This window comes from Maricaulis sp. W15 (assembly GCF_001924955.1).
Classification (GTDB): domain Bacteria; phylum Pseudomonadota; class Alphaproteobacteria; order Caulobacterales; family Maricaulaceae; genus Maricaulis; species Maricaulis maris.
In genome coordinates this window covers 225,724-275,481 of sequence record NZ_LQXG01000019.1, presented here as the reverse complement: position 1 = coordinate 275,481, position 49,758 = coordinate 225,724, and the positions used below count along the sequence as shown (strand labels likewise).

General features: G+C 63.6%; 56 protein-coding genes (1 of these 56 only partly in view). 29 read left to right on the top strand and 27 right to left on the bottom strand.

Annotation, left to right across the window (positions count from 1 at the left end; translation table 11 throughout):
• The first annotated feature begins 577 nt into the window (after positions 1-577).
• From AWH62_RS14180 to AWH62_RS16885, 5 genes are all read left to right on the top strand, one after another.
• Entirely contained in the window at positions 578-805 is a 228-nt protein-coding gene (locus AWH62_RS14180) for a ribbon-helix-helix protein, CopG family (protein ID WP_075191139.1), read from the top strand.
• A gap of 8 nt (positions 806-813) precedes the next feature.
• Positions 814-1,218 carry a type II toxin-antitoxin system VapC family toxin gene (locus AWH62_RS14175; protein ID WP_158025636.1) on the top strand — a complete coding sequence of 135 codons (405 nt, stop codon included), beginning with the start codon at positions 814-816 and terminating at the stop codon, positions 1,216-1,218.
• A 117-nt stretch (positions 1,219-1,335) separates the two neighbouring features.
• Positions 1,336-2,052, top strand: coding sequence for a subclass B1 metallo-beta-lactamase (gene bla / locus AWH62_RS14170; RefSeq protein WP_083635213.1), 717 nt, complete (start codon positions 1,336-1,338; stop codon positions 2,050-2,052).
• Positions 2,049-2,903, top strand: a complete 855-nt coding sequence (fghA, locus tag AWH62_RS14165) for an S-formylglutathione hydrolase (RefSeq protein ID WP_233128336.1) — start codon at positions 2,049-2,051, stop codon at positions 2,901-2,903. The genes bla and fghA overlap by 4 nt, the downstream gene beginning before the upstream one ends.
• 132 nt (positions 2,904-3,035) lie before the next feature.
• Entirely contained in the window at positions 3,036-3,821 is a 786-nt protein-coding gene (locus AWH62_RS16885; protein ID WP_143743070.1) for a hypothetical protein, read from the top strand.
• An 84-nt stretch (positions 3,822-3,905) separates the two neighbouring features.
• On the opposite strand, the gene AWH62_RS14155 is transcribed toward AWH62_RS16885, so the two are convergent.
• Positions 3,906-4,352, bottom strand: a complete 447-nt coding sequence (locus AWH62_RS14155; RefSeq protein ID WP_075191135.1) for a hypothetical protein — start codon at positions 4,350-4,352, stop codon at positions 3,906-3,908.
• Between the two features lie 104 nt (positions 4,353-4,456).
• Positions 4,457-4,699 (bottom strand): hypothetical protein, encoded by a 243-nt coding sequence (locus AWH62_RS14150; RefSeq protein WP_075191134.1) that lies wholly within the window; start codon positions 4,697-4,699, stop codon positions 4,457-4,459.
• Between the two features lie 299 nt (positions 4,700-4,998).
• Between AWH62_RS14150 and AWH62_RS14145 the strand changes: the two genes are divergently transcribed.
• Positions 4,999-5,613: a hypothetical protein gene (locus AWH62_RS14145; protein WP_075191133.1), complete on the top strand. Its 615-nt coding sequence runs from the start codon at positions 4,999-5,001 to the stop codon at positions 5,611-5,613.
• Positions 5,614-5,637: 24 nt separating this feature from the next.
• On the opposite strand, the gene AWH62_RS14140 is transcribed toward AWH62_RS14145, so the two are convergent.
• From AWH62_RS14140 to AWH62_RS14125, 4 genes are all read right to left on the bottom strand, one after another.
• Positions 5,638-6,216 carry a DNA-3-methyladenine glycosylase I gene (locus AWH62_RS14140; RefSeq protein WP_075191132.1) on the bottom strand — a complete coding sequence of 193 codons (579 nt, stop codon included), beginning with the start codon at positions 6,214-6,216 and terminating at the stop codon, positions 5,638-5,640.
• A gap of 121 nt (positions 6,217-6,337) precedes the next feature.
• Positions 6,338-6,568, bottom strand: coding sequence for a hypothetical protein (locus AWH62_RS14135; protein WP_083635212.1), 231 nt, complete (start codon positions 6,566-6,568; stop codon positions 6,338-6,340).
• Between the two features lie 68 nt (positions 6,569-6,636).
• Complete coding sequence (locus tag AWH62_RS14130; protein WP_075191131.1) at positions 6,637-7,278, bottom strand: isochorismatase family protein; 642 nt, start codon at positions 7,276-7,278, stop codon at positions 6,637-6,639.
• Positions 7,279-7,333: 55 nt separating this feature from the next.
• Entirely contained in the window at positions 7,334-8,221 is an 888-nt protein-coding gene (locus tag AWH62_RS14125) for a pirin family protein (RefSeq protein WP_198928900.1), read from the bottom strand.
• A 96-nt stretch (positions 8,222-8,317) separates the two neighbouring features.
• Between AWH62_RS14125 and AWH62_RS14120 the strand changes: the two genes are divergently transcribed.
• Positions 8,318-9,229 (top strand): LysR substrate-binding domain-containing protein, encoded by a 912-nt coding sequence (locus AWH62_RS14120; RefSeq protein WP_075191130.1) that lies wholly within the window; start codon positions 8,318-8,320, stop codon positions 9,227-9,229.
• 48 nt (positions 9,230-9,277) lie between these two features.
• Here the strand turns inward: AWH62_RS14120 and AWH62_RS14115 are convergent, their stop codons facing one another.
• Positions 9,278-10,720 carry a PAS domain-containing methyl-accepting chemotaxis protein gene (locus tag AWH62_RS14115; protein WP_255371590.1) on the bottom strand — a complete coding sequence of 481 codons (1,443 nt, stop codon included), beginning with the start codon at positions 10,718-10,720 and terminating at the stop codon, positions 9,278-9,280.
• 239 nt (positions 10,721-10,959) lie between these two features.
• Positions 10,960-11,781, bottom strand: coding sequence for a folate-binding protein YgfZ (locus tag AWH62_RS14110; RefSeq protein ID WP_075191128.1), 822 nt, complete (start codon positions 11,779-11,781; stop codon positions 10,960-10,962).
• A 65-nt stretch (positions 11,782-11,846) separates the two neighbouring features.
• Here AWH62_RS14110 and AWH62_RS14105 point away from each other — a divergent pair, with 65 nt between their 5' ends.
• The 5 genes from AWH62_RS14105 (at position 11,847) to AWH62_RS14085 (ending at position 16,813) form a co-directional block, all read left to right on the top strand.
• Positions 11,847-12,797, top strand: coding sequence for a glycosyltransferase family 9 protein (locus tag AWH62_RS14105; protein WP_075191127.1), 951 nt, complete (start codon positions 11,847-11,849; stop codon positions 12,795-12,797).
• A 3-nt stretch (positions 12,798-12,800) separates the two neighbouring features.
• Positions 12,801-14,138: a dihydroorotase gene (locus AWH62_RS14100; RefSeq protein ID WP_075191126.1), complete on the top strand. Its 1,338-nt coding sequence runs from the start codon at positions 12,801-12,803 to the stop codon at positions 14,136-14,138.
• Positions 14,139-14,210: 72 nt separating this feature from the next.
• Positions 14,211-15,476, top strand: a complete 1,266-nt coding sequence (locus tag AWH62_RS14095) for a SulP family inorganic anion transporter (protein ID WP_075191125.1) — start codon at positions 14,211-14,213, stop codon at positions 15,474-15,476.
• Between the two features lie 104 nt (positions 15,477-15,580).
• Entirely contained in the window at positions 15,581-15,973 is a 393-nt protein-coding gene (locus AWH62_RS14090) for a DUF6165 family protein (RefSeq protein ID WP_075191124.1), read from the top strand.
• 78 nt (positions 15,974-16,051) lie between these two features.
• Positions 16,052-16,813, top strand: a complete 762-nt coding sequence (locus AWH62_RS14085; protein ID WP_075191123.1) for a hypothetical protein — start codon at positions 16,052-16,054, stop codon at positions 16,811-16,813.
• A 199-nt stretch (positions 16,814-17,012) separates the two neighbouring features.
• Here the strand turns inward: AWH62_RS14085 and AWH62_RS14080 are convergent, their stop codons facing one another.
• From AWH62_RS14080 to yaaA, 11 genes are all read right to left on the bottom strand, one after another.
• Entirely contained in the window at positions 17,013-17,495 is a 483-nt protein-coding gene (locus AWH62_RS14080; protein ID WP_075191122.1) for a potassium channel family protein, read from the bottom strand.
• Between the two features lie 131 nt (positions 17,496-17,626).
• Entirely contained in the window at positions 17,627-18,808 is a 1,182-nt protein-coding gene (locus tag AWH62_RS14075; RefSeq protein ID WP_075191121.1) for an ABC transporter permease, read from the bottom strand.
• A 9-nt stretch (positions 18,809-18,817) separates the two neighbouring features.
• A complete protein-coding gene (locus AWH62_RS14070; RefSeq protein WP_075191120.1) occupies positions 18,818-19,975 on the bottom strand; it encodes an ABC transporter permease in 1,158 nt (385 codons plus the stop codon).
• The gene (locus AWH62_RS14065; RefSeq protein WP_083635220.1) at positions 19,972-20,667 is read right to left on the bottom strand and encodes an ABC transporter ATP-binding protein; all 696 of its coding nucleotides are present in this window, start codon (positions 20,665-20,667) and stop codon (positions 19,972-19,974) included. Before AWH62_RS14065 ends, AWH62_RS14070 begins: the two co-directional genes overlap by 4 nt.
• A gap of 99 nt (positions 20,668-20,766) precedes the next feature.
• Positions 20,767-21,792: an efflux RND transporter periplasmic adaptor subunit gene (locus AWH62_RS14060; RefSeq protein WP_075191119.1), complete on the bottom strand. Its 1,026-nt coding sequence runs from the start codon at positions 21,790-21,792 to the stop codon at positions 20,767-20,769.
• A gap of 102 nt (positions 21,793-21,894) precedes the next feature.
• Positions 21,895-22,359: a TIGR02301 family protein gene (locus AWH62_RS14055; RefSeq protein WP_158025635.1), complete on the bottom strand. Its 465-nt coding sequence runs from the start codon at positions 22,357-22,359 to the stop codon at positions 21,895-21,897.
• 8 nt (positions 22,360-22,367) lie between these two features.
• Positions 22,368-22,856 carry an NUDIX hydrolase gene (locus AWH62_RS14050; RefSeq protein ID WP_075191117.1) on the bottom strand — a complete coding sequence of 163 codons (489 nt, stop codon included), beginning with the start codon at positions 22,854-22,856 and terminating at the stop codon, positions 22,368-22,370.
• Positions 22,853-23,242 (bottom strand): VOC family protein, encoded by a 390-nt coding sequence (locus tag AWH62_RS14045; protein WP_233128333.1) that lies wholly within the window; start codon positions 23,240-23,242, stop codon positions 22,853-22,855. Before AWH62_RS14045 ends, AWH62_RS14050 begins: the two co-directional genes overlap by 4 nt.
• A complete protein-coding gene (locus AWH62_RS14040) occupies positions 23,239-24,039 on the bottom strand; it encodes a 3-hydroxybutyrate dehydrogenase (protein ID WP_075191115.1) in 801 nt (266 codons plus the stop codon). Before AWH62_RS14040 ends, AWH62_RS14045 begins: the two co-directional genes overlap by 4 nt.
• Positions 24,040-24,301: 262 nt before the next feature.
• The gene (locus AWH62_RS14035) at positions 24,302-24,631 is read right to left on the bottom strand and encodes a GIY-YIG nuclease family protein (RefSeq protein WP_075191114.1); all 330 of its coding nucleotides are present in this window, start codon (positions 24,629-24,631) and stop codon (positions 24,302-24,304) included.
• Positions 24,632-24,827: 196 nt separating this feature from the next.
• The gene (yaaA, locus tag AWH62_RS14030) at positions 24,828-25,619 is read right to left on the bottom strand and encodes a peroxide stress protein YaaA (protein ID WP_075191113.1); all 792 of its coding nucleotides are present in this window, start codon (positions 25,617-25,619) and stop codon (positions 24,828-24,830) included.
• A 105-nt stretch (positions 25,620-25,724) separates the two neighbouring features.
• Here yaaA and AWH62_RS14025 point away from each other — a divergent pair, with 105 nt between their 5' ends.
• A complete protein-coding gene (locus AWH62_RS14025) occupies positions 25,725-26,795 on the top strand; it encodes an endonuclease/exonuclease/phosphatase family protein (RefSeq protein ID WP_075191112.1) in 1,071 nt (356 codons plus the stop codon).
• A gap of 305 nt (positions 26,796-27,100) precedes the next feature.
• Here AWH62_RS14025 and AWH62_RS14020 read toward each other — a convergent pair whose 3' ends face one another.
• From AWH62_RS14020 to AWH62_RS14005, 4 genes are read right to left on the bottom strand one after another with little or no spacing between them, the layout of a single operon-like run.
• Positions 27,101-28,537 carry an FAD-binding oxidoreductase gene (locus AWH62_RS14020; protein ID WP_075191111.1) on the bottom strand — a complete coding sequence of 479 codons (1,437 nt, stop codon included), beginning with the start codon at positions 28,535-28,537 and terminating at the stop codon, positions 27,101-27,103.
• Positions 28,538-28,562: 25 nt separating this feature from the next.
• The gene (locus tag AWH62_RS14015; RefSeq protein WP_075191110.1) at positions 28,563-29,531 is read right to left on the bottom strand and encodes an L-threonylcarbamoyladenylate synthase; all 969 of its coding nucleotides are present in this window, start codon (positions 29,529-29,531) and stop codon (positions 28,563-28,565) included.
• A 50-nt stretch (positions 29,532-29,581) separates the two neighbouring features.
• Positions 29,582-30,130, bottom strand: a complete 549-nt coding sequence (locus AWH62_RS14010; RefSeq protein WP_075191109.1) for a YceI family protein — start codon at positions 30,128-30,130, stop codon at positions 29,582-29,584.
• Between the two features lie 5 nt (positions 30,131-30,135).
• Positions 30,136-30,714: a cytochrome b gene (locus AWH62_RS14005; RefSeq protein WP_075191108.1), complete on the bottom strand. Its 579-nt coding sequence runs from the start codon at positions 30,712-30,714 to the stop codon at positions 30,136-30,138.
• A gap of 185 nt (positions 30,715-30,899) precedes the next feature.
• On the opposite strand from AWH62_RS14005, the gene AWH62_RS14000 reads away from it, so the two are divergent.
• Complete coding sequence (locus AWH62_RS14000) at positions 30,900-32,657, top strand: acyl-CoA dehydrogenase (RefSeq protein ID WP_075191107.1); 1,758 nt, start codon at positions 30,900-30,902, stop codon at positions 32,655-32,657.
• Positions 32,658-33,069: 412 nt separating this feature from the next.
• Here the strand turns inward: AWH62_RS14000 and AWH62_RS13995 are convergent, their stop codons facing one another.
• Positions 33,070-33,450, bottom strand: a complete 381-nt coding sequence (locus AWH62_RS13995; protein ID WP_075191164.1) for a hypothetical protein — start codon at positions 33,448-33,450, stop codon at positions 33,070-33,072.
• Between the two features lie 213 nt (positions 33,451-33,663).
• On the opposite strand from AWH62_RS13995, the gene AWH62_RS13990 reads away from it, so the two are divergent.
• The 14 genes from AWH62_RS13990 to dxs all read left to right on the top strand — a co-directional run bounded on the left by AWH62_RS13990 (position 33,664) and on the right by dxs (position 44,795).
• On the top strand, positions 33,664-33,885 hold the full coding sequence (locus AWH62_RS13990; RefSeq protein WP_075191106.1) for a hypothetical protein: 222 nt from the start codon (positions 33,664-33,666) through the stop codon (positions 33,883-33,885).
• Complete coding sequence (locus tag AWH62_RS13985; protein ID WP_075191105.1) at positions 33,882-34,202, top strand: YbjQ family protein; 321 nt, start codon at positions 33,882-33,884, stop codon at positions 34,200-34,202. Before AWH62_RS13990 ends, AWH62_RS13985 begins: the two co-directional genes overlap by 4 nt.
• Before the next feature lie 8 nt (positions 34,203-34,210).
• Positions 34,211-34,963 carry a signal peptidase I gene (lepB, locus tag AWH62_RS13980; protein ID WP_233128332.1) on the top strand — a complete coding sequence of 251 codons (753 nt, stop codon included), beginning with the start codon at positions 34,211-34,213 and terminating at the stop codon, positions 34,961-34,963.
• 3 nt (positions 34,964-34,966) lie between these two features.
• Complete coding sequence (gene lepB, locus AWH62_RS13975; protein ID WP_075191103.1) at positions 34,967-35,587, top strand: signal peptidase I; 621 nt, start codon at positions 34,967-34,969, stop codon at positions 35,585-35,587.
• A 64-nt stretch (positions 35,588-35,651) separates the two neighbouring features.
• Positions 35,652-36,524 carry an NAD(P)-dependent oxidoreductase gene (locus tag AWH62_RS13970; protein WP_075191102.1) on the top strand — a complete coding sequence of 291 codons (873 nt, stop codon included), beginning with the start codon at positions 35,652-35,654 and terminating at the stop codon, positions 36,522-36,524.
• 91 nt (positions 36,525-36,615) lie between these two features.
• Positions 36,616-37,779, top strand: a complete 1,164-nt coding sequence (locus tag AWH62_RS13965) for an AraC family transcriptional regulator (protein WP_075191101.1) — start codon at positions 36,616-36,618, stop codon at positions 37,777-37,779.
• A 9-nt stretch (positions 37,780-37,788) separates the two neighbouring features.
• Positions 37,789-38,634: a DUF4386 domain-containing protein gene (locus AWH62_RS13960; RefSeq protein WP_083635209.1), complete on the top strand. Its 846-nt coding sequence runs from the start codon at positions 37,789-37,791 to the stop codon at positions 38,632-38,634.
• A gap of 450 nt (positions 38,635-39,084) precedes the next feature.
• Positions 39,085-39,492: an SET domain-containing protein gene (locus tag AWH62_RS13955; RefSeq protein WP_075191099.1), complete on the top strand. Its 408-nt coding sequence runs from the start codon at positions 39,085-39,087 to the stop codon at positions 39,490-39,492.
• 66 nt (positions 39,493-39,558) lie between these two features.
• Entirely contained in the window at positions 39,559-40,509 is a 951-nt protein-coding gene (locus tag AWH62_RS13950; RefSeq protein ID WP_143743069.1) for a histone deacetylase family protein, read from the top strand.
• Between the two features lie 89 nt (positions 40,510-40,598).
• A complete protein-coding gene (locus tag AWH62_RS13945; protein ID WP_075191097.1) occupies positions 40,599-41,198 on the top strand; it encodes a histidine phosphatase family protein in 600 nt (199 codons plus the stop codon).
• A 92-nt stretch (positions 41,199-41,290) separates the two neighbouring features.
• Entirely contained in the window at positions 41,291-41,539 is a 249-nt protein-coding gene (locus AWH62_RS13940; RefSeq protein WP_075191096.1) for an exodeoxyribonuclease VII small subunit, read from the top strand.
• 23 nt (positions 41,540-41,562) lie between these two features.
• Positions 41,563-41,895, top strand: coding sequence for a tRNA-binding protein (locus AWH62_RS13935; protein WP_121212196.1), 333 nt, complete (start codon positions 41,563-41,565; stop codon positions 41,893-41,895).
• 72 nt (positions 41,896-41,967) lie between these two features.
• Positions 41,968-42,855 (top strand): polyprenyl synthetase family protein, encoded by an 888-nt coding sequence (locus tag AWH62_RS13930; protein ID WP_075191094.1) that lies wholly within the window; start codon positions 41,968-41,970, stop codon positions 42,853-42,855.
• A gap of 14 nt (positions 42,856-42,869) precedes the next feature.
• Complete coding sequence (gene dxs, locus AWH62_RS13925) at positions 42,870-44,795, top strand: 1-deoxy-D-xylulose-5-phosphate synthase (RefSeq protein ID WP_075191163.1); 1,926 nt, start codon at positions 42,870-42,872, stop codon at positions 44,793-44,795.
• 619 nt (positions 44,796-45,414) lie between these two features.
• Here dxs and AWH62_RS13920 read toward each other — a convergent pair.
• A complete protein-coding gene (locus tag AWH62_RS13920; protein WP_075191093.1) occupies positions 45,415-46,269 on the bottom strand; it encodes a universal stress protein in 855 nt (284 codons plus the stop codon).
• 10 nt (positions 46,270-46,279) lie between these two features.
• Entirely contained in the window at positions 46,280-47,788 is a 1,509-nt protein-coding gene (locus AWH62_RS13915; RefSeq protein WP_075191092.1) for a SulP family inorganic anion transporter, read from the bottom strand.
• Positions 47,789-48,356: 568 nt separating this feature from the next.
• Here AWH62_RS13915 and AWH62_RS13910 point away from each other — a divergent pair.
• Positions 48,357-49,091: a TlyA family RNA methyltransferase gene (locus tag AWH62_RS13910; RefSeq protein ID WP_075191091.1), complete on the top strand. Its 735-nt coding sequence runs from the start codon at positions 48,357-48,359 to the stop codon at positions 49,089-49,091.
• A 31-nt stretch (positions 49,092-49,122) separates the two neighbouring features.
• Here AWH62_RS13910 and AWH62_RS13905 read toward each other — a convergent pair whose 3' ends face one another.
• A protein-coding gene (locus tag AWH62_RS13905) for a hypothetical protein (protein ID WP_075191090.1) crosses the window boundary here: on the bottom strand, positions 49,123-49,758 show its 3' portion. The gene runs 114 nt beyond the window's last position; the window shows 636 of its 750 coding nt (coding positions 115-750); its start codon lies off the right edge, out of view; its stop codon occupies positions 49,123-49,125.

Below are 49,758 nucleotides of genomic sequence, written 5' to 3'. Positions count from 1 at the left end.
TCAGGATGACGGTTTTTGAAGCGCAGGGCGGGGATAAACGCCCACTTTTCTTCCCCACGAGTGGGGAAGAAGGGGCGATGGGGCCGAGCGAGTCTTATCCTGGTGTCATCCCGGACGCAGGCCCGGCTCCGAGCCGGGCGGAGATCCGGGACCCATTGTCACGAAAGCTGGCCGCACCGGGCTGATGGGTCCCGGGTCTTCGCCCTGATCAAGTCAGGGCTCCGCCCGGGATGACAAGCCAGGGGTGGCCGGTGAGTGGATCCGCGTCGTCAGCGCCGGATTCTGCCGCAAACTGCCAAGCCCCGACCCTCGCAAACCAAAGCACATTTTTCCCGGCCGCAGCCCCGCAAAAGCGGGGCGGAGAGCCGGGACCAACCAATCTGTCCTGCAAGTGATGAGTCTCGCGTCGGTCCCGGATGGCGCGGCGCGCCTCCGGGAAAATGAGAGGGATGGAACAGGATTTTCTCCCCACGAGGTGGGGATGTGGACCGAGGCAAGGCCTCGGCGCAGACGGCGCGAGGACCCGACTTTTCTGCCACCTCTCCGCGTGATATCATCACGCTATCAGGAGGCGGTCATGGGCCAGGTCATCATTCGCAATCTTGACGACGCGGTCGTCGCCAGCCTCAAACGCATGGCGGCGCGGGATGGCAAGTCGCTGGAGCAATTCCTGCGGGAGGTGCTCGAGGAGCGAACCTATCGCGACAAGGAGACCTTTCTTGAATTCGCACGGGGCGTTCGCGAACGGTGCCGTCCCAGCGACCTCGATCCGACAGACCTGATCCGCGAGGACCGGGACCGTTGAGACCGGCTGTGTTCGATGCCAGCGTCGCCGTTCGGGCGTTTCTGCCTGTGCCGGGCAACGACCGGGCCGAAGCGGCCATCAGGTCCTACGCCATGGTCGCGCCGGCCCTGATCGTGACCGAAGTGGCGAATACGATCTGGAAGTATCATCGCAGGGGCGACATGGACCGCGGGACCTGTCTGGAGGCGATCCGGCATTTCGCGCCATACCCGGAATTGCGGCCGGACATCTCGCTGCATACCGAGGCCCTGGAGATTGCCTGCGAGCAGGACCATCCGGTCTATGACTGCCTTTACCTCGCCCTCGCACGTCGCGAGGGCTACCCTCTTCTCACCGCCGACAAGCGCCTGCTGGCCCTGGCCCGGGAACGGCTGGACCTGGCGGCGATCGGGCTGGACGAGGTCGAGGTCTGACACCCGCTTCATCGATTGCGGACCTTGATCCGCGGCGCTTTCACACAATTTCTCCCGCCGAGCCTTGGACCGGCCCCATTCCCGCGCCAACTTGCCGCCAGCAAGAGGGGACACAGCATGAAAATCCTGATCCTGGCCGCGATGCTGTTCGCGGCCCAGCCCGAAGCGACACCGCCGCTCGAGATCGAACCGGTCACCGAGGGTGTTTGGCGCCATGTCAGCTATCAGCGTCTGGAGGCGATCGGGCCCTATCCGTCGAACGGGCTGGTCATCGAGGCCGGTGTCGGCCTGGTCCTGGTGGACACGGCCTGGGGCGCGGCGGAGACTGAACGCCTGCTGGACGAGCTGCAGCGCCGTTTCGGCCGGCCGGTCATCGCCGCCATCGCCACCCACGCCCATGAGGACCGGGTCGGCGGGGCCGATGTGCTCGCCGCTGCCGACATCCCGGTCTACGCCACGCCGGACATCATCGCCGCGGCCGAGGCGCGCGGCCTGCCGGTGCCGTCCCATGCGCTGGGGGAGACCACGCCGCCGGCCCTGATGGTGGCCGGGATCAGCTGGTTCGCCGCCGGCGCCGGACATGCGACGGAAAACATCGTCGTCTATCACGCGCCCAGCCAGACCCTGTTCGGCGGATGCTTCCTGCGCGACGCTGCGGCCCGCGGACTTGGCTATACGGCCGATGGCAATGTGCCGGGCTGGCCGGCGGCGGTCGAACGCGTCCGCGCTGCCTATCCCGATGCCATCCACGTCGTGCCGGGACATGGCCTGCCGGGTGGACCGGAGCTGCTCGATCACACAGTTTCGCTGCTGGAAGAAAGGACATCGCCATGACCCTGACCCCCGATATTAGGTTGGTATCCAGCTGGGCCTCCTTCGACGGCACGCTGTCCGTCCATGACCATGACAGCGAGGCCTGCCACGGCCCGATGCGTTTTGCGGTCTATACTCCGCCCCAGGCCAGGAAGGGTCCGGTGCCGGTGGTCTGGTATCTCTCCGGCCTGACCTGCAACTGGTCGAATGTGATGGAAAAATCCGGCCTGCAGCGCGTCGCCGCCGAGCTGGGCCTGATGGTCGTCGCGCCGGACACGTCACCGCGCGGCGAGGATGTCGCGGACGACGAGGCCTATGATCTGGGCCAGGGCGCCGGCTTCTATCTCGATGCCACCGAGCCGCCCTGGACGCCGCATTTTTCCATGGAGACCTATATCGCCCATGAATTGCCGGCCCTGATCGGCTCGCAATGTCCGGCCGATCTGGAGCGCCAGGGCATCATGGGTCATTCCATGGGTGGCCATGGCGCGCTGACCCTCAATTTCCGCCATCCCGGCCGTTTTGCCTCGGTCTCGGCCTTCGCGCCGATCGTCGCGCCGACGAAAGTGCCCTGGGGGCAAAAGGCGCTGAAAGCCTATCTCGGTGATGAATGCCCGGCCTGGGGCGAGCATGATGCCTGCGAGCTCGTCAAGCGCCAGCCGAGCGACCAGATGATCCTGATTGACCAGGGCGAGGCCGACCAATTCCTCGACGAGCAATTGCGTCCGGACCTCTTCGAGGCGGCGTGCCGGGAGGCGGGGCAGTCCGTGACCGTCCGCCGCCATCCCGGCTATGACCATTCCTACTGGTTCATCGCCAGCTTCATCGAGGACCATTTGCGCCATCATGCCAAGGCGCTGGGCGTAGTGTAACGATGAGCCTTGGCTGAAACCGGGGCAAGCGGGGCAGGTGCGCTCATTGACGTGTGGAGCGAGCCGAGTTTTTTCGGGCTTCGAAATTCGCTCTTCTTTGTTTGCCTACCGCGCTAACGGACTTGAATTGAAATGAATATTAGCATCTCAGGATTGTCGACTCCGGAGGTTGGGGCTGAACTGGCCGAAATCTGCGAAAAAATTCAACACCGTTTGGGGGAAGTTCAGGGTGTTTTATGCAACAATATTAGCGCACTGGACTTGGTTTCTGTAGTTGTATCTAATAAAGTGCATTCAATTAAAGATGATTGTTGGTACAGTCCGTCGGATGGGGAGTTGGGTAGTTCGGTCTGTATTGATTATCAGGCATATGTCAGCGCAGAAAAGTCCGTCAAATATGGTCTGATCGGTAAGGCATTAAGGCAGGCTCTGTCCAATATTCCCCTTCGACAATTGCCCTCCGAGGTGGCGGCGATAGTCGATGCCAAATTGTACGGGGCGATTGTCCAGCTGTCGGGCTTGTCGGACGAAGAGCTCGAAAAACTGGTCTTTGGGAAGACGGATACAGTCAGCGAAATCGCCTTCATTACCAGAATTTATGTCCAATGGCCCTTTCCGGCAGATCGAAAATTACTACGCGCGGCTGATCGAAAATTCTTGAAGCGCGGAGCGCTGGATTCAAAAAGTCTTCTGTTTGCCCTTACACGGGTCGGATTGGGCAATTTCACCCTCGATGGATGGGATGTCGGTGCCGACAGAATTACCTTTTTTGTCGATACGGGCGCGTTGGAACAGGTTGCGGGGGCTGTACATGCAGCGGTCTGCGATGAGCTTCTGCCCGAGGGCGCGATCGTTGCGCAGTCGGTGCGCGATGGTTGGCAGATCGAGCTCGGGGACGCCGGCTCGTTCCGGTTATAAGAAGGCCGGAAAAACAGGGACACACCTATTTCAGGCCAAAAATGGAGTGTGTCCCTGGTGTTTGCCTGCTTTTCAGATGCCGCCTCAGCGCTGGCCGATCTCGGACACTGACAGCGTGGCTTGGGCGTATTCGCCCTGGCGGTAGGAGCCGACCCAGACCGAATAGGCGCCGGAGCCCGGATTGCCGATCGTGATGGTCGGGTTGAGGCCCGGCCCGCTGTCATCATCGCAATAGAATTGCCCGTTCGGCGCTTGCACGATCAGCGTCGTGTCGGCCTGCGAGGTCGCGGAAATCGTCAGATTGTAATTGCCGGCGGAGTAGTAGACGGCAAAATCAACCGCGTCGGCGACCCAGCCGGTGCAATTGGTGAACAGGTTGCGGGCAGAGATCGCACCGCCTGATGTGATCGTGGTGCGATAGGGGTCCGGGGTGAAGCCGGCCCGCAGATTGACCGAGCCGAAGGTCTGGGCCGACGCTGACCCGTTGATGATAAGGCAGGCCAGGCCCGCAATGATGGCAAGTCTCTTCATGGAACGCTCTCCCTGTCCGTTTGAAGTGGGCAGAAGAAGGCCATGAGCGCGCCGGGCCCGGTATCCCCGGTTTCGGGGAGGGATGGCGCCAGGAGGGCCTCGCCCTAAAACGGATCGCGGCGATAATCGTCCGGGCGTTCGACGCGGTGGCGGGGGCGCATGTCCTCGTCGCCATCACCATCATCGCAAATCCATTCGCCCGGCGCGGCCGGGTCGTGCGGACCGGCGGGACGGCATTCGCCGGCGCCCAATTCTCCGGCGGACGGCAGATTCGGGTCGCGTCCCTTTTCCAGCCAGGCACAGCCGGACAGGGCGATCGCGGACAGACAGACAAGTATGAGGCGCATGACAACGCTCCGATGCGGGCTCCCCAGCCGGCGCATGGGCGTGAGTTTAGCGGGTGGGAAGGAGGGGGCAAGTCTGTTGCAGGAGAGGCGCCGCCGCGCGGTCTCCGCCATAATCTCCTTGTCAGCCAGCGGATACGGCCAACTCCCGGCAAGGGATATATGGCGGGGTGTGCGCCGGGGCGCGGGCGTTGGCAGGACGCGGCTCTAAGCAATCCTTTCCCTTCCTTTGCCCCGACAATCTTCCATCCGTGTCGTTTCCGGCGCATCATTTGCTATCTTGCCAGGCTGGGGGACAGAAGATGATGCGGATAATCCTGATCGCGGGGCTGATGGCCCTGACCACCGCGACCGCCGGGGCCCAGCAGCAACCCTATTTCTGCCCCGCCCCGGAAGATGTCTGGGTGATGGACAAGGAATTCCCCGACGCGCCGGCCTGGCGGTATGAGGCGCGGGTGCGGGGGAATGCGCTTGGCGCCGATTCAACAGATTTCCGTCGCCAGAGCCGACCCGTCCGGGTCCCGACGCGCCCGGCCTCGAGCGTGCGTGGCCGGGCGCCTTCCACGACGCAAAACCGGCCAATCGTTGCGCCCATGCTGACCCATGCCCGCGCTGTCGGCGTGGACGCCAATCCCTTCGTGTCAAATCCCGACATGCCGCCGGTGATGGCAGCGCTCGAATGGGTGGCGGCGGAGGCCGGGCAATTCGGATCGGTGTGTCGCTACAGCTTGCAGGATGGCCAGCCAGGCGGCCGCAACGCCACCGCGACCATCCCGATCAACCGCCGCGACTGCGAAGCGCAACCCGGAACGATGGTCTGGCGTCATGACAGCCAGGTGAGCGGCTGGTCCTGCGACGCGTCGCGGACGGACTGCCTCTTTTTCTGCGCGGCCGAGGCGGTGCTGGAAACTTGGTAGCGGTGGGTGTGGGCGGACACCCGCCTACCGCACCAGCTGCTTCACCGCCGCATGCCGCGGACACGTCACTTCGTGGTCATTGACCATCCCCACCGCCTCCATGAAGGCGTAGACAATCGTCGGCCCGACAAACTTGAATCCGCGCTTTTTCAGGTCTTTCGAGATGGTCTCTGACAGCGCCGTCTTGGTCGGCACTTCGGCGAGGCTGGCATAGGCGTTCTGGATCGGCGTGCCGCCGACGAAGGCCCACAGATAGTCGGCGAAATCCTCGCCGTTTTCGCGCATCGCGATATAGGCGCGTGCATTGCCGATGGCGGCGTCGATCTTGGATTTCGAGCGGATGATGCCGGGATCGGCGAGCAGGCGTTCGCGGTCGGCATCGGTATAGGCGGAGATCCGGTCCGGGTCGAAACCGTCAAAGGCCGCGCGCATGGTCTCGCGCTTGCGCAATATCGTGATCCAGGCGAGGCCGGCCTGGAAACCGTCCAGCAACAACTTCTCCCACAGGGCGCGGCTGTCATACTCCGGCACACCCCATTCGGTGTCGTGATAGGCGGCATAGATCGGATCGGGCGTATTCACCCAGGCGCAGCGCTGGTTCATGGATGGGTCCTTCGATGGTCCGAACCAGTGCAGCCTGTTCGGAGCGGCCTGCCAAGTCGCATTCTCAGGGACTGTTGCCAGGGTTGTGGCAGGAGGCGGCCATCCTGCCGAGGCGACGGCGCTACCGCTTCATCCAGCCGTCGAAGACACGCATGAGAACGGGCATGATGGCGTACATCATCAAAGGGACGATGAGGGCGACGGCGAGGATCGTCACAATCAGCTTTTCGCCCGGCAGAAGCCGGAAAAGCGCCTCGGGAATGAAATACACCGGCGCCAGCAAACCGACGAAGGTGAGAAACGCGATTTTGTAGCGGGGCGGCGCTTGGCCAGTCGGGGAAGACGGCGTCATTGGACCCTCCATTGCGGGGAGAAACAGGCGTGGCGGGTAGACACGTCCATACCCACCACGCTCTGCAGCTAAGACAGCAGGCCGGAGCCTTGCACGGCTGCACTCGCGCGGACCTGACCGACGAGATTTGCCCAGTCCATGTCGAGACTTTGATAGACGTGACCGGCTTGCGGCACGGCGTTGTCGGCCAGGATTTCGACCATCAGGCTGGCGCCGTCCGCGACGACGACACCGCTTTGCACGAGGCGCATCAGCCCCGTCTCGCGCTTGGTCATGTTGAACGTCCCGCTGGCATCAACGGCGACATAGGCCTCGAAGCCTTCGCGCACGGCTCGCATGGCGGGAAAGGCCGCGCAAACTTCCAGTGAAACGCCCGCAAATATGAGTTTCTTGCGGCCGCTCGCCCGGATCGCGGCTTCGACACGCGGATCATCCCATGCATTGACCGTGGTGCGGTCAATGAAGTCCTGGTCTGGCAGCGCCGCTGTCAGCTCGGGAAAGGCCGGGCCCCAGAGCGTATCGGCCGAAGTCGTGGTCGTAATGATCGGCAGTCCGAGAGCCTTGGCGGCTTTTGCGAGGCCGACCACATTGTGTTTGAGCTCGGCGACGGAGTAGTCGCGGACTCCGGTGATCAGACCGACCTGATGGTCGACCAGCACAAGCGCGGCATTCTCCGCAGTGAGGGGTTCAGGGTTCAGGATATGGGTCATGGCGTTCTCCTTTGATTGAAGCCGTTGAAAGCGCCAGAATTGGCTGGGTGGGATTTCAGTCGATCGCGCCAAGCTGGCCGGCCGCGTAGGCCGCCTGCACGGCCTCGATTTCCTGGGCGGTGCTCATCACGAATGGGCCCTGTTGCACGAAGGTCTCGCGCACGGGCTCGCCTTGCAGAAGGACAAGATGCGCACCGGCGTCACTTTGAACGCGTACCGAGGGGGCATTGGCATGGCTTCGAAGCGCGATGGCGGTGCCCTTGTCCAGGATGGCCCAGGTGTCGCCCGCCTGGAGGCGCGCCTCGCCATCAACCACCAGCAGCCATGACGCCTGCCGTGTCTTGCCGAGCTGCGTGAACGCTCCGCCCGCTTGCAGGTGGATGTCGAGGATCGTCAGCGGCAGCGCCGGAGAAGATGCCCCGATGACACCATTGCTCTGCCCCAGCACCACACGTACACGGTGCTTGTCGCCTGTGATGATTGGCATTTCGGCGGTAGGAACATGAAGAGAGGCCGGCGCGTCCGCCTTGTGCTTGGCAGGCAGGTTCACGAAAACCTGCAAGGCATGGATCCTGGCCCCCGGTCTTGGCGCCTCGTCATGGACCGCGCCTCGACCCGCCTTGAGCCAGTAAAGGTCCCCGGGCGCGATCTCGAAATCATTACCGAGCGAATCGCGATTGTGGAATTGCCCTTCACTGTCCTCGAACAGAATTGACACCGCAGACATGCCGGCGTGGGGGTGAGCGCCGAAGGTCGGCTCGGTCATCACAAAATGATCCACCATGACCAGCGGATCCATCACCCCGTCGAAGCGATCCTGCTTGAAGCTCAGGGCCTCAAATCCGTCACCGATGACAAGTGGGCGCCCACGTACGGGCCGGGAAATGTCGAGTCCGATCCGCTCTTCATCGTCCAGGGTTTGGGTTGGCATATTGGTCTCCATCTGTTGCGAATGGAGATATCAGCGGAACGATCACGATAAAAAGTGGCGATAATGGAAACTATCGTTCTATAATCAGAACGATAAAGGGGCCGGGTCATGGATTTGAATGACTATTATTATTTCGTCCACGTCGTGGAGAAGCGCGGTTTTGCCCCGGCCGGACGGGCGCTCAATGTTCCAAAGTCGAGGCTGAGCCGGCATGTGCAACAGTTGGAGGATCGCCTGGGCACGCGATTGATCCAGCGGACCTCCCGCCAGTTTATTGTCACCGATGCCGGCGAAGCCTTCTATCGCCACGCGCGGACGGCCCTGGATGAAATCGAGGCCGCTGAATCCGCCGTTCGCCGCCGGGCGAATACGCTGTCCGGCACGGTGCGCCTGTCGTGCTCGGTCGGCGTTGCCCAATTTGCCCTGTGCCGAGCCGTCGCGGACTTCCTGTCGGACAATCCCAAGGTCCGCATCATCCAACAGGTCACCAATCGAACGGTCGACCTTGTCGAGTCCGGATTTGACATGGCGATCCGCGGCCATATCGATCCGCTGCCGGATTCAAGCCTGATTCAAAGCCGCCTGGCCACGGTGACATGGCGCTTGTTCGCGGGGCACGCCTATCTGGAACAGAATGGCACCCCCTCTCGGCCGGAGGCGCTTGAGGGGCATGTCGGGTTGAAGCTGGGCTGGCGTCCGGACGTCGCGCACTGGACGCTCAGCAGCCCGCAAGAACCCCAGATCACAATTCCGTTCGAGCCACGGCTTTGCAGTGATGACATGGTCACCCTGAAACACGCGGCCGCTGACGGGCTGGGGATTGTCGCACTGCCGGACTATGTCTGCCGCGACCTCATTGACGCAGGCCTGCTGGTGCCGATTCTGCCAGATTGGACAGCCGGGGATGCCCGGCTCAGCCTCCTCTTGCCCTCCCGGCGAGGCCTGCCGCCCGCAGTAGAAGCCCTTGCAGGCTTCCTGCGCGAGAATATTCAAGAGATCGTGTCACCGGCGGCTGGCTAGCGCTGCCCGGGCGGCAGTAACTGGTGCCGCGTGCCCCGTTTCCCGGTATCAGACCATGGCCGAGGCGGCTGTCTGGAGATTGCGGGTCGCGCTGTCGATGGAGCGGCTGGTCTCTGCAAACTCGGCGATGCCGTCATTGATCGAGGCAACGCCGCTGGCGACCTGCTGCATGCTGGCGGACAATTCCGAAGTCACTGATGTCTGCTCTTCGGTGGCCCCGGCAACCGAGGTGGTGACTTCGTCGATCTCGCTGATCGTCGCGCTGATCTGATCGATGGCGCTGACCGCCTGGTCCGTCGAGCTGCGCATGGTCTCGATCTGGTCGGAAATCTTGTCCGTCGCGGAAGCGGCCTGGGTGGCCAATTCCTTGACCTCGGAGGCGACCACGGCAAAGCCCTTGCCGGCCTCGCCGGCACGGGCAGCCTCGATGGTGGCGTTCAGGGCGAGAAGATTGGTCTGTTCGGAAATCCCGTTGATCAGGGCAACAACATCGCCGATCGATTTGGCGCTTTCCGACAGTCCGCCAATGATTTCATTGGTCGCGCGCGCGGTTTCCACGGCATTGGCCGTCACTTCGGTGACCCGACCCAATTGTTGGGTGATCTCGCCGGCCGCGGCGGCCAATTCCTCGATTCCGGCGGCAATCTCCTGCACGCCCATACTGGCCTGCTGGCTGGTGGCCGACATCTCGGTCGAGCGATTGGTCGACTGGGTCACGCTGGCGGCGATGCCGGTTATGTCGCGCTCGACTTCCTGCAGGGCGCGCTCGCGGGCCTGGCGCTGTTCGACATCGGCGGTGATGTCGGTTGCGAACTTGACCACGCGCATGATTTTGCCGGTCGGATCGAAGATCGGATTATAGCTGCCCACGATCCAGACCATCTTGCCATCCTTGCCGATGCGGCGAAACTGGTCGGATACGAACTCGCCGGCATTCAGCTTGGCCCACAAGGCGCGATACCCATCGGAATCCCGCGCATCGGCCTCGACAAACATGGCGTGTTTCTGGCCGATGATTTCCGATTTCTCATAGCCCATGGTCGAGAGGAAAGCGGCATTGGCGCTGATGATCGTGCCGTCGAGCTCGAATTCGATCACGGCCTGGGTCCGGTCGATGGCCGCAAGCTTGCCTTGTTGGATGAATTGGCAAGTCTTCTCTTCGGTCACATCGGTGGCAAATTTGATCACCTTGCGGACGGACCCGTTATCCGCGAAGACCGGATTATAGGTGGCGCGGATCCAGACTTCCGAGCCGTCCTTGCCGAAGCGTTTGAACTCGTCGGAGACGTGCTCGCCGGCGGCCAGCTTGTCCCAGAAGGCGGTATAGGCCTGGCTCGCTGTCTCTTCGGGGGCGACGAAAATCCGGTGGTGCTGCCCCTTGATCTCGTCCAGTCGATAGCCTGTCAGAGCGAGAAAATTCCGGTTCGCTGTCAGGATATGACCATCCGGCCGAAATTCGATGATCGCCATCGATGTGTCCAGGGCAGACATGATGGCCTGGGATTCGGATGAATTCTTGCGAGTGGAGCCAAACATCAATACTACCCTGTGTTGAGTGGAATGTATTTATTTATGCAGGGAATAGGACGTGAAAGGCTTAATCGCGAGTTAATTTTAGGGTTATTATTGTTTCTATACTTATAGATAGGCTTCGATTTTTTGCCATCGGTGGGTGCGAGTGCGGGGTCGTTCCGGGTTCTGTTATCAAACCGAAATCAGCTGTTCTTGACCTAGACTTTCTGTGCCGCTTCCAGGTCGGCCCAGAATTCATCCGGCACCACGATCGTGGCTTCCTGTCCGTCGGCTTCGCAATAATGCTCGGCGGCGCGCAACCGGTCGAGGCGGGCGAGGATGACGGCGTGGTGGCCAAGACTGGCGCTGATGGCTCCGACCGTCGTCGGCCCGGCCATGACGGCGGTGCCGGGCGGTGGGGCCTCGGCGGCGAAGGTGGCGGGCAGGGACCGTTTGCGGATCGTGCCGCGGCGTTTCATGCGGCTGACGACTTCCTGGCCGATGAAACAGCCCTTCTTCCAGCCAACTCCGCCGAAAGCATCCAGATTGACGTCGGTGGGGAAGACGTCCGCCTCGCCATAATCGCGTCCGAAGGCGGGCACGCCGGCCTCGATCTCGAGTCGGTCAAGGGCGCGCACTTCGCTGCCGCTCTCTCCGATGCCGCGATGCACGCGGCCGGCGAGGCGCGGGTCTTCGGCGCTGCCGGGGAAGGGCGAGGTTGACCAGACGGCGATCAGATCACTGTTGAGCACGATCTCGGCCTTGGCCCGCAGTTTGAACAGGGTCAGCCGCTTCAGCAGCATGTCGGCGGCGGCTGCCGGCACGTCCAGCCAGATCGTTTCGCCGTCGGCGAAGACCAGGAAATCGACCATGATCTTGCCCTGCGGCGTCAGCAGGGCACCGGGGCGGCACTGGCCGGCAGTAAGGCCGGTGACATCGGCGGTGATGATCCGCTGCAGCAGGTCGCGGGCATCGGGACCGGCGACCGACAGGATCTGACGGTCGGGCAGGATGAAGGGCAGGGGGGCGGGCTGGTTCATGGTGTCGATATGGCATTGCGCCCGTCTCTGGCCAAGCCCTTCGCGGCGCGCTATCTGCGGTGCCCATGCAACGCGTTCTTTTCATCACATCGACCCGTATCGGTGATGCGATCATCAATTCCGGGGTCCTTGACCATCTCGTGCGGACGCGTCCCGAGGCGCGCTTCACGATTGCCTGTGGTCCGCTCGCCGCCTCGCTTTTCACCGAAACCCCGCGCCTCGAGCGCATCATCGTGATGCGCAAGAAGAAGGCGGGGCTGCATTGGTGGAATCTCTGGCGCGAAACCGTTGATGTGAAATGGGACCTCGTGGTCGATCTGCGCTGTTCGGGAACGGCCTGGTTCCTGCGCGCCAAGGAACGTCGCATTCTCAAACAAAGCGCCGTGCCGGTGCCCAAGGTCGAGGAGGCGGCCAGCGTGCTGCGGCTCGCACCGGCACCGGACCCGAAACTGCACCTGTCTGACGGCGTACGCGCCGAAGCTGCCGCGCGCGTGCCAGGCGAGGGGCCATACCTCGCGATCTGCCCGTCGGCCTCGTGGATTTTCAAGGTTTGGCCGGCGGAGAAGTTTGCCGAATTCATCCTCCGCTTCACCGCACCGGACGGGGTCATGCCGCACGCCCATGTCGTGATGCTCGGCGGGCCGGGTGACGAGATGTATGCCCAGCCGATCTATGACGCCCTGCCGGAGATCGAGTTCGTCGATCTGCTGGGCCTCGGCCTGCCGGAAACCGCCGCCTGTCTGGAACGCTGCCGTCTCTATGTCGGCAATGATAGCGGGCTGATGCATATGGCCGCCGCCGTCGGCACGCCGACGCTGGGCCTGTTCGGACCGTCGGATGACCGCTGCTATGCGCCCTGGGGCACACATACCGATGCGGTGCGCGGACCGGTGACATTCGAGGAGATCGACAGCGCCCATGACGACCGCCGCAAGGCATCGACGAGCCTGCTGGCGGACCTCAGCGTGGATAGCGTGTATGATGCCGCCAAGGCGCTTTTTGAGAGGACGAGCTGAGCCATGACCCAGACCTTCGACGTGATTCTCAAGGGCGGCGAAATCGTCAATCATGACGGGCGCGGCCATGCCGATATCGGCATCATTGCGGGCAAGACCGCAGCGATCGGTGACCTGTCGCAAGCGTCGGCGGGCGAAGTGGTCGATTGTTCCGGCCTGATGGTCTTGCCGGGCGTGATCGACAGTCAGGTCCATTTCCGCGAGCCGGGCATGGAGTGGAAGGAAGACCTGCAATCGGGCTCGCTCTGCGCCGTGATGGGCGGGGTCACCGCCGTGTTCGAAATGCCGAACACCAATCCCACCACCACCGTGCCGGACATGCTGACCGACAAGCTGGCCCGGGCGAAAAACCGCATGCATTGCGACCATGCCTTCTATGCCGGTGCGACCAATGAGAATGCCGACATATTGCCCGAGATGGAGCGCATGCTGGGCTGTTGCGGTGTGAAAGTCTTCATGGGCGCTTCGACCGGCTCGCTGCTGGTCGCCGATGATGAGGGTGTGGAACGGGTCCTGCGCGCGATCAAGCGCCGTGCGGCCTTCCATTCCGAAGACGAATACCGCCTCGCGGATCGCCGTGGGCTGGCGGTCGAGGGCGATTGGACCAGCCACCCGCATGTGCGTGACGCCGAAGCCGCCATCATGTCGACCAAGCGCCTGGTGCGCCTGGCCCGCAAGACCGGCAAGCGCATCCATGTGCTGCACATCTCCACGGCCGAAGAGATGGACTTCCTCGCCGATCACCGCGACATCGCCTCGGTCGAGGCGACGCCGCAACATCTGACGCTGGAAGGCCCGGAGATTTATGAGCGCATCAAGGGCCGGGCGCAGATGAACCCGCCGATGCGCGATGCCCGTCACCGGGCCGGCCTGTGGCGCGGTATCCAGCGGGGCATTGTCGATGTGATCGGGTCCGACCACGCGCCGCACACGCTGGAAGAAAAGGCCAAGCCCTATCCGCAAAGCCCGTCCGGCATGCCCGGCGTGCAGACCCTTGTGCCGATCATGCTCGACCATGTGAACGCCGGCCGTTTGACCATTGAACGCTTTGTCGATCTGACCTCGGCCGGCGCCCAGCGCATTTTCGGCATTGCCGGCAAGGGCCGCATGGCAGTCGGTTGGGATGCCGATTTCACCCTGGTCGACATGAAGCGGACCGAGACCATCACCGATGCCTGGTCGGCGTCGAAATCCGGCTGGACGCCGTTTGACGGCATGTCGGTGACCGGCTGGCCGGTTGGCACGATCATTCGCGGCCGCTCGGTCATGCGCGACGGCGAGCTGGTCGTCTCCGGCGGCGGCGAACCAGTGCGCTTCATGGAAGCCCTGCCGCACGACTAGAGCCGGACGCTTGCGGCGCTGTGGCGCTGTGGCGCAGTGGCGATGAGGCGGTGGCGGTGCTAACAGGGCTGCATGCGCCTGCCCAAGCTCCTGACGACGATCCGGACCTATGATCTCGGTCAGTTCACGGCCGACCTGCTTGCCGGGTTGACCGTGGCGATGGTCGCGCTGCCGCTCAGCCTTGCCATCGCGATCGCTTCGGGCGCTGACCCGTCCACCGGCCTGGTGACCGCTGTGGTCGCCGGTTTCCTGATCTCCGCCTTTGGTGGCAGCCGGGTGCAGATCGGCGGGCCGACCGGGGCCTTCATCGTAGTGGTGTTCGGAATCATTGCCGATCACGGCTATGACGGCCTCGTTCTGGCCACCCTGATGGCCGGCTTCATCCTGCTTGTGGCCGGCTATTTCCGGGCCGGTCGGCTGATCGCCCACATCCCGGAGGCCGTGGTCAATGGCTTCACCATCGGCATCGCCATCATCATCGCGACCAGCCAGATCAAGGACTTTTTCGGGCTCCGTCTCGATCACCTGCCGGCCGATTTCATCGAGACCGTGCCGATGCTGGCGGGCGCGGCCGACACGCTCAACCTGTCCGCACTCGCCGTGGCGGTGGTGGCGCTGGTCTGCATATTGGTGCTGCGCCGGCAGGCGCCGCGCTTTCCCGGCCTGATCGTCGGATTGGCCGTGGCATCGGGCCTGGTCGTCTTCATGAACCTGCCGGTCGACACGATCCAGTCGCGTTTTGGCGCCTTGCCGTCCGGCCTGCCGATGCCGGCCCTGCCGGACATCTCCTGGTCGCGGCTTGTGGCGCTTCTGCCCTCGGCGATCATCATTGCCTTCCTGGCCGGGGTGGAATCCCTGCTTTCGGCGATGGTCGCGGACCGGATGATTGACGGCAAGCACCGGCCCAATGCCGAACTCACCGCCCAAGGTATTGCCAATATCGGCTCGGCCCTGTTCGGCGGATTGCCGGCCACCGGCGCCATTGCCCGCACCGCGACCAATGTCCGCGCCGGTGGCAAGACGCCCGTCGCCGGCCTGGTGCATGCACTGGCACTGCTGGCGATTATCCTGTTCGCCGCGCCGGCTGCTGGCTATCTGGCCATGCCGGCCCTGGCCGCCCTGTTGATGGTCACGGCCTGGAATATGAGTGAACCGCATCGCTGGCCGGAATATTGGCGAGCTCCGGTCGGTGATCGCGCCCTGCTTTTCATCACCCTGGTGCTGACTGTCTTTGTCGACCTGACCGTCGCCATCGGGGTCGGCGTGGCGCTTGGCCTGGCGTTGCGTCTGGGACGGCGCAAGCCCGATGAAAGTGACTGGACGCCGCCCGAACGCTGAGCATCAACTGGGTGCGGCGATGATGAAGCGCTGGATTCTTTGCCGCCAACTCACGACAATCGCGCCAGAATCCAAATCACGCACCTCGCGAGAAGGCTTGTGTCATGACTACCACCATCCTCACCGCCATCGCCCCGGGCGAGCTGATCGACAAGATCACCATCCTGCGCATCAAGTCCGAACGCATCGACGACGAAGCCAAGTTGAAAAATGTCCGCACCGAGCTGGCCATTCTCAACGAGACCCTGGCCAGGGACGTGCCAGCCAGCGATGAGCTGTCCCGTCTCGACGCGGCGCTGCAGGCGGTCAATGAAGAGCTCTGGGTGATCGAGGACGATATCCGTGATTGCGAGCGGGCTGGCGATTTCGGACCGGAATTCATCCGCCTCGCCCGCGCCGTCTATGTCACCAATGACAAGCGCGCGACGCTCAAGAAGGAGATCAACCTCCTTTTGGGGTCCAATATCGTCGAAGAGAAATCCTACGCCGCCTATTGAGTTGATTGGCCAGGCTCTGTATGCGGGCGGGCATCCGGCGGCCCTTCGGGACCGCTGACGTCAAGCAAGGACTGCCTTTTGGAACGCCAGAGCTTCTATTTCTTCGATATCGACGAAAACATCCTCCACCTGCCGACGCGCATTCACCTGCTCAATACGATGACGGGTGAGGAGCGGGCCATGCGGCAGCACGAGTATGAGGATATCAAGGCCTATCTCGGCGTGCCGGGCCTGTGGGAAGACTGGGCCGATCCGCCGGCCCGCGCCTATCGCGAGTTTGCCGACGGCAAGGATCGCAATGGCGAGGAATACCTGTTGCGCGACGTCAAACGGGCCATGGACAGCGCCAATTGGCGTGGTCCGTCCTGGGAGATTTTCAAATACGCTGTGCTCAAGCGTCGTCCGGTGGCCATTGTTACCGCGCGCCAGCACTCGCGCGAGATCATCAAGGCGGCGCTGAAACTGATCGTCGATGCCGGCCACCTGCCGGAAGAGCCGAACTATCTGGCCATTTATCCCTGTTCCAATCCGGTGATCCGTGACGAACTCGGCCCGCACCTGACGACTGCCGGCCTCAAGCGCCGTGCCATTCGCCAGTGTGTCGAGCAGGGGCTGGAGCAATATGGCCGCGATCTGCCGCACTCCTTCGGCATGTCCGATGATGATTTGAAAAATGTCGACCTGATCACCTCGGCCATGCTCGAGGCCAAGCTGGACTATCCCGACAAGCGCTTTTTCGTGATCTCCACCAATCGCCGCCGCCATGTGAAAATGGAAATCCTGCCGCCCCACAAGGACGAGGAAAAGCTCCGCGCGGCGGAGGATGACTGGTACGGGTGAGGTGTCGGCGGTCACGCGCCCTGAAATCAACAAACCCTTGTCAACTTGCTTGGCCGGATTCCGTGTATTATCTAGGTGCAGGTCGGTTTGCAGCAAAACAGGGAGAGCCATGAGATGACTGAGCGCGTCGAACGAGGCTTCCGTTGGGTTGCGAACCATCCCGGTGGGGCGGTTTCATGGGCTGCGAGCATTGGAGCGATCATTTCGCTTGTTCTTGCGCTTGTCGCGTCTGCTTGAGCAGCTCGCCCGCGGTGCCCACGAGTAATCCAAGGAAAATATAGCCAAGCAGGGCTTGAGAGGCAGCCAATGCGCGCGCCTCTGCGGATGGAGCCAGATCTCCGTATCCCAGCGTGGTCCAGGTCACCACGGAAAAGTAGATGGCCTCGTGATAGCTTGGGAATTGACCGGCTTCGGTCTGGGCAAAGCCACTCATTTGGTAGAAGCGGGCGAACACGAAAATTATGACCGTCCCGTGGATCACGAGCGCGGACAGGGTTCGCAACGGTGACAAGCGGCGCATTTCAAGCATTCCGCCGATAATTGTGGTGAGCGCCAGCAATCCGACGGTGACGGGCAATTGGGCGCCCGTTTGGAAAACCGTCACCGGCCGCCAGATCGCTGCGGCGAAAATGGCTGTGGATACCAGCAGCGGCAAGAAATAATAGCCATAGACCGCCCGCACGAGACTCCCCCGAAAGCGCCACCCGTCGGCATGCTACTTTAGAGGGAGTCGGTTTTCCAGACCGTCGAATGGTCCGGTGGCTGGACAAGTCGGGAGCAGGCAGGGCTGGCGCCTGGCTGCCCCCGAAATGCCTATTCGCTCCTGTGAACCGTCAGCAGCGGCACATAGGCCGAGCGGATGGCCGGGACGAGGCCGCCGAGGAAGCCGATAATGATGGCCATCACCATGCCGGCGATCACCGAGCCGCCGGTCACGGCGAAGGAAAACACCACCTGGGTGAAGCCTGATCCCAGTGTCGACGCGGATATCCCGTTGAACAGGAGATAGACGGCGCCGGCGCCGACCAGGCCACCGATCGCGGCCAGAACGAGGGACTCGACCATGGTGCCGACGGCAGCGGCAAAGCCGGAAAAGCCGATGGCGCGCAGGGTGGCGATCTCGCGCATGCGGGTATCGACCGAGGAATACATGGTGTTCCACGCCCCGGCGAGGGCGCCGATCGCCATCACGATGGCCAGCGGCCAACCGATGAATTCGATCAGCACGGCCGTTCCGCCCGCTTGGCCGGAGAAGAAATCGGTTTCGCTCTGGATGTCGAGATTCAGGCGTGGCTCGTTTTCCTCATAAGCGCGCAGCTCTTCAATGGCCTCCGGTGAGGTCAGCCGGGCCCGGATGGATTGCACGCCGGTGCCGCGATTGTAGAGATTCTGGATGACCGCGATGTCGGCCCAGATTTCGCTGTCGAACACCGAACCGCCAGTGGAGAAGATGCCGACCACGACCCATTCATTGGGGCCGAGGCGGATGGTCTCGCCGAGTTCGAAGCCGGAAAACTCGCGCAACACCGCCTCGCCGACCACCAATTCATTGGTGCCCGTCTCGAACATGCGACCTTCAACGAGTTCAAAGCCTTCGCGCAGGCGCAGGGCTTGTTCACCAACGCCGCGCAGGGGCAGGTTGGCTTCGGTTTGGGAGGAGCGCTTGATGCCGTCGGCAATGACAAAGAGTTCGCCGGACACCAGTGCGGTCCCGTCGGCATCACGCGCGATGCCAGGGGCCTCCTCGATCAGGCGGACCTGGTCCGAGGAGAGGCCGGAATTGAGTTCGGCCTGTGACCCGGCCCGTAACATGACAGCCACGCTCTCGGACCCGGTGCCCTGCAGGGTTGCCCGGAAACCGTTCGACATGGCGAGGAAGCCCAGCAGCACGCCGGTTACCAGCGCGATCGAGATGATGGTCGCCAGGGACAGTCCGGCACGCTGGGGGATGGAGCGCAGGTTCAGCAGGGTGACAGCGCCGATTTGGTTCAACATGACGCGCTCCTATTGCTTGCCGAGCGCGGTGATGATTTTCACCCGCTGTGCATTGATGGCGGGGACAATCCCGGTGAGCAGGCCCAGCAGGATCGCCAGTCCGACGCCGACCCAGAACACTTGTGCCGACAGGGCGAGGCCGGGCAGGAAGGCCGCCGCGGCGTCGGCGACACCGGAAATCATCAGATTGGCCAAGCCGAGGCCGAGCAGGCCACCGACCAAGCTGAGCATGACGGATTCTGCCAGCACCATGCGGAAGATGCGCGGGGCCGGGAAGCCGAGTGTTTTCATCACGGCGATCTCGCCGGTCCGCTCATTGATTGCGGTCACCATGGTGAAGCCGACAATGATCAGGATGGTGGTGAAGGCCGAGCCGACCACGAACAACAGGATCAAGGCGATATTGCCAAACTGGTTGGCGAAGGCCTCGTTGAAGGCGGCCTCGGTTGTTGTTTCGGTTTCGGAAGGCGAATTGGCGAACAACTCATCGACCGCGCGGGACACCTGGTCGTTAAAGGACGGGTCTGTCGTGTTGATGATCAACCAGCCGACCTGGTCGGAGTTGAAGGCCAGCGCCTCGTTGTAATAGTCGTAGTGGAACACGGCGTAATTGGCCGGCACCTTGTCGTCTTCCGCGTCGAAAATGGCGCAGATGTTGAAGGTCCAGCTCGAAGTGCCGTCGGTCTTCTGCCAGATGTTGGACAGGAGCGGGATGGTGTCGCCGACCGACCAGCCATACTGACCCGCCAGATCGGTACCGACCAGCAGGCAATCGCGCGTGTCCAGGAAGGCCTGGCGCTGCTCGGCGGGCATGGTCAGCTCCGGATAGGCTGCAAGATAGGTCGCCGGGTCGACGGCGAAGGTCTGGACCTGTTGCGTTTGCTCCTGGAAATAGCCGCCGAACCAGCTGGCATGGGCCACATTCTCGACGCCTTCGAGCGCCGAGACGCGCGTCCAATAGGCGAAGGGCATCGAGACGGTGAAATTGATCCGGTTGACCGTGATCAGCCGGTTGTCAGCCGCAAGCGCTCCGCCCGACGTCCACACTGTGTGGAAGGCCCCGAGAACCCCGAAGATCAGAAAAGCGATCAGGATCGACAGGGTGAGCAGGATCGCCCTCAGCTTCTTGCGGAAGAGATTCTTCCGGATCAGCGTGAGATCATTCATTGGGCCGGCTCCTGCGCCTGTTCGACGAAGCGGCCCTTGTCGAGATGCAGTTCGCGGCGGGCGTATTTGGCGGCCGAGGGGTCGTGCGTGACCATGACGATGGCCTTGCCGAGATCCTTGTTGAGGAGCTGTAGCGTCTCCAGGATTTCATCGGCCGACTTGCGATCGAGATCACCGGTCGGTTCGTCGCACAGCAGGACTTTCGGATCGGCGACGATGGCGCGGGCGATGGCGACGCGCTGCTGCTGCCCGCCGGAGAGCTGGCGCGGCCGGTGACCCTTGCGGTCGGCCAGGCCGACAATGTCCAGCGCCGTGGCGACACGCTCCTTGCGCTGCTTGCCGGACAGGCCGGTTAGCAGCAGGGGGAGTTCGACATTCTGGGCCGCGGTCAGCGTCGGCATGAGATTGTAGAACTGGAAGATGAAGCCGACATTCTGGGAGCGCCATTTGGCCAGCTTGCCTTCCGACAGCTTGTCGACGCGGACGCCCTGGCATTCCACCGATCCCGATGTCGGACGGTCGATGCCGCCGAGCAGGTTGAGCAGGGTTGTCTTGCCGGAACCGGACGGACCCATGATCGCCATGAAATCCCCCTCCGGGATGGTCATGGTGAGTTCCTCGAAAATCGTGATCGACTCCTTGCCGCGGGTATAGCCCTTGGACAGGTCGGTGAGGCTGTAGAGCGACGTCATCGGCATTTCCTCGTTCGGCTGGCCGTCGCGCTCTTTTCGGGCGTCGGCGGTATCGGGCAAGCGTGCAGCAAACTGGTTGCTTTGTAAATAAAAGTACTTCTACTCGATGAAGATAACGCGCGATGCCATGTCCGGCAGGATGCGGCCATCGCGTTCATCGAAGGCAACGCGGACGGTGATGGTGGCGCGGGCGCGGTCGGCGGTCGGGATGATGGCCTCGACATGGGCGGGGATGCGCCAGTCCGGATAGGCATCCAGCCGGGCCTCGACGCGTTGACCGGGCGTGACGCGGCCGATCTGGCCCTCATTCACATCGACCTCGATCTCCAGCGACTCCATGTCGACCAGGGTGGCGACACCGGTCCGGGTGAAACCGCCGCCGGCCGAGGCCGGGGACAGGATCTCGCCGACCTGGGCATTCTTGGCGATGACGATGCCGGTAAAGGGTGCGCGCACGATATGGCGGTCGATCAGGTCTTCCTGGGCCCGCACCTGGGCGGCGACGGCCTGGTAATCGGCGCGCGCGGCATTGATTTGGGCGGTCAAGCTGTCGACCTGGGCACGGGCCGCGGTGACAGCGGCCTGGGAGCCGATATCGCGGGCGGCCAGCGTATTGGCCCGTTCCAGCACGGTCTGGGCCTCGTTGAGTTGGGCGAGCAGCGAGCGCGGGCGCGTCGCCGCGGCGTCGCGCTGGGCCATCAGGAGGTCGAGCTGGATGCGGGCGCGGGTATCGTCCAGACGGGCCAGGACCTGGCCTTCCTCGACCCGGGCTCCTTCTTCGACCAGCAATTCGGCGATGCGGCCGGAAATCTCGGCCGACACAGTGGCTTGCCGCCGGGCGACGACATAACCGGTGGCCACCAGGCCCGAGCTGCGCGGTGCGGGCCGGGCCGGCGTCGCGGCGGCTTGTGATGGCGTTTCGGAGGCGGGCGTGGGCGGCTCGACGGCCGCGACCGGCTGTGGTGCCGGCGTGGCGCTGCGGGTCAGATACCAGGTCGCACCGGCCGACACGGCGGCAAAGATGAGGGCGATGATCAGCGTGGTGGCAATCGACACGCCGCCTGAGCTCGCGCCCTCGTCGCGATCAATACTCAGTGATTCCAGTTGTGACCGGCGATCCGACATCTTGTCCCCTCACGCATCCCGCAGTCATCCTTACCGCGAGTTCATGACAATGGGAACGGGACTGGTGCGCGGCAAGTCCCGCTGGCGCCGGTTCAATCGCGCTCAATCAAAATAGGCCGAGCGCATCATTTCCGATAAATCCCGGCCGCGATGGGCAAGGGCGCGGCGTTCGGCGTCGGCTTCGAGACCGCAGCGGGTACGATAGCGTTGCTGGGCGCGGTAGCCGTCATTGAAACCCTCGATCAACCGGTCGCGCCAGCGCCGGTCATCGGCCGCTTCCATAGCCAGGAGTTCAACCATCTGCTCGCGCCATTGCTGGTCGTCGGGGCCGGAACAGGCGAAGGCCAGATAGTGGAGTTCGCCAAGCGTGTAGGCGAGATAGGGCAGGGTGCGTTCCAGGTCGAGCTCTTCGCGGATCTCCGGCGCGATGGCGTCATCGCGGGCCGGTTGGCCGGCTTCACGGGGCTCGGCGACCGGTTCCGGACGGGTAAAACTGCGCGGTTTCTGGGCCAGGGCCGGGGTCGCCACAAGGGCCAGCAGGACAGGGAGGGCAAGGAGCGCGCGCATGGCGCGCATCATGGCACGGATTGTGGCGCGCTCAAGGCGGCGACGATCTTGCGGGCCCGGCCGATCACATCGCGGGTGCGGTCCCATTGGGTGCGCGCGATCGCTTCGTCATAGGGCAGGAAGGCGGCCTCGGTGACATCATCCGCCGGCACCGGTTCGCCGCCGGTCCAGACGCCGGCAAAGTCGACCAGCAGATAGTGCCAATCGCCCGGCTGGCCGGTCTCGCGCAGGCCGATACTGTCGATCACATCGATCAGGCCGACAATGCGCGCCGTGGTGCCGGTCTCCTCGGCCAGTTCGCGCAGAGCCGCTTCGGCAGCGGTCTCGCCATATTCGATCTTGCCGCCGGGCAGCGACCATTGCCCCTCATAGGGCGGCTTGCCGCGCTTGATCAGCAAAACCTCATCGCCGCGGAATACCACCATGCCGGCCCCCGGCACGGGCTGGCGCCGCGTGGCGGTGTCAGACGCTGCAGTCCCGTCAGAGGGCGAACTCATTCGTCCGGATCATTGGCGGCCTGCGGGTCATACTTGCCATTGGGCGACCAGATCGCGAGCTCATTGCCGCTCGGATCGGTGAAATGGAAACGCCGCCCGCCCGGAAAGTCCTCGCGATTGATGATCTTGCCGCCGGCCTCTTCGACCCGCACTTCGGCGGCGAGGATGTCCTTGGCTTTCAGGATGATCAGGCAGCCGGTGGCAAAGGTCTTGTCCTCAAGCCGCAACCCGCCATCCAGTCCGGCATTCTCGAACGCGGCATAGGCCGGGCCGAAATCAATGAAGCTCCAGCCGAAGGCGCCGGCATAGAAGGCCTTGGCGGCTTCCATGTCGGTGACCGGTATCTCGTTATAGTCGATCTTGAGAATGGCTTCGTTGTCGTTCACTTGGCTGTCCATCCGCCGTCTACGCTGATCCAGGAACCATTCATATTGGCCCCGGCATCGGAGACAAGATAGAGCAAAGCACCGGCCAGCTGCTCATAGGTGACAAATTTCTTGGTCGGCTGGGCTGCCAGCATGACATCGCGCACGACTTCATCCTCGGTTATCCCGCGCGCCTTTGCCGTGTCGGCGATCTGGTTTTCCACCAGCGGTGTTTTCACATAGCCGGGGCAGATCGCATTGCAGGTGATGCCGTCCTCGGCGAGTTCCAGGCCCAATGTCTTGGTGAAACCCATCACGCCATGCTTGGCCGCGACATAGGCCGACTTGAACGGTGAGGCGACCAGGCCGTGGGCCGAGGCGAGATTGACGATGCGCCCCTTGCCCTGACGCTTCATGATCGGGATTGCGGCTTTCGCTGCATGGAAGACCGAGGTCAGGTTGATGGCGATGATGGCGTCCCATTTCTCGGCCGGGAAGTCCTCGACCGGCGAGACATGCTGGATGCCGGCATTGGACAGCAATATGTCCAGCCGCCCGAACTCCCGCTCGGCCGAGGCGACCATGTCGGCAATCTCGTCCGGCTTGAGCATGTTGGCCGGATGGTAGCGCACCTCGACCCCGTGATCCGCCGCGATCTTCGCCCGCAGGGTCTCGATCTCAGCCGTATCGCCCAGCCCGTTGAGAATGATGTGACAGCCATTCTGAGCCAGTGCCTCGGCCATCGCCGCGCCAATCCCGCTCGTCGAGCCGGTAATGATGGCGACCTGGCCGCTCAGATCCGTACGAATGGAAGACATGAACCACCCTTCAAGTTTGCGCGGAGCGCAAGAGACGGGATGGCGGCAGGGAGGTCAAGGGGGCTGCACTTTTCTTCCCCACGATGTGAAAGCCCTCTCCATCCACCGTCACCCCACGGTCGCGGCGCGCCGCGATCCGGGGGGCCTCAGTGCTGGGGTCGCCGGGTGAAACGGGGAAGCGGGCGCGCGCAAGCCCCGTCGGCCAGTCGAGGTCCCCCGGATGATCGCTGCGCGCTCACCGTGGGATGACGGTTAAAAAAGATCAGAGTTTCAAATCCGGGTTGGGCGGCACGGCCCAGAGCTCGTCCCAGAGGTCACGCCAGTGCGGATTGCGGTCCTCGATGAGATTGATCTTCCATTGCCGCGGCCATTTCTTGATCCGCTTCTCGCGGTGGATGGCCTCGACGATCGCGCCGTGCGGTTCCCACCAGACCAGGCTGGTGCATTTGTATTTGCGGGTGAAGCCGGACGCGGTGCCATCCTTGTGCTGCCGGACCCGCCAGAGGAGGTTGGCCGTCACACCGGTATAGAGCGGCCCATCATACCGGCTGGCCATCATGTAGACGGCAATCGTGCCTTCCCGGTCTTCCATGCAATTTATAATCGCATGATATTCGCATGCACTCAATTCACCGTCATCCCACGGTCGCGGCTCTGCCGCGATCCGGGGGACCTCAGCGCTGAAGGCGCCGGATGAAACGGGGAAGCGGGTGAGCGCAAGCCCCGTCGGCCAGCCGAGGTCCCCCGGATGATCGCTGCGCGATCACCGTGGGATGACGGTGAGGAGATTAAGCCGCCTTCTTCCCCGCCGCCGCCGGCTGCGGCCGGGTGAACAGCAGATCGCCCTCGCTCGAGCCCTCCGCTTCAAGCCGGTAGCCGCCGAGGTCGAACTTCACCAGGTCGGCCGGGTCGGTGATGCGGTTTTCGATGGCCCAGCGGGCCATCATGCCGCGGGCCTTTTTGGCGAAGACCATGAGGGCGCGCAGCTGGCCGTCTTTTTCTTCCTTGAAGGTTGCGGTGATGACGCGGCCCTTCAGCGCCTTCCTGTCGACGGCCTTGAAATACTCGTTCGAGGCCAGGTTGAGGATGATCGGTTCGGCGGCCTCGGCCTGCAGGCTGTTGAGCTCTTTTGCGATCTTGTCGCCCCAGAAATCATACAGGCTCTCGCCGCGTCTTGTGTGCAGCTTGCGGCCCATCTCCAGGCGATAGGGGTGAATGGCGTCGAGCGGTTTCAGGGCGCCATACATGCCCGACAGGATGCGCAGATGATCTTGGGCCCAGTCGAGATCATCGGCGGAGAGCGTGTGCGCCTCGAGGCCGCGATAGACCTCGCCATTGAAGGCGAAGGCGGCCTGTTTCACACCGGGCTGGTCGGCGTCGAAGGCTTGGAAACGCTCGCGATTGAGGCGGGCGAGATCATCATTGATCTTCATCATCGCCTTGATCTTGGGAGCCGTCAGCTGACGCGTCGTCTTCGACAGGATCCGGGTCTCACCGATCAGGTCCGGCGTGGTCGTTGGCAGATCGCGATCGATGGCGTCGAAATTCATGTTCTTGGCGGGCGAGAGCAGAATCAGCATGGGCAATCTCCTTGCCGGTAAAGATAGGGCCCGTGCGGGCGCGTTGCCAGTGGCCGGCCGCCCGTTTTGGTTGTATCCTGCACCTGCTGAACAGGGGAGCGCGGCATGTCCTTCTTTTATGATCTCGACAAGTCTGACCCGCTCCAGCGCCGAATTGCCGCAAATCTGCTGACGTTGGGCGACGCCCTGACCGAGCAGATCCCGGCAAAGTCGATTGACGACACGCTCCTGCTCGCGACCTGGAATATCCGCGAATTCGACAGCCCGGCCTATGGGCTGCGCGGCATCGAACCCTATCACTATATCGCCGAGATCATCTCGCGCTTCGACCTGGTGGCGATCCAGGAAGTGCGGCGCGACACCGAACCGCTGGAAAAATTGCGCCGCCTGCTCGGGCGCTGGTGGAAATATCTGGTCACCGATGTCACTGGCGGCTCGGAGGGCAACAAGGAGCGCATGGCCTTCCTCTATGACAGCCGCAAGGTGCGTTTTGGCGGGCTGGCCAGCGAGGTCGTGATACCGCCGATCGAGACGCGTGATGCCAATCGCAAGCTGGTCTACACGCCGTCCAAGCAATTGGCGCGGACACCCTATCTGGTCGGTTTCGAGACCGGCTGGTTCAAATTCATGCTGTCGACGGTCCATATCGTCTACGGCCAGAGCAAGGCCGAAGACCCCAAGCGCGAGGCCGAAATCCGGGCCATTGCCGATTTCATGGCGGCCCGCGCCAGGGAAGATCATGCCTGGGCGCGGAACATGATCCTGCTTGGTGATTTCAACATTTTCGACCCGGGCGATGTGACCTTCACGGCGCTCACCGATGCCGGCTTCGTCATTCCGGAAGGCCTGCAGCAGGTCACCAATGTCGGCAAGGAGAAGCGCTTTTTCGACCAGATGGCCTTCATGACGCCGAACCTGCGCAAGGATCAGATCCTCGCTTCGGGCGCCTTCAACTTCTACGACCATGTTTATCGCGAGGCCGATGAGGCGACCTATATCCCCGACATGGGCGCCGCCTATGACACCACATCGTCAGGCAAGCCGAGAGGCAATAAATCGCTCTATTACAAGACCTATTGGCGCACCCACCAGATGTCCGACCACCTGCCGCTCTGGGCTGCGCTGAAAGTGGATTTCGGACGGGATTATCTGACGCGGCTGGCGGGTCGGGGCTGACGAATAATCGGAACAGCCAGAATTCGTGCGCAGAAAACGCGGGACGGGCACCATTCGTCCCCCTTACGCCCCGCGCCTCCGGCGCGAACCCCGCCATAGACCGCTTGCCGAGAGACCGCCGTATCCGCTTCTTCAGGTCAAGGGCCGTAGAGCGGCCGCTGCGCGGTTTCACCCTTGAGCTGAAGAAGCGGATACGGCCTGCTGACTGACAAGCGATTTATGGACCGTCCTGCGCGATGGCGCCGCGGACGTCGCCGAACAAATGGCCGCTTGACCGATACCGGTGGGGCCAGCCCGAACATGCGCTACAGCAAGACCCGCGGATTCATGATCCCCTTCGGGTCCAGCGCCGTCTTGATGGCGCGCATCACAGCGACATCAACCGGTTTGCGGCTGGCCAGTTCGGCGCGTTTTAATATGCCGATACCGTGCTCGGCCGAGATCGAGCCGCCGAAGCTGTCGACGAGGTCGTAGACCAGGCGCGAAAGCGGGGCGGCCTGGGCGATGAAGGCGTCATCGGCGCCGGTTTCCCGGGCGGCGACATTGAAATGGACATTGCCATCGCCGACATGGCCAAAGGCGATGACGAGGGCGCCGGGAAATTCGGCTTCCACGGCGGCCGTGGCCTTGGCCATGAAGGCCGGCATTTTCGAAACCGGGATCGAGACATCATGCTTGACCGCCTTGCCATGGGCCCGTTCGGCCTCGGCAATGGTTTCGCGCAGGCGCCAGAAATCATGGATCTGGCTGTCATTCTCGGCGATGGCCGCATCGGCGACCAGTCCGGCTTCAAAGCCCTGGCCCAGCGCGTCCTCGAGCGTCTCGCGTGCCCCGTCGGCGCGACCGAAGCTCATCTCACACACCACATACCAGGCATGCTCGCCAGTCAGTGGATCGCGGGTCCCGGGCACATGCTCCAACACCATCTCCAGCGCCATGCGCGGCATCAGTTCGAAGGCGGTGACGGCGCCGCCGGAGACCTGTTTGGCGAGGCCGAGGAATTTGACGGCATCCTCGGCGCTGGCGAGGCCGCAGAACGCGACTTCCATGCGGGACGGGCGCGGGAAGAGTTTCAGCGTGGCGGCTGTGATGATGCCCAGCGTGCCTTCGGCGCCGATCAGCAATTGTTTGAGATCATAACCGGTATTGTCTTTTCGAAGGCCAGTCAGCCCGGACCAGATCGTTCCGTCGGGCAAGACGGCCTCGAGGCCCAGGACCAGTTCGCGGGTCATGCCATAGCGCAGCACATGCACGCCGCCGGCATTGGTCGAGATCAGCCCGCCAATCATCGCCGAGCCTTGTGATCCCAGCGACAGTGGGAAGAGGCGGTTATTGTCGGCAGCGAGGGTCTGCAGGTTTTCCAGCACGCAGCCGGCCTCGACGGTCATTGAGTCATTGTCGACATCGACTTCACGGATCGCGGTCATCCGCTTCATCGTGATGAGGACCTCGCCCTGGGGCGTTGCGGCGCCGCACAGCGAGGTATTGCCGCCTTGCGGGGTGATGCCGACACCGGCCTCGTGACACAGGCGCACACAGGCAGCCACTTCTTCGGTATTGGCCGGCTTGAGCAGGATCGGGGTTGAACCCTGATAGCGACCGCGCCAGTCCGCAACATGGGGCGCCAACTCGTGCTCATCCTGCGACCAGCCCTTGGGCCCGAGCACTTGTTTGAGCTGGGCGAGCAGGGCGGCCGGCAATGTGGTGCTGGCGGGGCTGGCGGTTGAGAGCGTGTCGGTCATAACGGGTCCGGTACGGGGCTTGTGGTCAGATCAGGTCGTCTTTGGGCGCGGCGGCGCGCTGCAGCCGGTCATTGATGGCTTCACCCAAACCCTCATCGGGGATGGGTGCAACCGCTATTCTGGCCGCGCCGCGTGCGTCGAGTGCGCGCAGGGCCGCAAACAGCCCGGTCGCGGCCTCGGCGAGATCACCGCCGGGTGACAGGTTGAGATCGCCGTCGATCGGACCAAAGCCCAGGAAAACCTCCCCCGCTTGGGCCGCGCTGGCATTGAGACGCATGGCGGCATTGGGGGCGTAGTGGCTTTTCATCATGCCCGGTGCCAGCAGGGTGTCGCTCGAGCCCGGCTCGGCAAGCCGTCCGGTGATGGCCTCGATCTGGCGGCGGGCGAGACCGCCGGGGCGCAACAGGGTTGGTGTACCGCCCAGCAGGGCGATGACGGTCGATTCCAGGCCGACCGGACAGGCGCCGCCATCGAGGATGAGATCAATCCGCTCACCCAGACCGTCCGCGACGTGCTGAGCCGTGGTCGGGCTGATACCGCCGGACGGGTTGGCGCTCGGCGCAACCAGTGGCCCGTCAAAAGCGCGGATCAGGGCTTGGGCGGCGGCATGGCGCGGCGCCCGCAGGGCGATGGAGTCGAGGCCGGCATTGGCGATGTCGGCAATCGGTGCGTCCGGGCGTTTCGGCAGGACCAGGGTCAGCGGCCCGGGCCAGAAGGTTTCCGCGAGTTGATCCGCCAGGTCGGGCCAGCCAGCCAAGCGCCAGGCCATGTTGGGGCCCGCGACATGGGCGATCAGCGGGTTGAAGCGCGGCCGCCCCTTGGCCGCATAGAGCCGGGCGACAGCGTCAGCATTGCCGGCATCGGCGGCGAGGCCGTAAACCGTCTCGGTCGGCATGGCGACGAGACCGCCAGCCTTGAGAATGGCGGCGGCCTCTTCGATCACGGCGGGATCGCTTGCCGGTTTGATCGGGGCGGGTTTCACAGGGGCGCTCATGGCGATGAGCTAGCCCCCAAGCCCCCTGTCATGCAAGCACAAGCCGCAAGTCAGTTCGCCGCATCGGCCTCGATGTGCAGGACCATGGCGATTTCCGCCGCTGCCGATCCCCAGCTCGACCCGCCAATGCCGAAATCGGTCCGGGCGATGACGAAATGGCTGTCAGCCACGGCGCGGCCATCGGTGATGTCCAGGGTGAAGGGCATGACCAGCGGCTGGTCGCTGCCACGAATGGTCAGGATGCCGTGCGCTTCATAACCGGTGTCGGTGGCCCGGATGTCGTCGGAGACAAAACGCGCCGTCTCGAAATCGGTCGGGTTGAGACCGGCATTCGAGAGCATGCTGTCATCCATCTGGCGATTGCCGGTCGAACCGCTGGCCGTGGTCACGCTGGCCTCGATCCGTGCGTTTTCCAGATCGGCCGGGTCGAGCGTGATCGCGGCGGTCCATGTGTCAAACGCGCCGGTGACGGCGCCGCCCGAGACCGTGGTCTCGAAGGCGACCGAGGAGGCGTCATGGTCGACGGTCCAGTCCTGGGCGAGGGCCGTCGGCGCCATCAGCGCCAGGCCGGCGAGGGCGAGCAGGGAGGTACGCAACATCAAGATTATCCTTTCAGGACGGGGATCATGCGGCCGATCAATCCATCCTTGTTGATGAACTGGTGCTTAAGGGCTGCCGCGACATGCAGGCCGAGCAGGCCGAGAATGGCCCAGCCGCCGGCACCGTGCACGCTGCCGGACAGGTCCTGGAAGCCTTCGGTCTGCGGGACGGGCAGTTTCGGCAGGACGAGATCAGGATTGTTGAAGAGAAGGGTGGGCGGTTCGGCGGCCGAGGCAGCGATCAGCCCGCCCAGCGGCATGCCGATCATGATGGCATAGAAGGCCCAATGGGTTGCTGTGGCGGCAAATCGCTCCCAGCCCGCCATGCCGTCGGGCAGGGCCGGAACCGGATGGGTCAGCCGCCAGGCGAGGCGGCCGAGCGACAGGACGAGGATCAGGAGGCCGGTCGTCTTGTGGGCATTATAGGCGAACTGTACCTCGGCAATCGACACATCGCCGCCGGCAAACAGCGCCTCGCGCAAGTCTTCCATATGCCAAGCATAGAACACCATGCCGACCAGAAGGACGGCGAGGATCCAGTGCAGGGCAATGGCAACCCCGGTATAGGTTTTGGGCGCGGTCATATCGGTCTCCCAGATTGCCGGCCTTTGCCGGTCACATGACCCATATGATGCCATTGGCCGTCGCGATAAAGCCACACCTTTGGATGCGATGGACAAAACACTGTTTCCGGATTCGCATCGGTGCGGCATGCCGCTATGTTGCGCGACAAGAAATGCCAAACAGGCAATCCATGAGGAGGTTGGTCATGTCCTATCGCGCGCCCGTCGATGAAATGCGTTTCACGCTGGAAGAAGTGGCGGCCGTGGAAGGGCTGAAGGCGACCGGCGCCTTCCCCGACTTCTCCGCCGATCTGACGGCGGCGATCCTGGACGAGGCCGCCAAGCTGGCCGAGGGCGTGCTGGCGCCGCTCAACCGGGTCGGTGATGCCGAACACTGCAAGCTGGAAAACGACAGGGTCACCACCCCGACCGGCTTCCCGAAGGCTTATGCCCAATTCGTCGAGGGCGGCTGGCAGGGGCTGCAGTTCGGAACCGAACATGGCGGCATGGGCCTGCCGCGGGCGCTGGGGGTGACGGTGCTGGAAATGATCCAGGGCGCCAATCTCTCCTTCGGGCTTGGCCCGATGCTGACCTATGGCGCCATCGAGGCGCTGATCGCGCACGGCACGGACGAGCAGAAGGCGATGTATCTGCCCAAGCTGATCACCGGCGAATGGTCGGGCACGATGAATCTGACCGAGCCGTCGGCCGGCTCCGATGTCGGCGCGCTGCGCACCAAGGCCGAGCCCAATGCGGATGGCAGCTGGGCAATCTCGGGCCAGAAAATCTTCATCACCTGGGGCGATCACGACTGCGCCGAGAATATCATCCATCTCGTGCTGGCCCGCACGCCGGACTCGCCGGAGGGCAGCAAGGGCATTTCGCTCTTCATTGTGCCCAAAGTCCTGCCCGACGGTTCGGCCAATTCGCTCAAGGCGATCGGTCTGGAGCACAAGCTGGGCATTCACGGTTCGCCGACATGCACCATGGAGTATGCCGGGGCGACCGGCTGGCTGATCGGCGGCGAGAATGCCGGCATGCGCTGCATGTTCACGATGATGAATTCGGCCCGTCTCAATGTCGGCGTCCAGGGCGTCGGCATTGCCGAGCGCGCCTATCAGCAGGCCTTGGCCTACGCGGCCGACCGCAAGCAGGGCCGTGCCATGGATGCCGAGGGTCCGGCGCCGCACGCCATCATCCATCATCCCGACATCAAGCGGTCGCTGGCGCTGATGAAAGCCAAGATCGCCGCAGCGCGCGCCATCTGCGTGTCCTGTGCGGTCGCCGCCGACATGGCGCATTATGGTGACGAGGACGAGGAGAAGGCGGCCGCCAAACGCCGCGAGGAACTCCTCACCCCGATCGCCAAGGCCTGGTCGACCGATATCGGGGTCGAGGTCGCTTCGGCCAACATCCAGGTCCATGGCGGGATGGGCTATATTGAGGAGACCGGCGCCGCCCAGCATTTGCGCGATGCCCGCATCACCCCGATCTATGAAGGCACCAATGCCATCCAGGCGATTGATCTGGTGGGCCGCAAACTCTCCATGGCCGACGGTGCGGCCTTTGACGAGCTCTATGCTGATATCGACCAGACGATCGAGAGCTGCCTGACGTCCTCCCATCCCGACCTGCCGCCGCTCGGTGAACGCCTGCGCGACAGCCTGGAAGCTTTGCAAGAGGCCGCCGACTGGCTCGCCGAAGCCGACATGAAGGACCGCCTGGCCGGCGCCACGCCTTTCCTGACCCTGGCGGGTGAGACCGTCGGCGGCTGGCTGCTCTGCGTCGGTGCCGTCTCGGCCCGTCGCCGCCAGAAGGAAAATGTCGGTGATCCGGCTTTCGCCGCCCAGCGCATCGCCCTCGCCAATTTCTACGCCGAAGCCGTCATGACCCTGGCGCCGTCGCGCGTCGACGACATCACCATGGGTGCCGACATGATTGATGAGGTCGGTTTCGGGCTTTAGGGGCGGCTTGCGCCTTTTCCGCCCCATAGCGCGGGGAGAAAATACCCCTCCATCCCCTCTCATTTTTCCCGGCTCTCCGCCCCGCTTTTGCGGGGCTGCGGCCGGGAAAAAAGTGTTTGGCTTGGCGGCGGCGGCGCGTGGCAGAATTCGGCGCTGATGACGCGGATAGGCCCGCTGACCACCACACGTTTGTCATCCCGGGCGAATGGCCTGCGTACGCAGGCCGCAGACCCGGGACCCAGACGCCCGGTCCTGCCAGCTTTCGCGATAATGGGTCCCGGATCTCCGCCCGGCTCGGGGCCGGGCCTGCGTCCGGGATGACAAGCGAGAGCGTCGTGGAACGCACCGCCAGCGCTCGCCCTTTTTCATTTTTCCCGGAGGCGCGAGCGCCGTGGCGATACCGATGCTTGGCTTACACCCACACCGCGTCGGCGTCGGGATGGCCGCGACCGTCGAGAAGACGGATCAGGCCGACGACACTGCGGATCAGCATCCACAACCAGGTCAGGGCCAGGCCGATGGCGCCGAAGAGGGACAGGATGCCGGTCAGGATCATGAAGGTGCATACGACGATGCTCAGCACCGCCGTCCAGAAGGACTTGATCTGGTAGGTATAGTGCGATTGCAGCCAGCGCGGCGCCCGTTCGCGTCGGGAATAGGCGATGATCACGGCGAGGATGCTGGAAATGCCGATGATATTGCCGATCAGGAACAGCACATAATTGAGGCCGGCGAATAATTTGTCGTCGCGGTCGGCCGCTTGGCCGTTCGGTTCGATGATCGTGTCGGACATGGGGCATTTCTCCTTGTCGATCAGGGTGCCAGCAGGCGGCGCCGCGTCCAAGCGGGACAGGGCGGACAAGTGTCCCCTGCGGCTTCGCGGCCACGATTGCAGCTTAAAATACCGTCATTGGCAGGCTGACTTCTTGGTTGCGGGCGAATTTCGACGTATCGAAGAAGGTGTATTCGTCCGCACAGGACCATTCAGCCAGCGTTAGGCAGCCCCGTGTTAGGCAGATTTCTGGATATTGCGATACCGGTTCTCCTTCTGGGTGGACTGGCCGGCTATCTCGGACTGCTCGCCGCCGGCTTGCTGGCCGGCTGGCAACTGCCCTATCCCGTCAGCTATCTCTGGCTGGCGGCGACCGGGTGTCCGGCGCTGGGAGTGGCATTGATGTATTGGCGGGCCTGTTCGGACCGGCTTGTGCTGCAAGGGGATGAGGAATGAGCCTGATAATCACGATGGGCGATACGGTGCCCGGGCGCGAGATCGACCGTACGGTGGGCATTGCCCGCGGCAATGTTGTCCGCGCCCGCTTTTTCGGGCGCGATTTCATCGCCGGCCTGCGCAATCTGGTCGGCGGCGAAGTGCCCGAATATACCAGTCTTCTCTCGGAATCGCGCGAACAGGCGCTGGACCGCATGGTCCGGCATGCCGAGGAGCTGGGCGCCGATGCCATCATCACGGTCCGCCTCTCGACATCCTCCGTGATGGAAGGCGCCGCCGAAATTCTCGCCTATGGAACCGCAGTCAAATTGAAATGAGTCCTTTGATGAAGCGTCTTGCGGGCCGTGCGGCCGATGAAATCCTCGAGACCGTGCGTTTTGTCGCCGGTGTGGCGGCGGTGTGGCTGGGTCTGGTGACCTTCGGCTTTGCGGCCTTCCATATCCCCTCCGAGAGTATGCAGCCCTCGCTTGAGGTCGGTGACCGGGTGCTGGTGTCGAAATGGGCCTATGGCTATTCGGTCCACTCCCTGCCGCTGGGGCTGGGCTATGTGCTGCCGGACAGCTGGAATGGCCGCTTGGCCTGGTCGCAGCCGCGCCGCGGCGATGTCGTGGTCTTCCGCGACGAGAACCAGACACCGGCGCGCAATCTCATCAAGCGTGTCGTGGGTGTCGCCGGTGATGTCGTCGAGGTCCGCGAGGGTCGGCTCTATCTCAATGGCGAGGTCGTGCCGCGCATGCTGGAGGATGTCCGCATCTATCGCGAGGACCGGTCTGGCGTTGCTGTGACGGTGAGCCATTACACCGAAGTCCTGCCGGGCGATCGCGATCACGAGATCTACGAGCAGAGCGACAATGACCCGCTGGACAATTTCGGCCCGGTCACCGTGCGCCCCGGCACTGTTTTCGTGATGGGTGACAATCGCGACGCGTCACGTGACAGCCGTGCGTCGGGCGGGCCGGGCTTTGTGCCGCTGGAAAATGTCGTCGGCCGGGCCGAGACCGTCCTGTTCACGCTGGAACGCTGCCGCCGCGAGCAGGGCCTGCATTGCCCCTCTGGCCGGGTCTGGCGCGGGCTTTAGGCGATGTGGCGCTGGATCCTGCCGCTCGGCGGCCTGGTGGTCTTGTTGGTGTTGTCCAGCGTTTCGGTGTTCTCGACCCGGGCGGAAAGCATGATGCCCGCTGTTCAACCGGGCCAACGCTTCATCGTCAACAAGCTCGCCTATGGCTACAATACGGTGAGCCTGCCGATTTTCGGGCCGCATCTGGACCCGCAGCGCTTGCTGCCCGGCCAGGCGCCGGTGCGGGGCGATGTTATTGTCTTTCTCGATACGATGCAGGCGCCGTCGCGCACGATCTTGACGCGCGTCGTGGCAATTGCCGGGGACGAGGTCGCCTATCAGGACGGCCGGCTGGTTGTGAATGGCGAGGCAGTGTTGCGCGAGCAGGTTGGCGTGGAAACCTATACCGCCCGCGTCAGGCCGGTAGTCGTGACCCGCTATCGCGAGACACTGCCGGGCGGGCATGTTCACGATATTTTCGAACAGGGCGATCAGGAATTTCTTGACCAGGTCCCGCCCGTCACCGTGCCGGAGGGCCGGGTCTTCGTGCTCGGCGACAACCGCGACATGTCGCGCGACAGCCGCGCGCGGGGCGGGCCAGGCCTTGTCCCGCTGACGCGCATTCTGGGCCGTGTCAGCGACTAGTCTGGCGCCGGCACAGGCTGCGCTCTAGTCTCTGTCCAAATCACGCATTCGGGGAGAGAGCGCCATGAGCCTCAAGGGTAAAACGATTTTCATCACCGGCGCGTCGCGCGGCATTGGCCTCGCGATCGGTGAACGCTGCGCCCGTGACGGCGCCAATATCATCATCGCCGCCAAGTCCGATACCGTTGATCCGCGTCTTGAAGGCACGATCCACACGGCGGCCAAGGCGATCGAGAACGCCGGCGGACAGGCGCTTGCGGTCAAATGCGATATTCGTGACGAGGCGCAGGTCGAGGCGGCTGTGGCCGCCGGGGTCGAGCGGTTCGGTGGCATTGACGCCGTGATCAACAATGCCTCCGCCATCTATCCGCGCGGCACGGTCGATGTGCCGATGAAGCGCTATGACCTGATGCACCAGGTCAATGGCCGCGGCACTTTCCTGACCACCCAGAAATGCCTGCCCCATCTGATGAAGGCCGAGAACCCGCACATCATCGCCCTGGCGCCGCCGCTCGACATGCGCGGGATGTGGTTTGGTCCGCATGTCGCCTACACCTCGGCGAAATACCAGATGAGCCTGTGCATCCTGGGCTGGGGTGAGGAGTTCAAGGGCAAGATCGGCGCCAATGCGATCTGGCCGCGTACCGCCGTCGCCACCGCCGCCATCTCAAACGTGCTGGCCGGTGAAGAGGCGATGAAGAGTTGCCGCAAGCCGGAGATTCTCGCCGACACCGCCTATGCCGTCCTCAACAAGCCGGCGGCCGAGTTCACCGGTAATTTCATCATCGATGACAGCTTCCTGTGGGATGAGGGCGAGCGCGATCTCGACAAGTATTCCTACGACCCGTCGATCGAACTCCTACCCGACTTCTTCGTCCCGGAAGAGCCGGCAGCGCCTCCCGGTGTGAAGATCATGGCGATCCCGGCGGCGCACTGACCGGACGGGCGGCGGGAGTCCGGTCAACGCGGCATGGCCCGGACTGGCTGGGTGATTGCCCTGGATCGCGACACGGCGGAGAAGCAGGGTGATGACCGACACGTTTCTGACAATGGCCTACGCCATCGCAGCCGGATCCATCGGTTTCGCGCTGGTCATGGCGTTGACCAAATCCGGTCAGCGCGGCGACAGGTCCTTGTATTTCTGCTTGGCGCTGATCGCGCTGCTGGCGCATGTGCTCGGTCAACTCGTCATTGTCTCGGGTGCTTATCGGCTTGCACCGCATCTGGTCGGGGCTGATCTTGCGATCAAAATGGTTCTGGGGCCGGCGGTCTTCTTCTTTGCCCGCGCCCTGGTCTCGACGACAAGCCGTCGTTTTGGCGGCTTCGACTGGCTGGTGCTGCTCGGCCCGGTACTGGTTCTTGTCGCGATGCTGCCCTTTGCCAGCCTGAGCGCTGACCAGAAACTCGCCCTGGCGGATCCGGCGACCCGCAATCCCGACCATTACCGGATCGCGCTCTACACCTGCACCGCGTCGCTGGTCATTTTCCTGACCTTCACCGGTTGCTACCTGATCTTGGCCCTGCGGCTGCAGATGCGGCACAGGGGGCGCATGATGGACGCGTTTGCCAATGTCGAGCGCAAATCACTGGACTGGCTGCGGACCATTCTTTTCGTCTTCGCTGGCGCCTGGACGTTGTTTGCCATCAAGCAAATCCTGTGGATGACCGGCACCTCGATCCCTGTTTTGAACATCGCCCTGGCCTTCACCGAAACCTTGGCGATCGCGGCCTTCGCCTATCTCGGCGTACACCAGCCCGCCCTGCCTTCGGACCGGGCGGCCAAAGCCGAGGCGCCGATCAGACAGCCGATCCTGACCGAGCAACGGATGACCCGGACGGCCGCCAAGCTCCTGGGCGCGTTGGAGGCCGACAAGCTCTACGCCGACAGCGACCTGTCGCTGCAAAAACTGTCCGACGTCACGGGCGTCACCAAGAACCATATATCCGAAACTCTCTCGCAGCATCTCGGCGTCAATTTCTTTGACTTCGTGAACAGTCACAGGGCCGACGAGGCCAAACGCTTGTTGAGCGAGACCGATCTCAATACGCTCGAAGTGGCCCTGGAGGTCGGGTTCAACTCCCGCTCAACCTTCAATGCGGCGTTCAAGAAACATGTCGGCACGCCGCCGAGCCAATATCGCGCAAAGGCACGAAGTGGCCGGTCGCGAGACGTGGAGAACGCCGTCACCTAGTGCACGACAATGTCCGAATGGCCCCATTCGGACGACAGGCAAGCCGATCTCCTGCATGTCCGGGGGGCCGGTGATCGCACCGGCTTGGATCACTGCTTAGTCGACGGGGGCGCTCACGCCATGTCTGCATTACAACACACCGATCAGTCCGCCCGCCGCATGGCCCGGCTGGCCGGTTTATCCTACGTCATCTATTCCGCTGCCGGGATTTACATCACCTTTGGCCCGATTCCCGGGCTCAGCACGCTGTCGGGTGGGGACGCCGCGTCGCAGCCGCTTGAATTCCTGTTTCGGACGGGGCTCCTGGCCGAGGCGGTGATGTACACGTTCGTCGTCATTTCGGCGGCCGCCATGTACGCCGTGCTGAAGCCGGTGAGCCAGGGAGGCGCCCTCGTCGGAGCCTTCTGCCGGCTGATCGAAAGCGCGATGGGGGCGACTTTCATCATTTTCAAATACGCCGCCTTTGCAGCGGTCGTGAACCCGGATCTGAGCCCCGGTTTTTCGGGTGAGGAACGATCCGCCCTCGTGATACTCCTGCGCGATGTATACGGTTCGGCGATCTACTTCCTGCTGATCCCGATGGCCGTTGGTGGCATCCTCTTCTTCGCCCTGTTCTTCCGCGCGCGCTTCATTCCGCGATGGTTGGCAGCCTGGGGCATGCTCACCTATCTGGTTGTCGGATCCGTGGCCGCGACCATCGTCTTGTTCCCGTCCCTGAAGGAGCACGTCATGCTCTTCTTCCTGCCGGGGGCCCTGTTTGAGTGGGTGGTTGCTTTCTGGTTGCTTTTCGCCGGGATCAATACAGCGCGCTGGACGGGCAAGCCGTCGGCCACAGTCCAGAACGCAGCCCCCTGACGCCGGTCATCCGGCTGTCCCGGTCGCGGGCGAGCTCACTGGTGCACTTATTCAGGGTGTGATGACCGTCACACCCTGAATAAGTGCCTGTCAGAGCTCACAACTTTACCGTTGGCTGAATCCGATTCACCGCTAGCTTCAGACCTGTCACGACAAGATAGTGAGGGGCGGGGCAATGCGGACGAGATCGGGAAGTGGCTGGATCAGTGTGGTGATCATTGCCGGCGTCGCCGTCGGCTTCGCCCTGGCCTGGATCCGCGCCGGCTCTCCCTATAATTTCTGACCTGCGAGGCAGGGTCGGCGCGCCGCGCATAAAATCCCGCTTGCGCTTTTTCAAATTTCGCCAATATGGGATTTGGAGCGTCGCACTCTGCGGCCGGCCGGCCTTGATCCGGACCCGCCGCTGCCCCACTGCCTGCCGTCGACGCGGCTGGTCGGAGTGACAAATCCATGCTTCTCGTGGACACCTATCTTGCCCCCAGCCCGCTGGAAGGGCTGGGCGTTTTTGCGTCCGATTTCATCCCGGCCGGCACCCTGGTCTGGGTGCTCGACCAAGCGGTCGACCTGGTCCTGACCGAGGCCCAGCTGGTCGAACGTCCGCAGGTCTACCGCCAATACATGCAGCGCTATGCCTATTTCGACCGTGGCCTGAACGGCTATCTGCTGGACGGTGATCATGCCCGCTTTCTCAATCACAGCGGTGCGCCGAATATTGATTTCCGTGCCGACGGCAATGGCGAGGCCCGGCGCGACATTCACCCTGGCGAGGAAATCCTGTGTGACTACAGCCAGTTCATGGAAGACGTCGTGTTGCTGCCGACAGCGGCCCGGCACAATGGCGCCGCGATGAGCGCCTGACCCCGTCCTGAGCTGCAAACCCCGTCGGAATAAGGGCGTGGTCGGGGCTGGATTGCGGGGCGGGAAATGCCCACACTGGCGGTCATGAAAACCACGATTTTCGACAGCCCCGCCAGCCGCCTTCACGCCGTCCCGCCCGGCCATCCCGAACATGTCGGTCGCTATGAGGCCGCGCGCTCGGCACTGCTTGCCCTGCCGGGATGTGATTGGGTCGAGGCTGGTGCGGCCGGCATGCCGGACCTCGCCCGCTTTCACAGCGCGGCGCATGTCGACCGGGTGCTCAGCGCCAGTGCCCAGGCGCCGGACGGCGAGTGGGTGGCGCTTGATCCCGACACGCTTGTCTGCGACCGCTCCGCCGCCGCAGCGCTCGGTGCGGTCGGCGCGGCAGTGGCGGCCGTCGACACGGTGGTGGCCGCTGATGGCGGCGCCGGCTTTGTGCTGGCGAGACCACCGGGCCATCATGCCGAGCCGGACCGGCCGATGGGGTTTTGCCTTTTCAACACCATTGCCATCGCGGCGATGCACGCGCTGGAGGTCCACGATCTGGCCTCGGTCGCCATCATCGATATCGACGTGCATCACGGCAATGGCACGCAATGCTTGGCCGAGCGCGACGGCCGCGTGTTTTTTGCGTCCCTGCATCAGGCGCCGCTTTATCCCGGCACGGGCGGGGAGGGCGAGACCGGGCTTGGCGGCAATGTTCTCAATTGTCCCATGCCCGAGGGCGTCACCGGTTCCCAATGGCGGGCACGCTTCGAGACACTGGTGATTCCGGCGCTGAAACGGGCGAGGCCCGACATGATCCTCGTCTCGGCCGGATTTGATGCGCATGCGGACGATCCGGTCGGCGGTTGGGGTCTGCGCAGCAATGACTATGCCTGGGTTGCACGGCAACTGGCTGGCATTGCCCGCGATTTTAGCCGATCGCGGCTTGTTTCCGTGCTGGAGGGTGGCTACGACTGTCCGGCCTTGGGGCGGTCGGCGGCGGCGTTTGCCGGCGCGTTGTCCGAAGCGTGACCAAAAATCCTGCCAGGCTGCGTCGGGGCGCGCCGGTTGTTGCGCCTGCCCCGCCCGTGACCGTGATCAAGTGTGACTGAAATCAGAGCATGACCGACATCAGACCTGCCACGCCTTCGCGGCCCGGCTTCATCACCATTGCCCGCCATGGCCAGCCGCTCGCGAACCGCGAAGCGATGCTGGACTGGCGCGGTTATGAGGACTGGTGGGACAATGAATACCAGCCCGCACCGCTGGTTGCCGGTCAGGTCGCTCCGGAGGCGTTGCAGCAACAGGCCGTCGAGGCGAGCACCATCTTTGCCTCGACCTTGCGACGGGCCGTGGAAACGGCGCAGGCGGTGGCGCCGAACCGTGACTTGGTGATCGACAAGGATTTCATCGAGGCTGAATTGCCGCCGCCGCCCTGGCCGGGCCGTTTCATGGCCAAGACTTGGGGCGTGTTTGCGCGCTGCACCTGGTGGCTGGGTCAGTCGCGCGGACGCGAGAGCCGGGTTGATGCCGACATTCGCGCGGCGCGGGCTGTGGAACGTCTGATCCGGGCCGCAGATGACGGACCGGTCGTGTGTTGTGCCCATGGCTGGTTTAACCGGATGATGCGACCGCACCTGAAAGCCGCTGGCTGGGTCTGTGTCCGCGATGGCGGTGACAGCTACTGGTCCTGGCGGCGGTATGAATATCGCGGCGACTGACGCACCGATTGCCGCGCACCGTCGGGCTTCCTATGGTGTCCGGCAATTCCGCCCGAACCGACACCCGGACCTTTCGAATACGGAGAGAGTTGATGGCAGCCGAGCCGCATGCCGATATTGCCACCCTGAGCTTTGAAAAAGCGCTTGCCGAGCTGGAAGGCATTGTCCGCCAGCTCGAGTCGGGCGAGGTCGAGCTGGAGCGCTCAATCGAGATCTATGAGCGCGGCGCGGCGCTGCAGGCGCATTGCGACAGCAAGCTGAAGGCGGCCGAGTTGAAGGTCGAAAAGATCGTCCGCGGCGAAGATGGCCAGCCGACGACCGAACCGGCCGGGCTGGACTAGTCGTGGCTGACGAAGATCCCGGCATGGCGTCGATCGAGGATTTCCTCAAGCTCGACATCCGCATCGGCACGGTGGTGCAGGCCGAACCCTTTCCGGAAGCGCGCAAGCCGGCGATCCGTCTGTGGATCGATTTTGGCGGCGAGTTGGGGACGAAGAAGTCCTCGGCCCAGATCACGGCCCACTACACGCCGGACGCGCTGATCGGCCGGCAGGTGCTGGCGGTGGTGAATTTTCCGCCGCGCCAGATCGGTCCGATGCGCTCGGAAGTGCTGACACTCGGCGTTTCTGATGGCACAGGAGAGATCGTGTTGATGGCGCCGGACCAGCCCGTGCCCGACGGGTCGCGACTGCATTAGCGACACACGAACAGCAAGATCGAGGCAGGTGCCTTGGGGGAGCCCTGACGGGCAGGCAGGACAGGCAGGTCGATGGAGACTTTCGAACAGCGACTCAACGAGCATGCCGACCGGGTGACGGTCGCGCTCGATGCCCTGTTGCCGCGGGCCGAGGGGCCGGAAGCCCATCTCAATTCGGCCATGCGTTATGCGGCCCTCGGGCCGGGCAAGCGGCTGCGCCCCTTCCTCACCATCGAGGCCGGCCATCTTGTTCATGCCGATGAGCGCGGCATATTGCGCGCCGCCTGTGCGCTGGAATGCGTCCACGCCTATTCGCTGATCCATGACGATCTGCCGTGCATGGATGATGATGATGTGCGCCGCGGCCGTCCGACCGTGCACAAGGCCTATGACGAGGCGACGGCCGTGCTCGCCGGCGACGGGCTGCAATCGGTCGCCTATGAAATCCTGGCCCATCCCGACACCCATCAGCGCGGCAGTGTCCGGGCCCGTCTGGTCGAGCGCCTGTCACGGGCGTCGGGTCCCTATGGCATGGTGGGTGGCCAGATGATCGACATCCGGGCCGAAACCGAACAGTTCGACATTTCCGTTGTCACCCGCATGCATCGCATGAAAACCGGAGCGCTGATCTCCTACGCGGTCGAGAGTGCGACCATCCTCAAGGATGTCGACGAGTCTGTACGTCGGGCGCTGGAGGGGTTTGCCCATGATCTTGGCTTGGCTTATCAGATAACGGACGATCTCCTGGATGCCACGGGCAATGCGGGCGAAGCGGGCAAGGCCGTCGGCAAGGATGCCGGTCAAGGAAAAGCCACCTTCGTCACCATTCTGGGAGTGGAAGGCGCGCGTGACCGTTCGCGGCACTTGGCCGCACAGGCCAAGGACCACCTTGAACCTTTCGGCGCACGAGCAGATGTTTTGAGAGAGGCCGTCGATTTCATCCTCGCGCGGCGCTCGTGAAAGGCCGCATGTCCATGGCACTGAAGACCCCGATCCTCGACACCGTCAATTCACCGGCAGATCTCAAGAATCTGCCGATCGACCGACTCAAGACGCTGGCCGATGAGCTGCGCGCCGAGACGATTGATGCAGTGTCGGTCACCGGTGGCCATCTGGGCGCCGGCCTCGGCGTGGTCGAACTGACCACCGCCCTGCACCATGTCTTCGATACCCCGACCGACACGCTGATCTGGGATGTCGGCCACCAATGCTATCCGCACAAGATCCTGACCGGTCGCCGCGACCGCATCCGCACCCTGCGCCAGGCCGGCGGCCTGTCCGGCTTCACCAAGCGTTCGGAAAGCGAATACGACCCGTTTGGCGCGGCCCACGCCTCGACCTCGATCTCGGCGGCGCTCGGCTTTGCCGTGGCGCGCGATCTCAAGGAAGAAGACCGCAATGTCATCGCGGTCATCGGCGATGGCTCGATGTCCGCCGGCATGGCCTATGAGGCGATGAATAATGCCGGCCATATCGGTGGCCGGCTGATCGTCATCCTCAACGATAATGACATGTCCATCGCCCCGCCGGTCGGCGCGATGAGCCATTATTTTGCCCGCCTCGTTTCCTCGCAGGGCTATCGCTCCATCCGCAAGCTCGGCAAGGGCGTTGCCAAGGCGCTGCGCGTCGAGGAGGCGGCACGCCGGGCCGAGGAATACATGCGCGGCATGGCCATGGGCGGCACATTGTTCGAGGAGATGGGCTTTCGCTATGTCGGTCCGATCGACGGCCATGATCTCGACCAGCTGGTCCCGGTCCTGCGCAATGTGCGCGATGGCGATAACGGCCCGGTCCTGATCCATGTCGTGACCCAGAAGGGCAAGGGCTATGCCCCGGCCGAGGCGTCTGACGACAAGTATCACGGCGTCGCCAAGTTCAACGTCATCACCGGCGAACAGCAAAAGTCCAAGGCCGATGCGCCGTCCTACACCAAGGTCTTCGCCCGGCAATTGATCCGCGAGGCCGAGACCGACAGCCGCGTCGTCGGCGTCACCGCCGCCATGCCGGGCGGGACCGGGCTCGACCTGTTCGGGGAACGCTTCCCGGACCGCATGTTCGATGTCGGCATTGCCGAACAGCACGCCGTCACCTTCGCCGCCGGCCTCGCCGCCGATGGCATGAAGCCCTTCGCGGCGATCTATTCGACCTTCCTGCAGCGCGGCTATGACCAGGTCGTCCACGATGTGGCGATCCAGAAACTGCCCGTCCGCTTTGCCATCGATCGGGCCGGCCTGGTCGGCGCTGACGGCGCCACCCATGCCGGCAGTTTTGACATCGGCTATCTTGGCGCCCTGCCGGGCATGGTGCTGATGGCCGCGTCCGACGAGCTGGAATTGTCGCGCATGGTGAAAACTGCGGCGCTGATCGATGACGCCCCGTCCGCCTTCCGCTATCCGCGCGGCAATGGCACCGGCATTGAAATTCCCGACCAGATCGAACCACTGGAGATCGGTAAGGGCCGTGTCGTCCGCGAAGGCTCACGCATCGCCATCCTCTCGCTGGGCACCCGCCTCGAGGAAAGCCTCAAGGCCGCCGACGCGCTGGCCGTACAGGGCTTCTCAACCACCGTCGCCGATGCCCGCTTCGCCAAACCGCTGGACGAGGATCTCATCCTGCGCCTGGCGCGCGAGCACGAAGTCCTGATCACGGTGGAAGAGGGCGCGGTCGGCGGCTTCGGCGCCTTCGTCCTGCACCTGCTGGCCGGCAAGGGTGCGCTCGATCGCGGCCTGCGCATCCGCACCCTGACCCTGCCCGACACCTTCCAGGACCAGGAAGCCCCGTTCGACATGTACGAAACCGCCGGCCTCAACGCCCGCCACATCGCCGCCAAGGCGCTGGAAGCCATGGGCAAGGATGACGCAGCGGCGGAGCGTGTCGCGGCGGCGTTGATTGCGGGGTAGGGGGCTTTGCTTCCCTTTCTTCCCCATTCCATGGGGAAGTGGGCCGAGGCGCAGCCTCGGGTCGATGGGGTCGAGCGCAGCGAGAGACGCCCATGCCGCCTTCGGCGCCACCCCTCCGTCTCGCCGTCATGCGGCGATCCACCTCCCCACAATGTGGGGAGGAAAGCGACGAAAAATGCGAGACACCGGGACATACACCAATTGTCGCGCACCTCGCGCGCATCAACCCATACATCACTTGTCAGCCAGCGGGCCGTATCGGGGTCTTCAGGTCAAGGGCGCCGCAGGCGCCGCTTCGCGGGTATGCCCCTTGAGCTGAAGACCCCGATACGGCTGTCTCCCGGCAAGTGAAGTATGGCCGGGTGTGCGCCGGGGCGCCTTGTTTCACAGAGATTGATCCATCCCTCTACCGTCATCCCACGGTGACCGCGAAGCGGGCATCCGGGGGACCTTGGCTTGCCGGCTGACAGGATGGTCGAGGTCCCCCGGACAAGCCGTCGGATGACGGAGTTTGGGGAGGTTCTCTCGTCTCAATGACCCACATTTTGTCATCCCGGGTGGACGTCCCGCCTTCGCCGGACACCCAACGGGGATGACAAACATCCCTATCGGAACTGCATCACCGGAACAGCATCAGCGGGATGTGGCAATTGCGGATCATGTCTGTCGTGGTCGAGCCGATCACCAGATTGCGCAGGCGGGAATGGCCGTAGGCGCCCATCACCAGAAGCGAGATGGCTTCGTCCTCGACATAGTCGACGATGACGTTTTCAGGCTCGCCGGTCCGGATGGCCGTGGTGACATTGTGGCCGGCGGTCCGCAGCTCATCGGCGGCGGCTTCAAGGGCGTCGGTACGACCGGGGTCGTCCTTGCCGACTGTCAGAAGGTGTAGCGGGATGCCCTTGAAGAGCTGGCCGCCGGCAATGTGGCTGACGGCTTTCCTGGCGCTGGCGCCGCCGTCAAAGGCGATCAGTGCCCGTTCGACCGGGACGAATTTGCGTGAGGCGACCATGACCGGCTTGTGGGCGGCGCGGACAATGCGTTCCAGGTTGGAACCGAGATGCTCCTTGGCGAAATCGGCGGCCTCGCCGCGCTTGCCGACCAGGATGAGATCGGCGTCGCCCTCGACCTGTTGCAGCGCTTCGACCAGATCGCCGTGGCGCAGACGGCGGGACACCTCCGGTACGCCGTGATCGGCGAGATAGGCGGCTGCCGCGTCGAGGATGGCGTGGCCGCGTTCCTTGGCCAGCTTGGCGCGTTCTTCGTCATGGGCTGCGAGCTTGTCCAGCAGGTCATGCTTGGCACCCAGGCCCAGCGAGCCGGACAGGTTGGTCGGCAGGCTCTGGGTGTCGCGGCGGCCGAGCACGTGCAACAGCTCGATCTCGGCGCCCATCGTGGTGGCGACCCAGGCGGCGTGATCGCACACGCTTTCGCCATAGACCGAACCGTCGACGAGAAGGATGAGTTTGGTCATGGAATTTCCCCTAATGGCCCATCAGCTTGTCCAGCGCGCCGGGCGTGTCGTGAATGCCCAGACGGTCGACCAGGGTCTTACTGGCCTCATTCATGCCGAGCAGTTCGACCTCGGCCCCCTCGCGGCGGAATTTGAGCACCGCCATGTCCACGGCCGCGACGCTGGAGAGATCCCAGACATGCGCCTGGCCGAGATCGATGATGACGGTATCGACCGCATCCTTGAAATCGAAGGCCCGCAGAAAATCTTCCGACGAGGCGTAGAAGAGCTGGCCGTCGACGCGATAGGTCCGGGTTCGCCCGTCGGCTGACACTTCGCTGGTGACCGTGAAGGCGCGCGAAATTCGCCAGGCGAAGAAGAGCCCGCTCAGGAGCACGCCGACGCCGACGCCAATCGCTAGGTTATGGGTCGCGACGACGCCGATAACGGTGGCGATCATGACGAAGCTGGAACTCTTGGGGTGGTCGCGCAGGTTGCGGATCGAGCTCCAGGAGAAGGTCCCGACCGAGACCATGATCATGATCGCGACCAAGGCCGGCATCGGGATCTGGGCGACCAGATCGCCCAGCACCAGGATCATGAACAAGAGGACCGAACCGGCAGTGAGGGCCGACAGGCGACCGCGTCCACCCGATTTCACATTGATCACCGATTGCCCGATCATGGCGCAACCGGCCATGCCGCCGAAGAAGCCGGTGATCGAATTGGCGATACCCTGACCGATGCATTCGCGATTGCGGTCGCTGGGCGTGTCGGTGAGATCATCGACAATCTGCGCCGTCATCAGCGATTCCAGCAGGCCGACGGCAGCCACCGCGGCCGAATAGGGCAGGATGATCATCAAGGTGTCGAGATTGAAGGGAATGTCCGGGATCAGGAAGACCGGCAGCGTCGTGGGCAGATCGCCCATATCCCCAACCGTGCGCACATTGTCCCAGCCAAAGAAGAGCGCCAGGCTGGTCAGCACGATGATGCAGACCAGCGGCGAGGGGATGGCCTTGGTGATGTGGGGGAAGCCATAGATGATCACCAGGCCGGCGCCGACCAGGACATAGGTGAAGGCGCTGACATTGGTCAGCTCGGGCAATTGCGCCATGAAGATCAGGATCGCCAGCGCATTGACGAAGCCGGTGATCACCGAGCGCGAGACAAAGCGCATCAGATCACCCAGCTTGAGAAATCCGGCGCCGATCTGCAGCAGGCCGGCGACCACGGTCGCGGCGAGCAGGTATTGCAGCCCGTGTTCGCGCACCAGAGTGACCATGAGGACGGCCGTCGCCGCGGTGGCCGCACTGATCATGCCCGGACGCCCGCCGGTGAAGGCGATGATCACCGCGATCGAGAAGCTGGCATACAGCCCGACCCGCGGGTCGACCCCGGCAATGATGGAAAAGGCGATCGCTTCCGGGATCAGCGCCAGCGCCACCACGATGCCGGCCAGAACGTCACCGCGCAGGTTGAAAAACCAGGTGCGGCGGATGTGGTCGAAAAGGGCCGGGTCGAGCGTGGGAAGTCGCATGATGGTGTCCGTTCGTTCGCGCCGGCATCCGGGCAATGGGTGCTCGTTGCGCAGTGTTCTGGCGGCCAAGCCGCAAATGGTCGGAACGCGTTGTGAGATCAGCGCTGCCCCGCAAAGGGCGACGCTGCAGCGGTGCGCGAGGCGATAGCACAGACAGCGGAATTGGCAAACCGGCAAGGGGGGAGGAGACAGGTTCTCGCCCATTGAGAGGAAGGACGATCTCTGGCGCTCATGCGCAGCCTGATCCATACATCCCTTGTCAGCCAGCGGGCCGTATCCGGTTCTTGAGGTCAAGGGCGCGGGGCGCCGCTTCGCGGGTTTCCCCTTGAGCTCAAGAACCGGATGCGGCTGTCTCTCGGCAAGGGATGTATGGCGGGGCGTGCGCCCGTGCGCCGGTTGACAGGGCTGGATTGGATCATGCCGCGCGCAACCGCCCTTCTCCCCTCGCGGGAGAAGGTGGCCCGAAGGGCCGGATGAGGGGGGCAGCAGCTCCGGTGCACACCGGCATGGCTCCCAGACCTCGTCTGGCGCTATCCTCGCCCCCTACCAGTCTCACCCGGACCCAGCCATGCGCGCAGACCTCTACCTCGTCGAACACGGCCATTTCGACACCCGCGCCCGTGCCCAGGCGGCGATTGCGGCGGGGAAGGTCTCGGCGAACGGGGTCACGGTGACCAAGCCGTCGCAGAAGATTGCGGACGGGGCCGAGATCGTCGCCGAGGCGGCGCATCCCTGGGTGTCTCGGGCGGCATTGAAACTGGTGGCGGGGCTGGACAGGTTTGGTGTCGATCCGACGGATCGGGTCTGCCTCGATGTCGGATCATCGACCGGCGGTTTCACCGAGGTCTTGTTGTCGCGCGGGGCGCGGCATGTCTATGCGGTGGATGTCGGGCGCGACCAGCTCCACCCCTCGCTTCAGGCTGATCGGCGGGTCACATCGCTGGAGGCGACCGATGCCAGGTCATTGGCCGCCGAGATGTTTTCCGAGCCGCCCTCGCTGCTGGTCTGCGATGCCAGCTTCATTTCACTGCTGAAGGTCATCGCCCGCCCCCTGGCGCTGAGCGCGGCGCGCAGCGACCTGATCGCGCTGATCAAACCCCAGTTCGAAGTCGGCAAGGCCTTGATCGGCAAGGGCGGTCTGGTGAAGAGCGAGACGGCACGCGATGACGCAGTGGCGACCGTGCGTGCGGAATTGGACGGACTGGAGAATTTCTCGGTACGCGCGGTCATGGACAGTCCGATAGAGGGGGGCGACGGCAATCGGGAATACCTTATTGCCGCCGCCCGCAATCACCAAGCCTGAAAGGCGTTTTTGCCTGAGATTGGTGTCTGGATTATTGGCCGTAAGTGTCGGCCGGGCGCCAGATTCCATCCGTGCCCTGACACATATAGACCTGGTCGGTGACGGTCTGGCCGTATTCGTTCATGCGACGGGTCTGCGACCAGTGGCAGCTGCCGGTTGCCGAGTTCGTCGGATAGTTCGAGGCCGCGTTATAGACGCGCGCCGGCTCGGCCCGGTCGGCACCGCCCAGCAGTTCGCCGGACGAGCCGTAATCATACGTGTCGCCATAGCCGTCATCATAATAGGCGCTGTCGTCATAGTCGGCCTGGTATTGGTCATTATAGTACGGGTCATTGCCATAGCCGCTGTCGCTGTATTGGGCGCCGGGCTTGTCGCCGTAATAGGGCTGGTTGACCCGTCCGCGATTGGCGCAATCCTCACCACCGGCGACACCGGCACCGATCAGGGCGCCAACGCCGGCACCGGCGATGGTGCCGACTTCCTCGGCATTGCCGCGATCACGGTGCTGGTAGCGGGCGCCGCGATGACCACGACCCCAGCTGCCATGACCGCCACGTCCGCCGCGTCCATAATGACGGTCGCGACCATGACGGTTGTTATTGCTGTCATCGGCCAGCTCATTGCCGATCACGGCACCGAGAATGCCACCGATGATGGCGCCGGCGAC

Excerpts from the sequence above, each read along its gene's own strand:
- AWH62_RS14180 (WP_075191139.1), top strand. The coding sequence starts at position 578 with ATGGGCCAGGTCATCATTCGCAATCTTGACGACGCGGTCGTCGCCAGC.
- bla (WP_083635213.1), top strand. The coding sequence starts at position 1,336 with ATGAAAATCCTGATCCTGGCCGCGATGCTGTTCGCGGCCCAGCCCGAA.
- fghA (WP_233128336.1), top strand. The coding sequence starts at position 2,049 with ATGACCCTGACCCCCGATATTAGGTTGGTATCCAGCTGGGCCTCCTTC.
- AWH62_RS16885 (WP_143743070.1), top strand. The coding sequence starts at position 3,036 with ATGAATATTAGCATCTCAGGATTGTCGACTCCGGAGGTTGGGGCTGAA.
- AWH62_RS14155 (WP_075191135.1), bottom strand. The coding sequence starts at position 4,352 with ATGAAGAGACTTGCCATCATTGCGGGCCTGGCCTGCCTTATCATCAAC.
- AWH62_RS14150 (WP_075191134.1), bottom strand. The coding sequence starts at position 4,699 with ATGCGCCTCATACTTGTCTGTCTGTCCGCGATCGCCCTGTCCGGCTGT.
- AWH62_RS14145 (WP_075191133.1), top strand. The coding sequence starts at position 4,999 with ATGATGCGGATAATCCTGATCGCGGGGCTGATGGCCCTGACCACCGCG.
- AWH62_RS14140 (WP_075191132.1), bottom strand. The coding sequence starts at position 6,216 with ATGAACCAGCGCTGCGCCTGGGTGAATACGCCCGATCCGATCTATGCC.
- AWH62_RS14135 (WP_083635212.1), bottom strand. The coding sequence starts at position 6,568 with ATGACGCCGTCTTCCCCGACTGGCCAAGCGCCGCCCCGCTACAAAATC.
- AWH62_RS14130 (WP_075191131.1), bottom strand. The coding sequence starts at position 7,278 with ATGACCCATATCCTGAACCCTGAACCCCTCACTGCGGAGAATGCCGCG.
- AWH62_RS14125 (WP_198928900.1), bottom strand. The coding sequence starts at position 8,221 with ATGGAGACCAATATGCCAACCCAAACCCTGGACGATGAAGAGCGGATC.
- AWH62_RS14120 (WP_075191130.1), top strand. The coding sequence starts at position 8,318 with ATGGATTTGAATGACTATTATTATTTCGTCCACGTCGTGGAGAAGCGC.
- AWH62_RS14115 (WP_255371590.1), bottom strand. The coding sequence starts at position 10,720 with ATGTCTGCCCTGGACACATCGATGGCGATCATCGAATTTCGGCCGGAT.
- AWH62_RS14110 (WP_075191128.1), bottom strand. The coding sequence starts at position 11,781 with ATGAACCAGCCCGCCCCCCTGCCCTTCATCCTGCCCGACCGTCAGATC.
- AWH62_RS14105 (WP_075191127.1), top strand. The coding sequence starts at position 11,847 with ATGCAACGCGTTCTTTTCATCACATCGACCCGTATCGGTGATGCGATC.
- AWH62_RS14100 (WP_075191126.1), top strand. The coding sequence starts at position 12,801 with ATGACCCAGACCTTCGACGTGATTCTCAAGGGCGGCGAAATCGTCAAT.
- AWH62_RS14095 (WP_075191125.1), top strand. The coding sequence starts at position 14,211 with ATGCGCCTGCCCAAGCTCCTGACGACGATCCGGACCTATGATCTCGGT.
- AWH62_RS14090 (WP_075191124.1), top strand. The coding sequence starts at position 15,581 with ATGACTACCACCATCCTCACCGCCATCGCCCCGGGCGAGCTGATCGAC.
- AWH62_RS14075 (WP_075191121.1), bottom strand. The coding sequence starts at position 18,808 with ATGTTGAACCAAATCGGCGCTGTCACCCTGCTGAACCTGCGCTCCATC.
- AWH62_RS14070 (WP_075191120.1), bottom strand. The coding sequence starts at position 19,975 with ATGAATGATCTCACGCTGATCCGGAAGAATCTCTTCCGCAAGAAGCTG.
- AWH62_RS14065 (WP_083635220.1), bottom strand. The coding sequence starts at position 20,667 with ATGACGTCGCTCTACAGCCTCACCGACCTGTCCAAGGGCTATACCCGC.
- AWH62_RS14060 (WP_075191119.1), bottom strand. The coding sequence starts at position 21,792 with ATGTCGGATCGCCGGTCACAACTGGAATCACTGAGTATTGATCGCGAC.
- AWH62_RS14055 (WP_158025635.1), bottom strand. The coding sequence starts at position 22,359 with ATGCGCGCGCTCCTTGCCCTCCCTGTCCTGCTGGCCCTTGTGGCGACC.
- AWH62_RS14050 (WP_075191117.1), bottom strand. The coding sequence starts at position 22,856 with ATGAGTTCGCCCTCTGACGGGACTGCAGCGTCTGACACCGCCACGCGG.
- AWH62_RS14040 (WP_075191115.1), bottom strand. The coding sequence starts at position 24,039 with ATGTCTTCCATTCGTACGGATCTGAGCGGCCAGGTCGCCATCATTACC.
- AWH62_RS14035 (WP_075191114.1), bottom strand. The coding sequence starts at position 24,631 with ATGGAAGACCGGGAAGGCACGATTGCCGTCTACATGATGGCCAGCCGG.
- yaaA (WP_075191113.1), bottom strand. The coding sequence starts at position 25,619 with ATGCTGATTCTGCTCTCGCCCGCCAAGAACATGAATTTCGACGCCATC.
- AWH62_RS14025 (WP_075191112.1), top strand. The coding sequence starts at position 25,725 with ATGTCCTTCTTTTATGATCTCGACAAGTCTGACCCGCTCCAGCGCCGA.
- AWH62_RS14020 (WP_075191111.1), bottom strand. The coding sequence starts at position 28,537 with ATGACCGACACGCTCTCAACCGCCAGCCCCGCCAGCACCACATTGCCG.
- AWH62_RS14015 (WP_075191110.1), bottom strand. The coding sequence starts at position 29,531 with ATGAGCGCCCCTGTGAAACCCGCCCCGATCAAACCGGCAAGCGATCCC.
- AWH62_RS14010 (WP_075191109.1), bottom strand. The coding sequence starts at position 30,130 with ATGTTGCGTACCTCCCTGCTCGCCCTCGCCGGCCTGGCGCTGATGGCG.
- AWH62_RS14005 (WP_075191108.1), bottom strand. The coding sequence starts at position 30,714 with ATGACCGCGCCCAAAACCTATACCGGGGTTGCCATTGCCCTGCACTGG.
- AWH62_RS14000 (WP_075191107.1), top strand. The coding sequence starts at position 30,900 with ATGTCCTATCGCGCGCCCGTCGATGAAATGCGTTTCACGCTGGAAGAA.
- AWH62_RS13995 (WP_075191164.1), bottom strand. The coding sequence starts at position 33,450 with ATGTCCGACACGATCATCGAACCGAACGGCCAAGCGGCCGACCGCGAC.
- AWH62_RS13985 (WP_075191105.1), top strand. The coding sequence starts at position 33,882 with ATGAGCCTGATAATCACGATGGGCGATACGGTGCCCGGGCGCGAGATC.
- lepB (WP_233128332.1), top strand. The coding sequence starts at position 34,211 with ATGAAGCGTCTTGCGGGCCGTGCGGCCGATGAAATCCTCGAGACCGTG.
- lepB (WP_075191103.1), top strand. The coding sequence starts at position 34,967 with ATGTGGCGCTGGATCCTGCCGCTCGGCGGCCTGGTGGTCTTGTTGGTG.
- AWH62_RS13970 (WP_075191102.1), top strand. The coding sequence starts at position 35,652 with ATGAGCCTCAAGGGTAAAACGATTTTCATCACCGGCGCGTCGCGCGGC.
- AWH62_RS13965 (WP_075191101.1), top strand. The coding sequence starts at position 36,616 with ATGACCGACACGTTTCTGACAATGGCCTACGCCATCGCAGCCGGATCC.
- AWH62_RS13960 (WP_083635209.1), top strand. The coding sequence starts at position 37,789 with ATGTCCGAATGGCCCCATTCGGACGACAGGCAAGCCGATCTCCTGCAT.
- AWH62_RS13955 (WP_075191099.1), top strand. The coding sequence starts at position 39,085 with ATGCTTCTCGTGGACACCTATCTTGCCCCCAGCCCGCTGGAAGGGCTG.
- AWH62_RS13950 (WP_143743069.1), top strand. The coding sequence starts at position 39,559 with ATGCCCACACTGGCGGTCATGAAAACCACGATTTTCGACAGCCCCGCC.
- AWH62_RS13945 (WP_075191097.1), top strand. The coding sequence starts at position 40,599 with ATGACCGACATCAGACCTGCCACGCCTTCGCGGCCCGGCTTCATCACC.
- AWH62_RS13940 (WP_075191096.1), top strand. The coding sequence starts at position 41,291 with ATGGCAGCCGAGCCGCATGCCGATATTGCCACCCTGAGCTTTGAAAAA.
- AWH62_RS13935 (WP_121212196.1), top strand. The coding sequence starts at position 41,563 with ATGGCGTCGATCGAGGATTTCCTCAAGCTCGACATCCGCATCGGCACG.
- AWH62_RS13930 (WP_075191094.1), top strand. The coding sequence starts at position 41,968 with ATGGAGACTTTCGAACAGCGACTCAACGAGCATGCCGACCGGGTGACG.
- dxs (WP_075191163.1), top strand. The coding sequence starts at position 42,870 with ATGGCACTGAAGACCCCGATCCTCGACACCGTCAATTCACCGGCAGAT.
- AWH62_RS13920 (WP_075191093.1), bottom strand. The coding sequence starts at position 46,269 with ATGACCAAACTCATCCTTCTCGTCGACGGTTCGGTCTATGGCGAAAGC.
- AWH62_RS13915 (WP_075191092.1), bottom strand. The coding sequence starts at position 47,788 with ATGCGACTTCCCACGCTCGACCCGGCCCTTTTCGACCACATCCGCCGC.
- AWH62_RS13910 (WP_075191091.1), top strand. The coding sequence starts at position 48,357 with ATGCGCGCAGACCTCTACCTCGTCGAACACGGCCATTTCGACACCCGC.